The following is a 42,309-nucleotide window of genomic DNA, read 5'->3' as shown; positions in this document are numbered from 1 at the left end:
GAGATCTACACTCTTTCCCTACACGACGCTCTTCCGATCTGATCGGTCCGCATGTCCATGCGCGCTTCTATCCATTGTTTCAACCACCGAATATGGGCGATGGCGATCATATGATTCGCCGTAGTGAATAGGTTTACGGAGTCGTGTACCAAATGTTCCAGATTGCGACGGTCAAAGTCCAGTTTTTCCATCAGATAGGCATAGGCAAGGATATGTTTTTGGGATGCCAACGTCGCAATGCACTCGACGGGAACGTGCGATTGTATTTTTTCAATCATCAGTAACATCGCACCGGGCGGTACTCCGATACGGAACAACTCTTTCCCGCCGGAAAATAGCTGTTCTTTATCGGCATGATGCGTACACATGAGATTAAATGCTTTTGCAAATACCGAAGCGGTATCTGTAGAAAGCCACTCTTCAAACAACCGATTCTCTCTGTATTCATGGATAACAGAAGCAATATGTTCCGTAAGTGTTTGCATCATTTTTCCTTATGAAGGCAAAATATTATTGTACCAAAAAAAATATTATTTAATTATCAATGATCGGCATATAAAACGAGATTAACAAATCTGTAACATATCGGGACTATAATTATCTTATCCACACAGGAGGTTTCAGATGAAAACAGTCATAACTCTATTGTCGGCTTCGGCTTTGGCGGCTACATTGGCATTCGGTGCTACTGCGGCAACGAATCAAGAACGTGTACAGGTTCAAAACGAAATCCAAAATCGGTTTAAAACGATGAGTACGGATGAGTTGTTGGAAAAACGGGGGACAATGACGTCTCAGCAGGAGCGTGAAGCGTTACACAATGAATTGATGAATCGACAATCCACGATGACGACGGAACAAAAAGAGAAGTTTATGAATCGTCCTGAAAACCGCACACCTAAAATGAAAAATCAAGGGAGCGGACAGGGGTTGATGCAAGGAAACGGCATGGGCTCAGGCATGGGCGGCGGAATGGGTGGAGGCAAAGGGGGAGGACGTTAATCGTCTCCTTCTATCGAGTAGAGTGCCTTTAGCGTATAGCTCTCTTTGGGTTGTACGGTAATAATCTCACTTCCCGCATTGGCGGTCTCAATGCAGACCGTCTTTGTGTAATCTTCGGGTGTTAGGTCGGCTTTTAACTTACAGACTCTTATCCACGGGTTCCAGACTACTACCGTTTTACTATTCTCACATTTAATGCGGATATTTCGGGCGAACGACTCATCGTTTATGACAATATCACCGCCGTCAAACGGATAAATACGGTCCGTTTCCGCATGGATACGGATAGGATTATCTGCTTTCTTTTCAGCTCCGCCGTCGGTTTTATCGCTGTAGGCAAATCTTTCTAATCCTGTGATCGTCGTATGGGTAATATCACCGAGCTTAAAATAGGTATGAAGTGCCTGTGTAAGTTCCATAGCGGTATCGCCGAGGTTATGGGTGGTGAGTTCCATCGCGAGTGTTTCGCCTACGGTGAGTGTCAGCGTGAGACGGAAGCGGTGAGGCCACAGTGCATAGGTTTCCGGGGTATCGTTCAGTTCCAAGATAAGACGGCATTCTCGATTATTTAGAAGATCGGAAGAGACGACATTCCACATGCGGGTACGTGCGAGTCCGTGGTCACTTCGCCCCTGATTTTGCGGATCGGGACCGAACCACGGCCAGCAAATCGGGACACCGCCCCGGATAGGTGTTCCCTCTTTAAAAATCGCTTTTTCACTGAGAAACAATAGATCGTTAGTGTCGGTAGCAAAAGTATAGGAGAGGAGCTGTGCACCGTATAGGGTGATGATGGCGGTAGCATAGGGAGTCGTGATGTGAGCGACAGGGAATCCCTCCGGCCCCTCTTTGAACGTAACGTATCCCGCATGCGAGTAGAGGGAATTAAGTTCTTCTATGTTCATACAATCGTCCTTAGCTGTTTTTTAATGCTTCGATCTCTTCGGCTTTTTCTTCGATAGTGAGTAATTCATCCACTTTCTCTTCATAGAGCGCTTTGGTTTTTTCGAGTTCTTCAGCCAAAATACTGATTCCGATCTTTTCGTACTTTTGTGGATCGGCGAGAGAGGCGTTTAGCTCATCAATCTTTGCTTCCAATGCTTCGATTTCGACAGGGAGCTTTTCGAGCGCTTTTTGTTCGTTAAATGTCAGTTTGAGAGCTTTCGGCTTTTCAGCCTGTACAACTGTCGCAGGAGTCGAGGATTTGGTAAATTCGGCCTCCATCGCATCCATCTCACGAAACTCTTTTTCATCTTCGAGGTATTCGCTGTAAGGTTTGTAGCTCTCCTCGATCGTACCGTCCCCTTTGAAGATAAAAAGTTTTTTGGCGATTTTATCGACGAAATAACGGTCATGGCTGACGAGAATGACCGCACCGGGGAAGCTTTGGAGTTTCTCTTCGAGGATATTGATGGTCGGAATATCGAGATCGTTGGTCGGTTCGTCGAGAATCAGACAGTCCACTTTTTTGGTAAACAGCAAGGCGAGGGCAACACGGTTTTTCTCTCCGCCGCTGAGTACTCCGACTTTTTTATCGAGGAATTCTCGGGGAAACAGAAAGTTTTTAAGATATCCGTAGACATGATAATCTTGTCCCATCACATCGACGCGGTCTCCGCCGTGAGGGCAGAAGGTTTCGATGAGGTTTAGATTATCGTTGAGCATTTCTCGGTGTTGGTCGAAATAGCCGATGGTAAGTTCTCCCATCTTTATGATCCCGTTTGTCGGTTGCAGCCGTCCCAAAAGAGCTTTTAAAAGCGTCGATTTTCCACTGCCGTTCGGCCCGACGACGGCGATCACGTCTTTTTGCAGGATGCGGGTCGAAAAGTCTTTGATCAGGGTTTTATCCCCCAGTTTGAGGCCGAGATGCTCGACCTCAAAAAGCATCTTTTGGCGGTTTACGCCATCGGAACGGTTGAAATGTTTCGCTTCGCGTTCTAATTCCAGTTTCATTTTACGGATTTTACTCGGGTTGTTTTTGGCATCTTCACGCAGCTGCAATACCCGCTGTTTGCGTCCTTCGTTCCGTTTCAGACGGGCTTTTACCCCGCGGCGAAGCCATTCGTTCTCGGCTTTGAGAAGTTTGAGGAGGTTTTCGTGCTGCTGTGCCATCGTCCGCAAGAGTTCTTGCTTTTGTTCCAGATAGTTGCTGTATCCTCCGGTAAACTCGCGCAGAGAGCAATCTTCCACCTCGATGGTTTTAGTGGCGACTTGATCGATAAAATAACGGTCATGTGAGATAAAAAGGAGAGTGAAGCGCTCTTTGAGGATCAGTTCTTCGAGGAATTCGACCATATAGACGTCGAGGTGGTTGGTAGGCTCGTCTAAAAGCAGAATATCGGGTTTTTGCAGAAGCAAAGAGGCGAGTGCGACGCGGCGCTGTTCCCCTCCGCTGAGGAGATCGACTCTTTTTTCTTCATACTCTTTGAGCATAAAATGGTGCATCACCCGCTCGATCTTGTCGTCGAGATTCCATGCATTATGGTGATCGAGAAAATTGGTCAAACGGGCTTGTTCATCAAGCAAAGCCGCATTGTCGTACTGCTCTGCCAAAACTAAAGAGATTTCGTCGAAACGGACTTTTGCCGATTTGAGTTCCCCCAGACCCGCTTCGATCGCTTCGCGGACATTGTGTCCGGGTTCGAATTTCGGAACCTGGGAGAGCATTTTAATCTCGATCCCCTGACGGTTGATCCGCTCTCCCTCATCCGCATCGAGCACCCCGGCAACGATTTTCATCAACGTCGATTTTCCGCTGCCGTTTTTACCTACGATAACGATCCGTTCCCCTTCATCGATATGAAAATTGACGTTTTCTAAAATTTTTTGGGCTTCGTAGTGTTTAGAGACGTTGAGAAGATCGACTAATGCCATAGTATATAGTATTCCTAAAGTGAGGATATGTGCATACCAATTATAGCGGATGGGAGCTTAGAAGGGTCGTATCCGATAGGAGGTCACAGGCAGCAGCGACGATCAGAATATACGGAAGATGCTGCTTCTTTAGTCACAATAATTACGGGAAAGATACCAGGTTGCGATTGCGTAATCGCTGTACGAGAGTTCGCGTTGAGAAGGAGGAATCGAATCGTTGCGCAGTTTGCTTCGGATAATTCCGAAGATGATGATTCCGAGTAAAAAGATTCCGATCGCGGCGAACCAGTCAACCATCCACCATCCCGCCAAAGCCAATAGATAGTTGCCATAACTTAGCAGCCATCCCAGAACTTTTGCACTTAATCGGCATTTTCGTGTCGGAAGCGAAGGGGTCGGATCGATATTGAAGGTAATATGTTCACGGTTCATAAAGCGGATTATACTCCGGATGGGTTTAAGTGCGGTTACGATTTCGTTTTTCTAAAATACTCTACAAGATCGGGATAACTGAGCGGTCGGCTATGCCAATATCCTTGTATCGTGAAACATTCCAATTCATTCAGAATGGCAATTTGTTCGATTGTTTCAGTTCCTTCTGCGATGGTTTTAATTCCCAGAGAATCTGCCAAGGTGATAATTGCCTGAACAATAGCACGATCGTGCGGATCGGTAGCGAGGTCATCGACAAACGATTTGTCGATTTTCAGAGTCGAAACCGGGAATTTTTTCAGATACGACATCGACGAGTAACCCGTTCCGAAGTCGTCAATCGAAAACGTGATGCCGTGTTGGGTAAGTAAATTCATTTTTTCTATTGCAAGCGCCGGATTGTCGACGAGTGCCCCTTCGGTAATTTCGAGTTCGAGCTTCTCGGCCGGAAATCCGGTGTCGTGGAGGCAGTTTGTGATGATCTCGTTGAGATGGCGGTTTCGAAACTGTACGGGAGAGAGATTGACTGAAATATTGGGAACGAAACCGATCGATTTAGAAAGTAGCATCATCTGCGATAACGCTTCGCGGAGTATCCATTCGCCCAGTGTAATGATTAAATCGGTCTCTTCGGCAATCGGGATAAATCGGGCAGGGCTCATAAATCCGAGTGTCGGACTGTTCCAACGGATCAGCACTTCGACACCGACAAACCGTTTGTCCAGTGTATTGTATTTGGGCTGATAGACAAGGAAGAGTTCGTCTGTGCCGATGGCTTTACGCAGGCCGTTTTCAATAATGAGCGTTTCGGACGCGAAATCGCCGTTGGTCGGTTCGTAAAAGAGATAGGTGTTTTTCCCTTTGAGTTTTGCTCCGTACATCGCCATATCAGCTGCTTTAATCAGTGTTTCGGCATCGTCTCCGTCATGGGGGTAAAGAGAGATACCGATACTTGCCGTCATGTAAATATCGTTTTGTTCGATGAAGAACGGATCCTTCATCATCTGCAAAACACTGTGGACAATCGCTTCTATCGAATCTTTTGAATCGGAAAAATCGGTGATGATCGCGAACTCGTCTCCCCCGAGCCGTACACAAAAGTGATCGCCGTTGCAGATTTGGGTAAATCGGTCGGCAAGGTTTTGCAAAAGTTGATCGCCGACGGAGTGTCCTAATGAATCATTGACCATCTTGAAGCGGTCCAAATCGATATAAATCAGACCGAATATTTTTTCGTTTTCGTGACTTTCCAAAATTTTGGCATTAAGGCGTTCTCGAAAGAAATGGCGGTTTGGCAGTTTGGTCAGAGGGTCAAATAAAACGAGCTGCTGGATATGTTCTTCTGCATGTTTACGGTCTTGGATATCTTCGATAACGCCGATGTAGTGGGTAATTTTCCCGTCATCGTCAAAAACGGGGGAGATAGTTTCCAGACACCAGTAAATCGTGCCATTTTTTTTCTGATTTTTAAATTCTCCTCTCCATGTCAAGCCGGATGAGATCGTATCCCACATGGTTTTATAAAGCTCGGGAGAATTGAGGTCGCTGCGCATAAGATTGGGTTTTTTTCCGATAAGCTCTTTTTTGGTATAACCGTTGATAGCGGTAAAGGCTTTGTTAATGTATTCAATAACCCCGTGGGTATTTGTGATAATCATTCCGTTTCCGCTTTGTTCCAGGGCTTGAGAGAGCATTTGAAGGCGTTGTTGATTGGTTTCAACCGCTTTTTCGCTTCCGATCAGCCGACGTCCGAGAAAGAGGATAATACCGATTCCGATGATCCAAAGGAGCAGATGGGTAAAAATCAGTTTTGTGACAGCGTTTCTCTCTATCACACGATACCCTTCCAAAGGGATCGTGACGTCGGTGGCACCGCGTAACCCTCCGACAGGGATTCCGGTCCATGCGTGGCATTTCATACACCCTTGTTCCATGTACATCGGCTGCATCATACGCAGATAGCGTTTGCCCCCGATTTGAATGATTTCCGCGTACTCTTTTTTCCCTTTTGAGAGGATGTCGAGCGCTTTGGATTCCCAGGCATCGGGGGCGTTTTCCGGGTTCATGTAAATTTTTCCGGTAATGCGGGCTTTGACACCGTAAAGTTTATTGTAGTCGTTCATAACCTCGCGGAGCATTTTGGCGGGATTATAAAGAGTAAGCATTTTTGTATTGCTGATATTGATATCGCGGTCTTTTATGTGTGCCAGATAGGGGATGGGTTGTGTATTCTTGTCGACGACAAGATAGGCTCCGCCGTGGCGTGTCGCCCACAAACGAAATGCAAGATCTTTGTTGAGGTTGGTCTTCGCTTCCTGCGTGGCGAGTTGCAGGATTTGTTGATTGGTATTATGGATATTCCAAACGAGAGAACTGATAACCAAGAGCATAAACCCGATGATGAAAAACAGCAGATATCTCGACAGCAAAGCTGTTTTACGGGCATTAGGCACAGTGTACCCCTTTGTCAATAAACGTGTTTAATGATGATAATAGCATAAAAGTGTTTGTTTTCCATCATCCTAAAAATAAGAAGTCATAATTTATTTTGATAAGCGGCTGATCGAGACATATGCTGATTTGAGAGCACTTTGAAAAGAAAAAGGGTCATTTTTAACCGCTATCAGGCTATTGACCGGGACTTGTGGATAACCGAATGGAGCAAAAACGTGGCGCGGTGCCAACAGACCGAATCGGACATCTAGCTGCAAAGCGTCAAGCTCATTGGAGAGTAAAACGCTCTCTCCTTCCTGTATCCCCAATGCTTCGGCTTCTGCAGCATTCATCAGCAGATAAGGTTTTTCTTCGCTTTTGAGCAGTTCGGGAACCAATCCGGTCCGCGTCATCGTATGCCACTGTTTTTTCGTACGTCCCGTCAATAGCACAAAATGCTCAAGTTCGATTTTGGGGGCAGTAGAGACGACGGGATGAAATTGGGCCTTATGAGACGGCGTTGCAAACCGTTCATCCTGATAAAGGCGTTCTCCACCCCACTGATACGAGAGAGTCGTATATTTCTGATCGCTTTGGTCGCAGAGCCGATGGGCGCTGAGCTGTTTGTAGTCATCGTAGACAGATTGAATATCGGGATAGTCAAATCCTTCGAATCCGAGCGCTTTTGCGGTGAGCAGGATTATTTCGGTATCGCTTTTTGCTCCCTCTATCGGCGATTTGAACGGACGGACCCGTTTGATGAATCGTTCCGAGTTGGTCATACTTCCCTCTTTTTCGCCCCAGGCATGAGTCGGAAGGACGAGGTTCGCCAGCTGTACCGTTTCGCTGAGCACACAATCTTGGACGACTAAAAACAGATCGGGATTTTCGAGTGCCGAGCGGGTACGGTTCAGATCGGGGAGGGTGAGGAGCGGATTGGTGCAGGCTACCCATAGCAAACGGATCTCTCCCGCATGAATCTGATCGATCGCATCGGTGATCGTAATCCCGGGCTGCGGAAGGATTTTTCCCTCAGAGAGCTTCCAGTGTGATTCGCATGTTATACGGTCCTGAGTGTTTCGGACGTCCCGATATCCCGGCAGGGCATTGGAGAGATAACCCGCTTCGCGCCCTCCCATGGCGTTGGGTTGGCCGGTGAGAGAGAGGGGGAGTCCTTTGGTCGCATTGAGTCGTCCTGTCGCGAGGAAGAGATTGATAAAACCGAGATTTCGCATCACCCCGTCTTCAGCCTGATTCAGCCCCTGACACCAGAGTCCGACAATCTTTTTATCCGATCCGAAAGCATCGAGCAGTATTCGGGCATTTTCCGGCGAGACACCGCATGCCGCAATCGCTTCGTCGAATGGAGTGTTTTTGGCTTCGGCAAGGGTGAGTTCAAACCCTTCCGTAGCGCGATGGATAAAATCGGTATCACATGAGCCTCTGCGGTAGAGTTCGGCGAAGAGGGCATTGTAAAGCATCGTATCGCTTCCGCTGTTTAAGGCGATCCAATGATCGCTTTTTTCCGCTGTTTCCGTGCAGATCGGATCGATGGTGAGGATCAGTGTCTGCGGATGGGCTTTTTTACGCGCGAGGATGCGGCGAAATATGACGGGGTGCGCCCATGCGGGATTGGAACCGGAGATGAGGATAACGTCGGCATCGTCGATATCGCGGTAGTTTCCGACCGGACCGTCGCTTCCGAATGCCATTTTATGGGCGACGACCGCGCTGGCCATACATAACCGTGAATTGGCATCGACATTGTTGGTACCGATGTACCCTTTGAACAGTTTGGTGAAAAGGTAGCTCTCTTCGCTGAGGAGTTGTCCCGAGAGATAAAGATAGAGTGCCTCTTTGGGGAGAGAGCGGATGGCATCTGCCAAAATAATGATCGCTTCGTCCCAGCCGATCGGAGTGAAGGGATCATTCTTGTCGCGTCGGTAGAGAGGTGTCTGCAATCGGCCGGTATCCAGTGCGGTGGCCATTTGGATGGGCTTGAAGCATAGATCTCCCTGTGTAGAGGGATTATCAGCGTCCCCTTTGACTTTATACCCCTTAGGTATGCAGGATACGCTTAGCGCACAGCCTGTGCCGCAAAAAGGGCATCCGGTCGATACGGCGGTATCAGAGTTCATATCCGGCTTCTTTCAGATCGCTGAGAATCTCGGTAAAGACCGTATAGCGTTTCAACGGGTGCGGATGGACCATTCTTTCGATCACGGCATAAAAGGGGGCATAAGCGTCCGGGAACGTTTTTTGATGAAACGCAAACGGTTTTTTCCCCTCAGCAAAAGGCTCTTCCGTATCGTATGCTTTTGATCCTGTCAGAGAGTGTACCAGCTGTAATCCGAAAGCAAAAATTTCCTCGTTTTCGCGGTGGTTGCTTCCGAACGATTTGAGTGAGGGGGTCACCATCGCTTCCATGGATTCCAAGCGCATACGCCGATTCCATCGCATTATAAAGGCGATTGCAAAGTTTGTATATCGGCTTTGCAGGCGGGCAATGAATTTTTCCAGACTCTCTTTGGGGCGGCGCAGATCACGGTAGAGATACATGAGCTCGGCGACGTACTCTTTTGCCTCTTCCAAAACGATCCCTTTGAGGAGCAGATGTCCTTCTCCCCCTTCGCCGCTGAGAGTACCGCCGATAAAGATATCGACCCCCAAAACGGTTTTCCCATTGCGCGGAACTTTACACCCGACAAACCCGAGGTCTCCGGCGCCATGGATGCCGCACCCTTTCACACAGGCAGACCAGTACAGACGGACTTTTGCATCTTCGATCGGAACCGTATGGCTCAGGTATTCTCCCATACTGATGGCATCAGGTTTGTTGGGAATGACGCCGAACGGACAATGCTCTGTTCCGGCACAGGCGATCAGATTTGCCATATAAGCAGAAGGGCGGTTGGGATATTTGGTAAACAGCGGCGATTGGAGTGCGGAGGTTTCGTCACAGATTCCCGTGATGATAAGATTTTGTTCGATAGTAAGGCGTATCGCACCGTTTTGGGATCGGGCCGTATGTGCCGCTTCGATGAGATCCGAGCCGCTGAATACTCCCGAAGGGACGGCTGCATAGAGGGCGAAAGAGCCGTCATTTAATGCGATTTTACCGTAATGGTCTCCCCCTTCCAGGGAACACAGACTTTCTCCCTCATAGGGAAGAGGATAGCCAAGCTGCGTTTCGATGGCTGCACGGAAAGTTTCCATGCCGACCGATTCGATCAGAAATTTGAGACGGTTTTTGTTGCGGTTGTCCCGGAAGCCGTAGGTTTTAAATAGGGTGGCGACCGCTACGAAGAGCGCGATGGCCTGATCGGGACGGACAAACATATCGGCACTTTGCGCCAGCGATCCGACACGTCCTCCCAAATAGAGGTTAAATCCGTACATTCCCTTTTTTTGAGCGAGAGAGAGGGCGAAATCCTGACCGAAGATATTGCATCGGTTACTGAGTGAACCGTTGATCCCGATGTTGAATTTTCGGGGCAGTGTCGTAATCCAGTCGGGATTTTTTAAAAACACGGACTGGATACCCTCCAGTATATCGCGGCAGGGGATGATGTTGTCCATCGCCAAACCGTCTAGCGGATCGATCAGGACGTTGCGGAAATTATCGACTCCCGTTTGGTAGCTTGTCAGCCCCGCATCTTCGAGCATACGGAGTGCTTCAGGGATATCTTCGATCCGCAGATAGCGTAATTCGATCTGTTGGCGGGTTGTGATATCGATATAGTCTTGGCCGAATGTTTGGGCAACCGTTCCCAGTACCGATGCCTGATCGGCGCTTAACGCACCGCCTGGGACGCGGACGCGGATCATGAAACGCTCCGGAGTGGCGGGACGGTCGAATATCCCGAAACTTTTGAGGACGAAATCTTTGTCATCTTCACTGATAGCAGCATAGCCGTTTTGAGCATAGCCTAAAAGGCGCTCCCATGCACTTTCGGCGTTGAAAGCGTCTTTGATCGTTTCGGTCTTGTGCCGTTTGACGCTGCGATCAGCGTTAGCTTGCTCTAGCGGTGTCATGATAACTCTCTTGTTTGATTTCATAAATATATTTCGGCAGTTTCGATTCTAAAGCAACGACATCCCCAAAAACCAAAATGGCAGGGCGGGGTGCGTTTTTGGCCGCATCGGGGAGATCGGCCAAAGTCGTTACAACGGTCTCTTGATCCGCGGTCGTCGCATTGGAGATGATTGCCACGGGGAGGAGGGGATCGATTCCCAGTGTCAGCGCCTCTTCGGCAATTTGAGTAGCACGGCTCAGACCCATCAGGACGACGGTTGTATGGTTGCGCATCCCCAAAAGCGGCACCCATCCCAGATTGACCCGATCCCCCGCCAAATGGGCCGACACGATAGACATCCCCGTCGCATACCCGCGTGCGGTCGGAGCGATGCCGGCAGAAAGGGGAGCGCTAAGTGCGGAAGAGATTCCGGGGATCACTTCGACATCCAGAGCGTTTTCAGCCGCATAAACAGCCTCTTCGCTGCCGCGTCCGAACAGATAGGGGTCACCGCATTTGAGCCGTCCGACAGTCAGGCCTTTGGATGCATGTTCGACGATGATGCGGTTGATTTCAGACTGCGTTACGCTGTGATGCCCTTTCTCTTTACCGACGAAGATCACATTCGTATGAACGGGGATCAGATCGATGATCTCTTGGGAGAGGAGGTGATCTATAAGGGCGACATCGAGTTTTTGAAAGGTTTTCAGTGCTTTAAGGGTCAGCAAATCAGCATCACCCGGTCCACAACCGATAAGGTAAAGTTTGCCGGACATAATAGTTCCTTTCTGCGCGTCTTTTATTTAAGACTTTTTTATCTTTAAAAATAATAGTGTAAAATTGCAGGCAATGAGTACAAACTTATGATTATTTTTTAATCAATAATGCAAAATTTTTAGAAGGAGAGTACCATGGCGCTTTTTCCGATGTTCGTCGATTTGAAAGATCGCGATTGTCTGGTGATAGGCGGCGGTGAAGTCGCTTTGCGAAAGATCGAGCAATTGGTCAAGTTTTCTCCGCGCCTGTGTGTCATCGCGCCGATAATTCATGGAGATATACGGGCATTGGCTCTGATATATCCGATCGAGCTTATCGAGAGAGAGTACCGAATGAATGATCTGGAAAACCGCTTTTTGGTCATCGGGGCATTGGATATCCTCGAAGAGCAGAAAAACATTTACCGCACGTGTATGGAAGCGAAAATACCGGTCAATTGTGTCGATTCCCCCGAATTATGCAGTTTTATTTTCCCGGCACTGATTGTCGAGGGGGATTTATGTCTCGGAATCAATACGGCGGGGCGTGCCCCGGCCGTGAGTTCGGCGCTGCGTAAATATCTGAGCGGGTGGATTCCGCAAGGGATCGGCGGGCTGATCGATCAGGTAGACAGTATCCGCAAAAGCGAGCCGGTCGGAAAAGCACGTCAGGAAAAGATAATCGGGATTTGCCGGCGGTTTTTTGAGCGTATCGGAAATCCTAAAGTATAAGAGGCGTTCGAAGGAAGTCGGTTGACTCCGCCAGAGGCAGAGAAAAGTCTAGAATTTGTAATCGAACTGAAGCCAGAATTTGGTGACGTCGGCGTTGTAGCCGCTCACATTTCCCCCGTCATAGTATGCGGCTTTGATTAGACCATTAAGCCCTTTTATTCCGGGAATAGTATTCGTGTACATAAAATCCCATTCGCTTCCGAGATCGTTTTTCCCGCTCATATCAACATCCGTTTCGAATGAGTGATAAACCGCCAATGCTTTTCCCAAACCCGGTGCAGTGTATCCGAGACTTACACTGGTATCGCATAATCCGCCGAAGGGTGTAGAGAGAAATTTATCCGCCCATCCGTTGAATTTATGCAAAGTTGCCAGCGGAGTCTGAAAAGCCGTTTCGTCGGCACTCCCTTTTCCGCTTAGAAACTCATATCCGGCCCCGAATAAAAGGCCGTTCAGATTAGCCATTGCATCGAGGTTATAATAGTATGCGTCGTTTTTGTTTTCGTCCACTCCCACCGTTTTGAAGGTAGCGTCTCCTTGTCTGGCGTATTCGGCGCGGTAGTCCACTTTTGCCGCAGAGACCGGAATATTGCCGCTGAAAGCCAATCCGAAGGTATCGCTGCCATAGGCCGATTTTTCTGATGAGATCATATAATCGTACACCGTCACTTTTACCAGATCGCTAATTTTATACGATCCGTTCAGAATCAGCGATTTGCTGTCCCATGTATGTTCGTCAAATACGGTCGCATAACTGTAGATATAGGCTCCCGTGAGATTTAAGCCTGCAATGGATGTATTGTTTAGGGTAACTGCATCAAAACTTTGAGGCATCTGTCTCCAGTCTACCGAACCGATGAAGCGCTGATTATCGAGATTGATGATCTGCCGCCCGATTTTAGCGGTTGTAGCACCGTATTTGTACTGGAGATATGCCTGCGTAAATCGGGTTTGTTCCGGATCGGCAACGACGTCGTAGGCGGTATGGGCATCCGGGGATTTATCGTTGTAGCGTTCGGCACCGAGGGTCTGAACTGTGGTCCCTTCGACTTTTATACTGAGCCCATCTAGACTAAAAAGACCGGTTTCGAGACCGATAGAGGCACGGAGGCTCATAGCGTTGGCATCTTTTTTTGTGTTACTGTCATCGTCTACATTTTCGTAACGAGGACGAATTTGTGCGCTAAACTTTGCGTCATTGAAAAGGGAAAAACCCTCATCCGCCTGTAGCGGTGCATTTGAACCACCGGCAAGAGCGAGGGTGGAAACGGCTGATAATGTCATGTATTTCATGGAGAGACCTTATTAGGATATTTTTATCTGAAATAATTGTAGAGCAAAAAGTCTGAAATATACACGGAAGATTGATTAAAAAACAGTCACACACTGTTTTTTAGGGAGAAAGGAGAGAATTAAATACGTTTGATTTTTCGTAAAAGGAGATCGTCGACGAGTTCATTGAGACGCATAGCGGAGTACATTTCGATCATTTCCTGACGCCATATATCCCATTGGGCATGGAGGGCACACGGTTTTTCCGCTTCGCAATCGCCGATTCCCAAAACGCAGGCATCAAAAAAGGTTGTTCCGTCCACCGCTTCGATAATTGAGAGGAGGGTGATTTCTGAGGGGCTTCGTGCCAGAGTGACCCCTCCGGTGGCTCCCCGCTGCGAAATCAGGATGCCTGCATGAACCAGTTTCTGCAATGATTTGGCTAAAAAGTGAAACGGGAGGCCGAGTTCTTCGCTGATAATATGGATTCGATGGAACTCTCCTACGGGTTTAGTGGAGAGCCAGACGGCGGCACGTATCGTATCTTGGCAGGCGGAGGAGAGCATGGGTGAACCTTATTTGTAGTTAAAAACTAAAGATCAATTATACAAAAATCCTATTAACAGGAGATGAACATCTGAATAGAAAGAAATCGAGAGATTGTTGTATAAAATGACAATTTATACTTTTTCCCAGAGATCGATTGCCGGCTGAAATACCTGCTCGAAAATCTGCTGGGCGATCGTCCATCGGTTCTCTTTGGAATTGAGCATGATAATGAGACAGTCGTTGTCCCCTTTTTTGGCACGGGCGATGAAGCATGGCCCCGCTTTGGAGGTATATCCCGTTTTCACCCCGACGGCATATTCATAGCGGTTTAAGAGGTGATTATGTGTTTTGGCCACAAATTTGCGGTTGGTATTGAGCGAATAATAGATGTGCTGGTTTTGACGGGTAATATCATTGAAAAGCGGATTTTGAATAGCGTATTCGGCGAGTTTGAGCAGATCGATCGGGGTCGAATGGTGTTCGCCGATATCAAATCCGCACGGATTGGTAAAATGGGTATCGTTCATCCCGATCAGTTCGGCTTTTTGATTCATCATCTCGACAAAATGAGCCATATTGCCGCCTACCGCGATGGCGACAGCCATGGCGGCATCGTTGTCGGATTTGATCATCGCCGCTTTAATCAAGTCGCCGAGCAAAATAATCTCCCCCTCTTTGTAGCCCGCTTTGGTCGGTTCGACCTGAATCATCTCTTTAGTGATGATGACGGGAGTCATGAGGTCTTGCTGTTCTATCGCCAGTATGGCGGTCATGATTTTGGTGAGGCTGGCGGGTTTGACTTCTTTGAGCGCCTCTTTGGAATAGATGACTTCACCGGTGGTGAGTTCTTTGATCAGCAGTGCTTCGACGTTGAGTTTATCGAGTTCGTCTTTATCGATTTGTGCGTAGAGGGAGAGGGTAAAAATAAATAGAAGGATTAAATATCGTATCATCATGTTTGGTATCTTGATCAAAAATTTTCGTTTATTATAGCGTTTTAAATTTAACTCAAACTGCATCAGGGAATAAACTGTAAATAGGGTTAAAAGATGAAGAATCAAACGCTAAAATACGGTGAATAAGGGGGGACACGTGCAAAAAATCATCATCAATCAAAAATATTACGGCACGATAGAACTCGACGGAAGCGAGGAAGCCAAGCGGGTTTTTTCCAGGGTTAAAAATGCTTTTGGAACCGGTAAAAAGATGGAGATAGGGATACTGTTTCCGCCCTATAAGCTGAAAGCATTGGAAAGTTACCAAAAAGGGGGCTCAAGACAGGAGCTTGCGGACATTGATCTCTACATCGCATTGGGAAACGTACTGCGGTTTGATACCAGTGACGCGTCAAAGCTCAAAAATACGATCGAGCTGACCAATGATATCGCCCACAACCATTACAATATTTCCAAACGTCTTACGCTGATCAACAAAACAAAGGCGACGGAGAACCGGGGCGATTATCTGTTTTGGGATATCGAAAACTTTTCCAATATCGGATCGCTTTTTAACGACGTCATCGAAAAATTCGACATCCCCGACAACCGCATTTACGTCGCAGCCAATCCCGATTCGCTGTATCTGTACAAAAGCCAATGGGAAGCGGATCTGTACGATTATAAAAAGAGTCTGAACTCTTTTAATTTTACCAAATGCGATCACGGCAAGAACGTCGCAGACGATATTTTGCTAGGCCATTTTAAAAAACTTTCGCTTCGCAGCGCGAATGTCTATCTGATGACGTTTGACCGGGAACTCAAAGAGCGCTTCGTTGCCGAGTGTCACCCCAGCAATAACCTGTTTATTTTGGAAAAGTGAAAAAGCATTCCGTTATTTCGAGATATACAGGACCAGTGTTACGGTTTCCGCCAGCAGGGTGAGGAAAAAACCGATTTTATAAAAGGTGACGGGAGAGCGTTCGATGAGAGGGGTCTCTTTGCTGAAAAACGGTTTGACTTTCTCCGGATCTTTCAGTTCGTAAAAAAATTCGGAATAGTGGCTGTATCGCTGTTCCGGGCTGATCGCGATGGAGCGCATGATGATCGAATCGAGCCAAAGGGGAATTTTACTGTTGAGTTTGACCGGTCGCACCGCCGTTTTGAAATTTGGGGTTTGAAACGGTTCGATCTCTCCGTAAGGGAGTTTGCCGGTTAAGACCTGATACAAGGTGACCCCGATCGAAAAGATTTCGGTCGATTCGTTGATAACGCTTCCGTTGAACCGTTCCGGCGCAAGATACGAAGGAGTTCCCGCACGTGTATCGGTCGAGAAGATTTCGACGGTCGAGCCGAAATCGACCATTTTGAAATTGACGCCGGACTCTCCCTCTTTTTTGGAAACAAGGATATTCTCGGGTTTGATATCTCCGTGTACCAGTCCCAGATGGAGCAGATGGGCTTCGGCACGATGGAGAAACTTGCCCAATTCAATTGCATTGTCGACGGAGAGCGAGCGGTTTTTGACGTACTCGTTTAGCCCAACCCCTTCGATCCAATCCATCAGATAATAGCGTATGCTCCGATTTTCGGGGACCCACGCGTGACCGAACGCTTTATGGGTAATCTGTTTGGCAGTCCACGCTTCGCGGACGAATTCGTCCAGTGCCTGTTCATCGTCCGGACGCATCGGAAATTTCATCACATAGGGCTTGCCCTCTTTGGAAACTTTCCAAATCCGTTTATGCTCCATCATCGGTTCAAGAAGGGTATACCCATCGATGATCTCCCCTTTGGCAAGCGATTCGGGGATAGGAAGCTGGGCGTTTTTGATCGCATGGAGGGGATCGAGTCCCTCAATTCGAAAAATTTGAAGGCTCATGTCATCCCGATCGTGCAGATGGCCGTTTTGGGAAGCGTGATTGATGATCGTTCCGGCTCCAAGCCCTTGGCGCACCATTTCGCCGAAGCTGTGTTCATCGATCAGATTGTAAACGCCGTCACTGCATAATACAAGGGTCTCACCGATATGAATCGGTGTCGAGACCACCTTGATGTCGACATTTTCGGAAAGTCCGCAAGCCTGTGTCAAAACATGAGACATCGCTTCGTCATCCATCGTGTGATCGGTGCTGAGGCGTTTAAATTCTCCGTGCGTATCCAACAGATAGATGCGGGAGTCTCCGAGATTGAGGGTATAGAGGGTTTCGCCTTCGATGATCGCGAGGCAGAGGGTGGTCAGAAGTTCGATTTGTCCGTATTGGGTAATGGACTCTTTGAACAAGAGGCCGTTGATATGGCGTGTAAAGACCTCCATGATTTTGGGGATATTCCACGCTTTCGGACGGGCTTTGAACTGATTCATAAAAAATTTGACGGTCTGACGTGCCGCAGTGCCGCCCCGCTTGGCACTTCCGACCCCGTCACAGAGAACCGAGAGAAACAAGGCGTTGTCAATAATGGCATATGCGCATGCGTCATCCCCGATGGAACCGGGTTTGGGGAGAATGTGTTCGCTCGATTGCAGTTGCAACATCGTCTAACCTTTGCTTGTTGACATGATGATAACACGCACCTAAAGATGCGGTTAGCGGATGATTAGATACGGCCTCCGGCGGTTGCGCCCCAGGTCGTTCTCCAACGGGTTTTTACCAGTGAAATCCCCGATATTGCGAGTAAAACAAACGCGGCAAAGATCAAAAATCCGGCCGTATATCCCTCAAATGCCCCTTGAGACCATCCGAACGTTTTGATCAGAGCCGAACCGCCCAAACCGCCGGCGGCCCCGATAAGCCCGGTCATAATTCCGATATCTTTTCCGAAACGCTGCGGTACGAGTTGAAACACCGAACCGTTTGCCATTCCGAGATTTGCCATGATCAGGAACATAACGCTGATCGCGGCCCAAAACGGCAATTGAACCAAAGCGCTCAAGAGCGAGAGTACCACAATGCTACCATAAAAAACATACAAGGATTTAATCCCGCCCATTTTATCGGCGATAGCCCCTCCGACCGGACGAAGCACCGCTCCCGCAAAGATACACAAAGCACCGAAATACCCTGCCATGACTTTTACGTTATCTTCGTTCAAAATATCCAGACCGATTGCCGACATATCGCTTTGGTAGGTGTTCATCAGATAGACTTTCATGTAGTTGGCAAATCCGACAAACCCTCCGAACGAGACGGCATAAAAGAGATTGAACCACCAGGTGTCTTTGTCGCCTAGCAGTTTGATGTAATCTTTGAGCTTTTTCGGATTCGGTTTATAGACGCTTAACGGAGCATCTTTCGCTAAAAACAGATAGGCGACGAAAATGATCGTCGAAAGGACTCCGCCGACGAGAAAGACCGAGGGCCATCCCCACACCTGTGCGATTTTCGGGGCGAACAAAAAGTCGATGACGACACCGATATTTCCCGCACCTGCGATACCCAAAACGACTCCTTGCAAACGCGGCGGATACCACTGACCCGCCTGAGGCAGGGCAACGGCAAACGACGCACCGCCGAATCCCAGACCCAGTGCAACGAGTAGCAACTGATTATACGTAATCGCATCCGATTGGAAAAACGCGAAAAAGAGAGTAGCGATGACGATCAGCTGTGAGCCGAGAGCCGTCTTTTTAGGCCCGAACTTATCGACGAAAAAGCCGAGCAATATACGCAGCAACGCACCCGAGAGGATAGGAAGCGCTAACAATGTCGCTATTTGGGAATCGTTGAGCGCATTGCCTGCGGCACTCAGCGTCTCATTGATCTCTGTTGCCAATGGACCCAGCATCGTCCACATCATAAAACTAAAGTCGAAATACAAGAAGGCCGCGAGCAAAGAGGGCCAGTGTCCCTCTTTTTTCAATTCTGTGAATTTCATCATCCACTCCTATTTAAGATTTTTTTATCTGAAATAATTGTAGCACCGATTGTTTGGCAAAAACATCAGTTTATTGATTAAAAAATAATCATATTGGAAAAATCGGAAAACGGAACAAGGGATGAGAAATTTTTTAACACGGTTTGTATTTCATTTTTCAATATGTATAAATATGTTACTATTGATTAATTGAAGAAAAAGCGAGTGCGGTAGATGGCGGGATGGAAGCGGTATTCAGTTGGATTAATAGGATTCGTGTGTAATCTCTACGCAGAGTCTTACACTCTCGGACACGGCGTTCAGATGAATGATTGGATGAGTGTCGGAGGGTATTTTTCATCCGAATTGGAATCAAATCGGAACGAAGACAGCTTTACCCTCGACGATGTCGCCGTCATGGCGTACGGGGATATCAATCCGATGCTCTCGTACCTGGCTGAACTCGAAGCGACCGGTTTTTATCAGAAAAACTTTACCGCAGATACGGAAAGCGGGAGTCAGAAATTCCATTTTGAACGGATGTACGGAGATCTGTGGCTTTGCGACGCCTATAATGTCCGTTTCGGAAAGATGTTGACCCCTGTGGGATATTGGAATCTCGAACCGATCAATGTTTTGCGCGATACCACTTCCAACCCTCTATATAGTACGCTGTTGTTCCCGAGATTTCTAACGGGCATCGATATCAACGGATACGTTCCGAACACCGAAGGATTAAAATACAATCTGTTCGGTCAAAGTACCCATGATTTAGATGAAGAGTACATCAATATACCTAATACCCATTTTTACGGCCTTTCGCTGGACAAAGAGTTTTCGATGGAAGCAAGTGCGGGAGGAAGTATCGGCGAATACATCGCTTTATCTACCCGCGAACGTACCCGCTTTGTTCAGGCCAATGCCAAATACGATGTTTATCAGTGGGGGGTGACAGTCGAGGGGATCGTTGCTCGAACCGACTATGCCGACAATCGAACGGATGATACGATCTCAGGATACGCACAAGGGATTTACCGATTCAATCCGCAGCACGCGCTGGTCGGACGGTATGAGTATTACGGCCGTCGGCATGATGACTACACCGATCATATCGGTATTATAGGCTACAGCTACCGTCCGATTTATCCGGTCTCTTTAAAAGGGGAGTATCAGTGGCACTCCCAAAGCGGTGAAGATCGTTTCCTAGCCTCTTTTTCGGTGTTATTCTGATGAAAGCGATACTTTTGATGGCACTGGTAGCGACGATGGCGGCAGCGGACTACAGCGTCGTTATTTCGAAGAAAACGGCTTTTTCGGCACTTTCGATGCAGCAGATACGGGATATTTACTTGCAAAAGCGTCACAGCGTCGGCGATAAAAATGCGATTGCCGTCAATATTCTCGGTCATGACGAGGTACGGGAGATTTTTGAAACTAAAGTGCTGGGGATGGATCGGAACCGTTTAAATACGTATTGGATCAAACAGCATTTTCAGGGGGTAACGCCTCCTCTGACACAGCCTTCTTTCGAATCGGTTAAAACTTTTATCGTCAACGTTGAAGGTGCCATCGGCTATCTCCCCTCCGATATGGTCGATTCGCAGCTGAAGGTTGTATATGAGTTTTAAAGTTAAAACGATTCTGCTGTTTTTAGGAATCAGCTTGATCCCCTACGCGTTGACGATGTTTTTGTTGGGGAACTCATTTCGTCAGGAACAATACAATGCCATTTCCCAAGAGCTGAATACGCAGCTGAGTTTGACGGTAGCCCGTATCGATCAGCATCTCCAAACGTTGCAGCAGGATATGGCTTTTATGGCCAAATCCGATATTATGAACGATCTTTACACTCAAGATCTCGACCGGAGGATCGGAAATACGCTGTTGGCGAAAAAGAAAGATATGAATTTGGAGGGGAACTTTTTTGTTATCGACAAAAGCAAAAAAATTATTGCTTCGAGCGATTTTGCGATGATCGGCAAAGTGCTTGATACTGCCCCTTTTTTCTCGGTTCCGGTGTATTCGACATTCACCCGTGAGGAGATTGCCGAGCTTGTCGTCGATTATCGAATCGAAAATTTCAGGCACTATTTTTCCGATTCCCCTCAACGCCATTATTATCTCTTGTATCCGGACGGGAAAAGCGGATTGCGCCAAACTTTGCTGGAAGAGCCGATCAAAGCGTCTCGGAAACTTGATGTTAAACCTGAACTGACCATTGTTTTGGAAGAAGAGAAAGCATTTGCATATCGGCTCCTGTACAAATACGAGCGATGGTTCGTATTGCTGCTGATCGCCGGGGCTGTTTTTATTTCGATTGCCGCCTATTATGTTGCGACGGGATTGATTCGTCCCGTAATCACCCTATCGGATACCGCTAAAAAAGTGACACGGACACAGGATTATACGCAGCAGGTTTCTCTGCACCGCGACGATGAGATCGGACAACTTTCCAACTCATTTAATATGATGATCCTCGGTATGGACAATGCTCTGGGAGAAATAACGACATTGAACAAAGAGATCGAAGATACTCAGCGCGAAGTCGTCTTTACGATGGGTTCCATCGGTGAAAGCCGCTCCAAAGAGACGGGAAACCATGTGAAAAGGGTAGCGGAATATTCGAAGATATTGGCCTTGCACTACGGGTTAGAGGAATCGGAAGCGGAAATGCTTAAACAGGCTTCTCCGATGCACGATATCGGCAAAGTAGCCATCCCCGATGCAATATTGAACAAACCGGGACGTTTTGACGAACACGAACGGCGTATCATGGATACCCACGCGGCTTTGGGATATGAGATGCTCAAACATTCCAACCGGGCATTGCTGAAAGCGGCGGCGATTGTAGCTAACGAACACCATGAAAAATGGGACGGAAGCGGATATCCCCGAAAGCTCGCGGGAGAAGATATCCACATTTACGGACGGATTACGGCGATCGCCGATGTATTCGATGCCCTGGGAAGTGACCGCGTCTACAAAAAAGCGTGGGATGACGAACGGATATTCGCATTGTTTAAAGAAGAGAGAGGAAAACATTTCGATCCGGCTCTGGTCGATATCTTTTTTGCCCATTTGGACGAATTTTTAACAGTTCGTGAACATTTTAAAGATATAGTAGAAGACGACAATCAGGTATAAAGGGGGTTCTATGTTTTCAGAGTTTAAAAAGTTTCTTATCAGCGGGAACGTGATCGATATGGCGGTCGGATTTATTTTCGGTGCCGCGTTTGCAACCGTGGTGAAATCGTTGGTTTCGAATGTGATTATGCCGCCGATCGGATTATTGATGGGGGGAGTTGATTTTTCTTCGTTGTTTATTGCATTGGACGGAAAAGAATATGCGTCTCTTTCGGCATTGGATGCTGCCGGCGCTCCTGCGATTAAACTGGGGGTTTTCTTCAATGATGTGATTTCGTTCACGATTCTCGGATTTGTGATGTTTATGATGATTAAAGCCTACAATAAACTTAAAGCTGCCGAACCCGAAGCGGAACCCGCCGCACCGACATCGAAAGTTTGTCCCGAATGTGCGATGGATATCCCTCTAGCGGCGAAAACCTGTCCTCACTGCCGAAGCGCGCAGTAATCAGGCCGTCGTATCAAGTACGCTTCCGCCCAGAGAAGCGATCTTTTCATCAATCTTACTGAGCGCTTTATCGAGGGTTTGGTACGAAATATCCGGGAGCTTGTCTCCCCAAAGTTTTTCGGCTTCGTTAAAACCGCGAACGATCCCTTCCCGACCCGCTTTGAGTTTTTCCACGTCGTCTCCGCCGCCGCTTAATACAAAATCCGCCAATCGCGACGACGTTTGCGATATTCCGAAATAGCCCTCTTCACTGACGAGTTGTTTTGCTTCGTCGGGAGTCATGTCGGCTATCGGTTTCCCGGTATAGCCGATGGCATTGTAATCGATCGTGCCGAGTAAATCTTTGACTTTTGCGAGATCGAACGGAGCGCTTTGCGCCTGCAGGTTGTTTGAGGAAAAATTTTCGCTTTGCAAAGAGTACTCTACGAGATAAGATTCCGAGATACTTTTCCCCGTGATCTCACCGCTTTTGATTTTCTCTTTGAAATCTTTGGTTTCGCTTTCGTTAAGTCCTAGAGCGTTAAGGGTATAAGCGCTTTGGGATGAGGATGGCGTGATTTGCATAGGATACTCCTTTTTGGATATGCCGATACGGTAATATCGGCTAAATCACTCATATCGTAAAGCATCGATGGGATTGAGGCGTGCCGCCTTGCGAGCCGGGAAATATCCGAAAACGACTCCTACAAGAGTCGAAAAGAAAAAGGCGACGATGACGATAAAGGTATTGAAGACCAGCGGAAGATCGAAGAAAATGCTGATGCCGATCCCGACGCTGACTCCCAATACGATCCCGATAATCCCTCCTAAAGAGGAGAGTACGACCGCTTCGACCAGAAACTGAAGCAGCACCTCCCTCTCCAATGCACCGATAGCCAGACGTATGCCGATTTCGCGGGTCCGTTCGGTAACGGAGACGAGCATAATGTTCATGATCCCGATCCCTCCGACCAGCAGACTGATGGCGGCGACGGCTCCGAGGAGGATGGTGAGCATCTGAGTCGTCGAAGAGAGGGTTTGGACCATCTCGCGCATATCCCGGACGTTGAAATCGTCCTCTTCTCCCGGTTGAATCCGCCGACGCTCTTCCAATAGGGCGGTGATCGAGTTTTTGACCGTTTCGATGACCGAAGAGGAGTTGGTAGAAATCATAATTCTGGAGATATCCTGATTCCCGCTGATACGGCGCTGGAACATCCGAAGCGGGACGACGACGATATCGTCTTGGTCCATCCCGAACATGGCGGCACCTTTGGATTCGAGTACGCCGATGATTTCACAGGAGAAACTCTCCAGACGCAAGGAGAGGCCGATAGGATTTTGATCTCCGAAAAGTTCCTTGCGCACCGTTTCACCGATAACGCATACCGCTTTTCCCCCTTGCAGTTCCGCTTCGGAAAAGTTTCTTCCCGATGCGAAGACCCAATCTTTGACGACGAAGTAATCGTTATCGCTCCCTTCGATGGTTGTCGAGTAGTTTTGATTTCCGTAGACGACCTGCATACTGCTTGAACCGACCGGAGCGGCACCCCGGATAAAACTGATCTCCCGCTTTAATGCGGTGACGTCGCTGTGGGTAAAGCGTTTGGCGGTCGAGTCGCTGCTGGGAGGGCCACGGCGTTCTTGACCCGGAGAGACGATCAGCATATTGGTTCCGAGTTTGGAGATGCTCTGGGTGACGTATGCTGTCGTAGCGTCGCCGAGCATGACCATCGCGATGACGGATGCGACGCCGATCACGATACCGAGGGTAGTGAGGATCGAACGCATCGCACTGCGGCGTATCTCGCGCAAAGCGAGTAAAAAAGCATTCCAAATCATAAGGGTACCTTTGTTTCGCCGGACTCTTCGATATGTCCGTCACGGAAATGGATCGTACGGGTAGCGTATTCGGCCATATCGCTTTCGTGGGTAACCATGATGACGGTGATTCCGAAATCGCGGTTAAACGACTGTAAAAGCTCCATAACTTCGATGCTTTTGGCAGTATCGAGGTTCCCGGTCGGCTCATCGGCGAGGAGGACGAGGGGATTTGTCACGATGGCGCGTGCAATCGCGACCCGTTGCTGCTGCCCGCCGGAAAGTTCTGAGGGGGTATGGTGGGCTACATGGGCCAATCCGACACTTTCCAGAGCTTTCAATGCTTTCTCTCTGCGCACATGGGCCGGAAAGCCGCGGTAGAGGAGGGGAAGCTCCACGTTTTCTACGGCAGAGGTTTTACCCAGCAGATTGAATCCCTGAAAAATGAATCCGATGTAGTTGCGCCGAAGCAATGCCCGCTGATCGCGCGTTAGCGCTTCGACGTTGACCCCTTCAAAGAGGTATTCTCCTCCGCTGGGGACATCGAGACATCCGATGATATTCATTGCCGTTGATTTCCCCGATCCGCTGGGTCCCATGATAGCGACAAATTCTCCCTGCGCTATCCGTAGGTTTACACCGCGAAGCGCGTAGGTCTGGGCTTCTCCCTCTCCGTAAGATTTCATCGCGTTTTTCAACTCGATGACGTATTCTTGCGTTTTCGGCATCATCATGGCTCTTTAGTGCCGACGAGTACGGAGTCTTTCGGTGTAAGAGATGATCCGATAATAACGGTCGAAGTACCGTCCGTCGTTCCGGTTGTAACATCTATTTTAACCGGCTTGTTGTTTTTGAGGACCCAGACCGTGCGTTTGTTCACGTCGGTTTTGGTTTGTGCTTTTTTTGTCTCTTTTTTCTCTTCCGAAGGGGGAGAAAAGCGCAAAGCGGCATTAGGGACGGTGAGGGCATTCTCCAGCGTTCCGGTAATAATCTGTGCTGAGACGGTCATCCCCGGGCGCAGTAGAAGACTGCTGTTGTCCACTTCCACGACGGCATCGTACGTGACGACGCCGTTGACGGTTTCGGAGTTAAGGCGCAGCTGGGTAATGGTTCCGTTGAATTTTTTATTCGGATAGGCATCGACGCTGAAGAGGGCTTTTTGTCCCTCTTTTACTTCACCGATATCGGCTTCATCGACACTGACGATCGCTTTCATCTTGGTCAAATCTTCCGCCATCGTGAATAACACAGGGGTTGTCATCGTTGCCGCAACAGTTTGTCCCGGTTCAACTTTGCGTTGGAGGACAATACCGTTGATCGGAGAGACGACGATCGCTTTGCGCATATCGTTTTCATTGGCTTTTAGCTCTGCAGAGGCTTGTGCGATTTGGGCGGAAGCGGCATTGAGCTGCGCTTTGGCCTTTTCGACGGCGGTATAGGCGTCGTCCATATCTTTTTTGGAAGGGTAGTTGCCGTTGGTTGCCTGATACATTTTATGAACCCGTTCCCATTCGTTCTGGGCATTGACGAGGGTGGCTTTGATCTCGGCAGCGTTCGCGTTGTATTTGGAGAGGGAAGCTTGGGAACTGGCGACGTTGGAAGCCAGTTTGGTCGTATCCAGACGGGCCATGATTTGACCCACTTTGACCTGACTGTTGTAATCGACCAATACTTCGTTGATGGTTCCGGAGACTTCGATACCGACATCGACGGTATTTGTCGGTTCGAGATTCCCGGTGGCCGATACGCTCGATATGAGGGTTTTGATCTCTACGGGGGCGCTTGTGTAGAGGATGGCGTCATTTGTGCGGTGTTTGAACCAATACCATGCCCCTGCGACTGCTATTGCAATGACTATGGTACCGATGATGAGGTATTTTAAGCGTGAACGTCCCGGCTTTTGATGGAGTCCGAGAGTCGTTTCGATAGATTCTGAGGTGGGGGTCATAACGTTTCCTTGGCGGTGTTAATGGCAAAATAGAGTTTGGCGAGTTCCAGCTGGATATTGAGTTCGTTGATCTTGATCGTATACTCTTCGATCGCCTTGGTATTTTGGAGCGTCAAAAGATCGTATCCGGTTTTATAGCCGGTATCGACTCCGGCTTTGGTAACGGTGATCAGTTCATCGTACAAAGAGAGATTTTTGGTTGTAATCTCGATGTATTCGCGATAACTGTCGATAAGTGCCAGCGATTGCCCGTACGAGGCTTTGGAGTCTCGCTCTTTGTCTGCGGTATCGGCAACCTGTTTAAGATAGGTTGCTTTGGCTTCCTGGATCGTAGCGGAGGCGTTGTAGGTGAGCGGCAGTGTAAGTGCAAGGCCGGTACTGTAGGCGTACCCGTCGTATTTTCCCAGCGATGATTGGGAATCGTAGTAGTGGTATCCGGTGCTGGCGTTGAGTGTCAGTGTCGGAAAATAGCCGCTTTTGGTCACTCCGTAGAGATTATCGTACATATCGCTTTGGGAACGGGCATAGCGCAAATCGAGGCGATTTTTGAGATAATCCTCTTCTCGGATCAGTTCAAACGTCGGCAGCGAGAAATGATCGGGATCGATGTCGCTGAGTTTTGCAATCGCATAACGCTGTTCCGCGATAGAGTATCGAAGAGACGCATAGGTTTTCAGTTCGGCACTTTTATCCATTAATGCATTGTTGAGTTCGGTAATATCGGCTTTTCCGGCATCGTATAACTGGCGCTTGATAAAAATCTCGATATCGTAGTTATCCAGTTTTTTTTGGCTTTGTTCCAGCTCGTAACGGTTTTTCTGATAGGAGAGCAGAGCGGTAAACAGCTGAAGATTCAAATCGGAGACGGTAAGATTATACGAATCGTTTTCACTTTGTTTTTTGGTATCGGCATAGGCGATTTGGTAGGTAATTCCCCCTGATCGGAACAGATCCTGAGCTATGGATGCGCTCAAACTTTCGGTTGTACTGGTAGCGCTGTTTTCCTGCGCGCTTTTGTCACGGCTGTAGCTTCCGCTCAGGTTGATCGGAGAGAGCCAGTTATAGCGGAGTTTTTGGTGTTCGGCATCAATCCGTTCTTGTTCATGATAGAGCAGGGAACGCTTTTCAGGACTTAGCAATGAGAGATCGTCTGCTTGCAGACTCAAAACGAGTAGGGGGATAATCCCGGCAATCAAAAAGGGCTGTTGTATTTTCATGCTTCGATTGTAATCTACTTTCGGTAACATCTTGGCAACATCTGTTAATTGAGTTTTAACCGTTTGGGTGTTTATTTCATTTTTGTCGGTTCGCACAGATATTTTTTTTCGTTTGCGACACGGGCACATTTGGTGCAGATGAACTTCGGTTTCTCGGTGAGGGCGATAATCGATTTTAAATTGGATGAAACGTCCCCTTTTTTGAGTTTGCATAACTCTTTCATGGTAGCTCCTTTCAGGAGTTGTGATAATCCTATTGTAATCCGATAGTTTTATGATTACATTAACGAGATGTTAACCGAAAAGGATTTTATTTTTCGGTAGGATAAAATATCGTTCGTTTACATACCTATATAGTATTTAGGATAGATCTTGAAATACCCTCCGATTATCCCATTGTTTGTTTTGTCAGCGTTGAGTGCCTCACATCTGTCGGCCCAAGAGGCAGTCGTCCTCGAAAAGATTCAGGTCGAAGATCACGCCAATGTGATGGAAGAGCGCCAGGAAAACTCCATCGCCAAAAAAATAATCAGCGGCGAAGAGTTGACCCGTTACGGAGATCTCAATGCACTCGAAATCCTCAAACGAACCCCGGGAGTTACGATTTCGGATGGAAAAAAGAAGGGAGAACCGGGAAAAGGGTATACGAAAGTTCTGATTGACGGCGAAGAGGTCTCCACCAGTTCCAAACGCCGTGTCAGTCCGCTGGAACAAATATCTCCCGACATGATCGAACGGGTCGAAGTGATGACCAACGGTTCGGCAGAGTACACTGCCGAAGCGATGGGCGGGATAGTCAATATCGTTTTGAAAAAACCCAAATCGCAAGGTGCCAGCAGCGCTAAACTGACATTCGGATTGTACGACGACGTTCCGATGAGTACCCTTTTCGCACAGCACGAAGGAAAAACGGGTGCCGTGTCGTATCTTGTTAATGCCACGATTTCCGATAACCGAAAATCGGACACCTCGTCAATCCGTATCGATGAGCCTCTGACCTACAGCGACCAATTCCAAAACGATGAATTTCGCGATCAGTCGCTCAATCTGACGACAAAGCTGATCTATACCCCTTCATCGAAAGACAAGTATACCTTTGACGGCTTAATGATGCTGAATAATTCCCAAAATAAAACCCAAAAGACGGGTTATACGGATGGTTCAAGCAGTGTGAACACGCTGATTCATAATACGGATAAATCAAACGGGATGATTTTGCGGACGAAGATAGGGGGGCAGCATCATCTCTCAGGCACCGAACTGATCGAATGGAAACTGAAATTTCATCAAGGCGATGATGACGGCGAGAGCGAATCGGTTCAGACTCTGCCGACATCGAAGATAACGACACAGGATGATGAGAGTACGTTTCGGGTGTTCGGAGCGGACGGGAGTTATTCGGTGGCCGCGGGAGACCATTTTATCAAAGTGGGAACCAATCTGCGTCGTTTCACCCAAGAGGACAGTGTTCGCAGAACGTTGAACGGTACGGACACGACAGACCCGCTGGACAGCGATTCGATACGCGAAGATCGCGGTGCGCTTTATGCTCAGGATGAAATCGGGTTCGGCGAAAACGTCGTCGTAACTCCGGGGTTGAGGTATGAGAGTGTCCACCGTGACTACAGAGGCAGTTCCAACATCGAATATTTGGCCCCGTCATTGCATTTGCTCTATAAACTGACTCCGCAAGACAATCTCAGAGCAAGCGTAGCCAAGACGGTCAAACTTCCCCGTTTTGACGAACTCTCTTCCAGTACCGACAGCTCACTCGATCAAAACGACCTTCATCATCCGGATAAAACGGGGAATCCGAATCTGAGAGAAGAGAAGGCACTCAGTTATGAAGTACGAGCGGAGCATTATTTCGAAGACAAAGGCATTGTGAGTATCGGCGGGTTTTATCGTGACATACAAGACAAGATTGAAAAGTATACTTTTTTCGATACTCTCAGCAGCCGATATATCCAGCGTCCTGAAAATGTCGGAAACGGAAAACTCTGGGGGATGGAGCTGGAACTGAAAAAATCTCTGGACGTTCTTGTGAGCGGGCTTGGCGTATTTGCCAATGCGACGATCCAAGACTCTTCTCTGCGGAATTCGGCTACCGGGATGAAACGTCCGATCAAGCAAACGAGCGACTATCTTTATAATATCGGTATCGATCATACCCTTCAGAGCTATCGTTTGACCTACGGCGCGGCATACCGATATGTCGGAGGATATGACGATCCGATCGATGAAAACGGATTTTCCGAATCGCAGCAGGGGTACGGTACTCTGGATTTGTATGCCAAAAAACGGCTTGATTCGACTTTCAAATTGGGTCTTAATCTGAAAAATATCACTTCGGCTACGATTACGACCACCTCCAAACAGTACGATACATCAGGTGTTTTGACTCAAACGCAAATTGATAAAGAGAAATCGCAACCTCAGATTCTCCTGAAACTCGAAGGAAAATGGTAGTCTACCCGAAAGGGTAGCTTCCAGCGCTATCTCATTAACCCTAGCTTAAACTCTAAAACTTGCTTATTTAATAATGCTTATCACTATTGACACAAAGCGATAAATAACGCTATGCTTCCATAAATGAAATTAATTATCATTTATATTTAATAGCCAGCCAACGCGACACGCCTGTAGCCAGCCACTTCCAAAACTTAAGGAGTGCCTATGGCCTATCACAGTCGTTTTTTAAAATCACGTACGCTTCCTATCGGCGCGATGCTGTTGAGTATGAGTGCGAGTTCATTGTTGGCGGATTCCGCTGATTCGAATGCCACGATCAAAGCGATCGATATTTCTGAAAATATCGAGATTGAATTGCCCCGTTATCAGCCGGGTATTTCTAAAACAGCCAAAACCGGACAGTTGGCCCATGATGTCCCTCAGGCGATTACGGTTGTCACCAAAGAACTTTTGCATGATAAATCGGAGTTTACCCTAAAAGAGGCGTTGAGTAATGTTTCAGGATTAACCTTTAATGCTGCGGAAGGGGGACGTATCGGTGACAACATGAATCTTCGCGGGTTTTATACGTTCGGAGATTTGTATCTCGACGGGATACGCGATGTCGCTCAGTATAACCGTGATACCTTCAATCTTGAATCGATTGATGTTTTGCGCGGAGGAGCGGCCATGCTGTTCGGGCGCGGTCAGGCGGGCGGTGTCATCAACCAAGTAAGCAAAGATGCCGAAGCGGAAAACTTTGGAACCTTATCGATGACTGTCGGTACGGATGAGTATAAACGGATATCTACCGATATCAATGTAATGCTCAACGATACGACGGCATTTCGTCTTAACGCTATGGGGATGGATTCGGGAAGTACGCGAAATGACGTGTATAACGAATCTTACGGTGTGGCCCCTACCATTACGTTCGGTTTGAATACCGATAATGAATTCAGTCTTTCGCATTTTTACTTGAAAACCCATATTACTCCCGACTACGGAGTTCCGTTTGATCGGGCGACGCAGCGTCCGGCCGATGTCGGAAACGAAGTCTATTACGGATTCACGGACGATTTCGAGGATAACCGCGTCAATATCACGACGGCAACCTATACCCATAAGTTTTCGCCGGATACAAAATTACGCTCCGTGATTCGTCATGCCGATTATTTGCGGGATAACTGGGCAACCGCACCGGGAGGGTATGATACTTCGAGCGGCCCGGACGATACGATCACGCGGGGAACGAAAGGAAACGGTGCGAAAGAGAGAACCGATACGTGGCAAAACGATTTTACGACCAAATTCGAGGCTCTGGGGCTCAAACACGAGGCGCTGGTCGGAACGGAATATTTGCGCGAGGAACAAAAACGGTGGGGGCATGACGGTCTTTCATCGTACTATCCGAATATAGCACTGGCCGATAGTGCGTCAAACGGTCTTCCGGTTGCTCCTGCTAACGGGGACAGAGCACTCGGAAGCAACGGAATCTGGTATCAGTATTCTACGTCGGGGACACGATGGGCGGCATCTATGCCGACGACGGCAGAGTCGGGTTCAACTTTACCGGCTGCTTATAAAGCAGTCTATGGAAATACCGAACGCAATCTCAGCGGCGGATATAAAGGGCGTACTTTGGCCTTGTATGCACAAGATGTCGTCGAAGTGGTTCCGAATTGGAAAGTGATGGCAGGTTTTCGTAAAGACTGGCTCAGTATGGATTACTTCGGATCGGATATGGCAAAAACGGGAGAACTTCATTTCAACGAGATGAGTTACCGTGCCGGATTATCGTATCAACCGAGCTCAAATCAGCACTATTATCTTGCTTGGAACAATTCGTTTAATACGACGGGAGATCTGTACTCGTTTTCCAACGCATACGATCCCGAACGGAGCGAGACTTATGAATTGGGAGCAAAATGGGAATTGTTCGAAGGAGATTTGTCGTTGCGGACTTCCATTTACCGTACGATCAAAGAGTGGGAACGCAATACCGATGTCAGCAGTGCTTCAAGCAATCCTATTTTGAGTAAAAAACGCCACACGGACGGAATCGAGCTTGAAGCGGCGGGGCGCTTGAGCGAAAACTGGGATATTTTTGCGGGTGTCGCATTGATGGACCCCGAAGTCGATGAAGTCGCTCCGGGAAAAAGTACCGTTTATGAGGGGGAACGTCCGCCGAACTCGACGGATTATACGTTTAATCTCTGGACGACCTATAAACTCGGCGGAGGTTGGAAAGTCGGCGGAGGCATGGAAGGAAAAGGTGAACGGGCTGTTTACAGCTATGGTACGGCTACAACGTTCAATCCGAATATCGCACCGAGTTATATCCGCTATGACGGGATGATCGCTTATACCCAAAAAACGTATTCGATACAGCTGAATGTCAAAAATCTATTGGATAAAACCTATTATGACGCGGCATACATCAACGGAGGCTTTGTCGTTCCGGCGACGGGCAGAACGGCTCAGATCACGCTGGATTACAAATTCTTTTAAATTCAATCTCCCGCCCGGGAGTTTTGAAGCCAGAACAGAGAAGATGTTTTGGCTTCAAAACTTAGGCAAAGGAAAACGGATGTTACTCCATATACCCAACGTTCTTACCCAAGAACAAGTTGCGCAGTGTCGGGAATTGCTTAGTGCTTCGACGTGGGTGGACGGCAATGTCACCAGCGGTACGCAGGCGGCAAAAGCAAAAAACAATCTTCAGCTTCCCGAAGATTCGGAATCGGCGATCGCTTTACAGCAGATCATTTTGGATGCGTTGAGCAACAACGCCCTTTTTTTTACGGCGGCATTGCCGAAAAAGATATTTCCGCCGTTATTCAACTGTTATACGGGGGAATTCAACACGTTCGGAAATCATGTCGACAATGCAGTTCGAACACTCAGAGGCGGAGGCAAGCGGGTTCGAAGCGATCTCTCTTTTACCCTCTTTTTCTCCGATCCGGAGGAGTACGACGGGGGAGAATTGGTGATTGAAGATACGTTTGGATCGCAAATCGTCAAGCTTCCCGCAGGCGACATGGTTCTTTATCCTTCGTCGAGCGTGCATAGGGTAGAGCCTGTGACACGCGGGGCGCGGATTTCGTGTTTTACATGGCTGGAGAGCATGATACGCCTGACCGATCAACGGCGGATACTGTTTGATCTGGACATGTCGATTATCGCATTTCGAGAGCGTCTTGGAGATGATGAAGACACGGTGAAACTGACCAGTATCTATCATAATCTGCTTCGAACATGGGCAGACACCTAATCGATTCTGCGTAGGGATGACGAAATAATACTACAACATAGGAGATGAATATGGAAGCATTAAAATTGGCGGTCGATTATGCGACATTGGGGATTTTAGGATTGATGAGCGTTATCGCGATTGCGTATGGAATCGAACGCTATTTCTACTATCGCAGAATCAGCATCGAACACTATTCGACGAAAAATCAGGCAGAAGCGGCATTGACGCGAAATCTTACGGCTATTTCGGTGATCGGATCGAACGCACCTTATGTCGGATTGCTCGGAACGGTAGCGGGAATCATGGTGGTATTTTATGAGATCGGACAAAGCGGGGGAATGGAACCTTCGGCAGTAGTGATCGGACTTTCACTGGCGCTTAAAGCGACGGCGTTGGGGCTGCTGGTAGCGATTCCGTCTATGATGATCTACAGTGCGTGCTTGCGCAAGGTCGATTTACTGATGGGAGCATGGGAAGATGCGCGCGCTTAAACGAAGCGAGGGGATCAACGTCGTCCCTCTCATCGATGTCGTATTGGTATTGCTGGCGATCGTTTTGACTATATCGACATTCGTCGCATCGGGCGCGATCAAACTGGATTTACCGAAAGCTTCCAGCGCTCTGCACACACCGAAGCGAGATGTCGTTATCAGCGTAGACGACAAGGGGGTTTTGTATTGGAATCAAGAGGCGCTGGATCATAAAGCGCTTGTGGAAAAAATCGGCATGCTCAACGCCGAAGATACGGTTAGCGTTCGGGGAGACAAAAAAGCCTACTTTGATGATTTTATTTTTATTCTCGATCAGCTCAAACTCCGACATATCGAAAAAATATCGATTATTACGAAGAGGGAATCATGAAAACCGTTCGTTCGTTCGGACTTTCGATAGCCTTGCATGCTGCCGTAGCAGCAGGGGCGATACTGTTTTTCATGTTTTTCAAGGAGGAGAAAGAAGAAGAGATTATTCTGGAATTATCGCTTAGTACACCGATACAGGAGAGTGTGCCGAAAACACTTGGTCAACCTAATCTTCCTCAATACCGGATAGTAGCCGAAAAATCAAAACCGACGCACGTAGAACAAATACCTAAGGAGTTTCACCGGGAGATAGCGATCGAAAACAAAGAACCTCTCTCCACTGTATCGGAGGAACAAAAAGAGGTGCACGCGGAGGCAGAGGTATCGAAACCGGAACAACCGATTCAGAGAATCGCGCAAAGCGCTGCACCTGCTCCACTTCCTGTCGTAGAGCAAAAGGATATTCAACAACAGTATTTGGACGATCACCTCTCCACGATACGCACTATTTTGATCAAAAATCGCAAATATCCTTCTCATGCCGTTCGGTTAAAGCAAGAAGGGGACGTAAAAGTTAGTTTTCGGCTGAGACAAAACGGAGAGGTCGAGGAGATTCGTATCGTCGGCAGTTCCGGATATGAGATTTTGGACGATGATGCCGTCGCATTGATCCAAAAAAGCGCCGCATATTTTCCGAAACCTCCTAAAACCGTTCGGATCACCGTCCCGTTGAACTATTCGTTGAAAACGCGGATGATCTGACGTAAAAACAAACCAATATTTAAACTTAAAGCGTCATTTTAGGGACAATCCGTTAACCGTATATAGGATAAGATGGCTAATATTCAAACAGAAAATTTACATTGCGGAGGATGATATTATGGAATCGAATGAACCGACATTGAACGGCATTGAAGACTACAATACCCTAAAAGGGCAAAAAAAACGGATTGTTTGGGCGGTTATTATCAGCGGATTGATTATCGGGGCGATCTTTATTGCCGCCAAGAGCTATTATGGAGAGGTGAACGATTCCTTACCTGTCAATGACTCGATCGGTAAAGTTCCGCTCAAATGATGCTAAAATTCTCCTTTTTTAAAGGAGCGTTATGATTACGACCGTTATCGGCCTTTATACCCTTTACATTCTTGTACGCATGTATGTCAGCGTGATGCAAATCGGCTACATCAATCAAGTCAAGTGCAAAGGGGCGGTATTGATGGACGAAGTCCAGTACCGTGATGCGGCAAATTACGCCGTTGCCAAAGAAAAACTTTCGATGATAGAAGCGATGGTCGAATATATCCTCTTTCTGGCATGGATGGGGGGAATGATCGCATGGCTCGACAACACGCTGATCACCCAAAGCGAAACGTTCCGTACGATTGCCGCCGTGATGGGGATGATTCTTATCAACGGCTTGGTGACGCTCCCTTTTAGCTGGATATCGAAGTTTAAAATCGATGCGCAATACGGGTTTAACCGCTCTTCGACGGGACAGTTTGTGAAAGACACGTTGATCAGTACGGTATTGACGGTCGTTATCGCGAGTCTGATCGTCTGGATCGTCGCGATGATTATCCGCTCCAGCGAACAGTGGTGGTTATGGAGTTTTGCGTTTATTTTTGCGGTTGTCGTGGCTCTCAATATGTTTTTCCCGACCATACGGGCCCTTTTCTTCGACAAAGTGACACCGCTCGAAAATGCAGAGCTGCGTGAACAGATCGAAGCACTGATGGCGAAAACCGGTTTTGAGAGCAGCGGAGTATTCATCAGCGATGCGAGCAAACGCGACGCGAGACTCAATGCGTATTTTGGCGGTTTGGGAAAAACCAAACGGGTCGTTTTGTTCGATACCCTGATCCAAAAACTCTCTGCGGCCGAACTGATCGCCGTTTTGGGACATGAATTGGGCCATTTTGCTCATGGCGATTTGTATAAAAATATCGCGATGGTCGGAGCGATGCTGTTTGGGATGTTTGCCCTTTTCGGCAATCTTCCCGAAAGCCTTTATATGGAAATGGGCGTAGCGCAAAGCCCCCATATCGTAATAATGCTCTTTATCCTCCTTCTTCCGATGGTGAGTTTTGTCATGATGCCGCTGATGGGGATGGTAAGCCGTCATAACGAGTATGAAGCCGATAAAAGCGGTGCCGAACTCGGCGGAGCCGAATATTTGGTAAATGCACTTAAAAAACTGGTTAGCGAAAATAAAAGCTTCCCACTCTCCCATCCGGTATACCGATTTTTCCATACGACTCACCCGCCGGTCGTCGATCGTCTGCGCGCACTGGGATACGATATCCGTGTCGACGCGGATGAAGGATACGGCGATCCATGTCCAAACGACTAAAAGAGCTTCACGACGATATTACGCAAAAGCTTCAGGGAATCGTCGAATTCCCCCGCCGGGAGGCGGAGCTTTTACTGATGGCGTATCTGCAAAAAGACCAACTCTATTTTATTACCCACAGCGACGATTGGATCGAGGACGATGAGCCGAAGCTTTTGGAGTGGATCGAAAAACGGAGCCGTAACGTTCCGTTGGAATATCTGACAAACCGCGTCAGTTTTTACAGCCGCGACTTTTATATTGACGAAGGGGCCCTGATCCCTCGTCCCGAGACGGAACATCTGATCGATGAGGTTTTGGATTCTGTTGAACGTGATGACTCCCTGACGATTGTCGAAGTGGGGGTTGGAAGCGGAATTATTTCGATCCTTTTGGCTCTTCACTTTCCCAATGCCCGGTTGATCGCCGTCGATATCTCTGCGCGTGCTCTTGCCGTGGCGAAGCGGAATATCGAATCGTACGGTTTGACAGATCGGATCGAACTTAGAGAAGGGGATCTGCTCTCCTGCGTAGACGAGAGGGTTGACGTATTGGTCTCCAACCCTCCTTATATCGCACACGATGCGCCGCTGGATAGCAATCTTTCGTATGAGCCTCAAAATGCCCTGTTCGGCGGAGAGATCGGGGATGAGATCATCCGTCGGCTTCTGGATGAAGTACTGCGACGTTCTGTCCCTCTTTTCGTATGCGAAATGGGATACGACCAACGGGACAAAGTCCAAGATTATCTTAGAAACTTTGCGGTAAAATCTCTGAAGTTTTATAAAGATTTAGCCTCGTTTGACCGGGGATTTGTGTTAAGGATATCGGATGAATAAAAAAGCGCTGATCGATGTTGCCTATTTGCTGAGTATTGCGATGACGGCGGGAGCCGTTGTCATATTAGGCGTTTTTGTTGCTGCCGTCGTTTTTCATTCGGAACTTTATTTGACCGTCCCTCTCCTTTCACGCTATGAAGAGGGAAAAATCATGGGAGAGATTTTCCGCCGTTTCACCTATTGGGGTTATTTTATGAGCGCGGTGATTGCAGTGTATGAGGTTTCTCGTTACAAAGTGATGCAGATCGACAAGATTTCGATTCTCAGTGCGATAGGATCGATCGGAACGCTGTTGTTGTTTTGTGCGGTTTATACTCCGAAAATATTAGAGTATCAGTCTCAGGGAGAAGCGGTAATGATGGATCATTCGTTTGAGGCACTGCATAAAGCGAGCGAAATCGATTTTAAAATCCTTTTGGTCACATTATTGGTTTTATTCTTCCGAAGAGCGTATCTGATGGCGGTGAGTAAATGATCCGATTCGAAAACGTCACCAAAAGCTTCGGCAACCGACAAATCCTAAAAGGGGTAAACCTCGAGATCGAAAAGGGCAAAACAACGGTCATTTTCGGTGTATCGGGAGGAGGGAAATCGACGATTATCAAACATGTCGTCGGTTTGCTCAAACCCGACAGCGGAACGATTACGGTCGGAGGCATTCGGGTCGATGATGCAGACGACACGCTGTTACGCCAGATTCGTACCAAGGTAGGATTTCTCTTCCAAAACGGTGCGTTATTCGACAGTATGAACATCCGCGAAAATGTCGCGTTCCCGATGAAAGAGCATCAGAAATTGACTCCGAAAGAACTCGAATACAAAATTGATGAAAAACTCTCGATGGTGGGACTGAAACCCGAAATCGTCAAATCGCTCTATCCCGAAGAACTCAGCGGCGGGATGCGCAAACGTGTCGGACTCGCCCGTACCTTGGCGCTGGAACCGGAAGTGATTTTGTATGATGAACCGACGTCGGGACTCGATCCGGTTACGAGCGACTTCATTACCCAGATGATCTGCCGATTACGCGACGAGATCGGTATGACGTCGGTACTGATCAGCCACGATATCGCCGAGAGCTTTAAAGCGGGAGACAATTACGCAATGTTGTTTGACGGTGTGATTGTCGAAGCAGGAGACAAAGAGTCGTTTCAAAACTCACAGAATGCCGTTGTCCAGCAGTTTATTCATGCCCGTTCCGAAGGACCGATCGCATTTCATTGAGTTAACATATTCCGTTAGTAAATTTTAAATCTTACCTTCCGCCGAATTTTTTAGCCCACCATTCTTGCGGTGTTAGCGTTTGCTCTTTGAGAAACGCTTCGTCAAAATTGTATTCGTATTTTTCGCAGTATTCCAGAAGCGTCGCATAGGCTTCGTTGATTTGTGTACTCATCGCATGTGCCGTTTCGGGATCGTCGGGATGTTTGTCGGGATGCCATTGCTGCATCATTGATTTGTATCGGGATTTGATTTCGGGAAGGGTTGCTTTGTCATGGAGGCCAAGGAGCGTTTTGGCCTTCACGAGGGTGTCAAAAGAGAGCATGGAAAGAGAAGATTAGTCTTTTTGCTGACGCATAAACGTCGGTACATCCAAAAAGTCTTCGCTGTAATCGCCGTTAGCTACCATAGCGGGACGGACAACGACGCGAGGTTTGGCAACGGCTGCCGCAACAACCTCTTTATTTTCGAATTCGGCGTTATTGATACCTTGAGCCGCTTTTTTATCGAATCCGGTTGCTACGAGAGTGATACGGATGAAGTCTTTCGGGAAATCTTCATCGGTAGTCGTTCCGAAAATAACGTCCGCACCGTCGTCGACACTGTTATGAACGACATCCATAGCGGCAGAGAGTTCCATAAACGGAAATTCAGGGTGCATGCTGAAATGAACCAATACGCCAAGAGCGCCGTTGATCGACATATTGTCAAGCAGCGGAGATTCGATCGCATTTTTGATCGCTTCGTATGCCGCATTGTCACCTTTATATTCACCGACACCCATAAGTGCAAGTCCGCGATGGCTCATAACGGTTTGCAAGTCGGCAAAGTCGAGATTGATGTCGTTGTCACCGCTGGCGAGGATAACGCCTGATGTTCCGCTGACGGCACGGGCAAGTACGCTGTCGACGATTTTAAAGCTCTCTTTGATACCGAGTTTCGGATCGATGATAGAGAGGAGTTTATCGTTCGGGATAACAACGATAGAATCGGACTCTTTTTTCAGCTCTTCGAGACCTTCGTCTGCCAATTTAAGACGTTTTTTCCCTTCGAATGAAAACGGTTTAGTCACGACAGCAATTGTCAATGCACCCACTTCTTTTGCGATTTTAGCGATGATCGGTGCCGCACCTGTTCCAGTACCGCCGCCGAGCCCCGCAGCTACGAAAACGATATCCGCACCTTCTAATGCGCGTGCCAAATCTTCATAGCTCTCTAACGCCGATTCTTTGCCCACTTCCGGCTTCATACCCGCGCCGAGCCCTTTGGTCAATTTTGCACCGAGTTGGATTTTAGTCGCGGCACTTCCTTGTTCCAAGACCTGAGCATCGGTATTTGCAATAATGAGTTCGATTCCCGGGATTTGCTCTTTGAGCATATAGCCGATCATGTTTCCGCCGCCGCCGCCGACACCAACGGCTACAATACGGGCTCCCGTAAGAGTTTTTGATTCTTCAATTGAAAATGGTTCCATGCTTGCTCCTTGACGTGTTTAAAATAGTTGAGTTGCCCAATTCCAAAACTTGGAAAGGGGGTTTGGTTGATCGTTTTGAACTGACTTGTTGGACCCGATATTTACCATCTTAGTCGGTTCTGCCTTCTTCTCTTCCTTGATCGGCGGGGTTGCCGCTGGTTCAGGAGTAGATAGAGGTGCAGACGGTTCAAAATTAGGCAATTCGTCGTGAGACGGATGGTGCGGATGCATTGCCGGCTCTTCACCGTTATGGCACATACGTCGGTTGACGTCTATCTCATAAGGGGTAAAGTCGCCGGCCATATATTTGATGAGGCCGACCGCTCCTGAATACGAAGGGTCTCTGAGGGTATCGAACAATCCGCCGACATCGGTCGGTTTGGCAAGGCGAACCGGCATATTGTCCAAAATAGCGACTGCCAGCTCGCGGAGCCCCTCGATTTTGGTAAATCCGCCTGTGAGTACGACCCCTGCGCCCATATGCTCTTTCAAACCGCTTTTCTCGATGGATTGGGCAATAATCATCAAGGTCTCTTCGACACGGGCATAGATAACGTTATGGACCACTTCGAGAGAGACTTCATGGGTCGAATTCTCATCTCCGATAACCGGAAGTTCGATCAAATCGTTGCTCGGCGCGTAGAGAGAACCGTACGTGATTTTGACATTGTCCGCTGTGTGCAGCGGTGTATGCAATGCCATCGACAAGTCGTTGGTTATGTGGTTTGAACCGACACCTAAAAAATCGTTATAACGGATTGCATGTCCTGCATGGATAACGATATTGCTGGTGTTGCCTCCCATATCGACGACGGCGGCTCCGAGTTCTTTTTCATCAGCATTCAAAACAGCGATAGCGGATGCGTAGCCGCTAAGGACGACGCTCTCTACATCGACACCTGCCGCTTTGACCGCTTTGCGCAGGTTGTTAAGATTTGATTTTTGGGTAGTGATGATATGGGTTTCGACTTCGAGCCGCGCGGCATTCATTCCGAGAGGATCTTCGATGAAGTCCTGATCGTCGACTTTGAAGTTATACGGTAGAGCGTGAAGTACTTCAAATTCGTTCGGTATATTCGCATTGTAAAGCGAAGTGTGCATCACGCGCTGAATTTCGTTGAGGGTGATCTCTTTGTTCGGGATATTAACGATACCGCTGGAATTGAGGCTCTTGGTATAGGCACCGGAGATTGTGACAACTGCACTGCGCAATTCGGTTCCGGCAACCCGTTTTGCATCGTTCAGGGCACTTTTGATCGATTTGGATGCGAGCTCGATATTGGTGATGCTCCCTTTGCGAAGCCCTTGTGCTTTTGAGATTCCGGCTCCGATAATCTGCGCGCCGTTATCCTCATCGATTTCCGCGATGAGCGCACAAACTTTAGTCGAGCCGATATCAATGGCTAAAACGGTTCGTTTCAAATCAAATCCCCTCTACATAGATTTCAACCGGGTACTTACTCTCAAGTGATTTGATCAATCCTTGGTCCAATAAGTCCCCTTTGAGCTTCGCAGCGGCGTTTTCGTCCGCTAATGTTTTGTTTTGAAGCAACTTTTGTTCCAAAACGTTATACATAATAACATTTCCGCTTTCTAAAGTGATAAAACCTTGTTTTTGTTTGGATGAAAAAAGTTTTGTGAGGAATTCTGAAGCCTCTGTTCCACTTAGACCCGCCAATTTAGCACCTTCTGAACGTGTCAGAAAATCGCTCACCGTACCGCTGAATGTTTTATAGCTGTTTTGGGCTAACTCTTGAAGTTTGGTTTTTTTCGCTTCGTTCAGGTAGAGTGAGCTAACTTCCGTTTTAGCTTCGTCGAATGTTTTGACACGGGAAGGATTGATTTTTTCAAGTTTCACGATGATGTAGCCGTTTTCGATTTTACGCGGTTTGAGAAACGGTTTTTGTTCGCTGAGCCCTGCGATCTCTTTGGTCAATTCCGGATCAAACGGAGAAGTGGATGCACTGAACGTCACTTTTTTAGGTGTGATGCCGCTGTCCAAAGAACCTTTTTTATAATCGATGTAAAGACGAAGGGCCTCTTTTTCGGTCGCTTTGTCGTTTAATGCGGAAACGATCATCGCTTTTGCTTCGTTCAGAGGGAGAATCTTACCGGAAGGATCTTTCATCGACTGGCGGTTCATATCATAATAATCGTTGACCTCTTTGTCGGAATAGGAGAGAGCAAGGGGTGCTTGTGTTGCGTATTCGATACTGTATCCCGGTTCGGTTTTAAACTCTTTTTGATGTTTATCCCAAAATGCTTTTACAGAGGCTTCATCGGCGGATAGCGTAATTTCCTGCGGAGTTAAAAGTTTATAGCTGATTTTGTCGGAGACGCCTAATGCACTTTCGAGCGTTTTTGTCTCTATCGGAAGGTTTCCGCGGGATGCAAGAAGATAAAGCGTTTTTTGAATCAAAAGCTCTTTTTTCATCGAGGCTTCATATTCTTTGATCGTCAGGCGGTTTTGTTTGAGCGCTTCGGCGTACACGGTTTTATCGAACGATCCGTCTTTAGAAAACA

General features: G+C 47.8%; 40 protein-coding genes. 18 read left to right on the top strand and 22 right to left on the bottom strand.

Features of this window, described 5'->3' with window-relative positions; genetic code table 11:
- Positions 1–624: 624 nt before the first annotated feature.
- Positions 625–1,002 (top strand): hypothetical protein, encoded by a 378-nt coding sequence (locus tag Q0389_RS07970; protein ID WP_298693355.1) that lies wholly within the window; start codon positions 625–627, stop codon positions 1,000–1,002.
- Here the strand turns inward: Q0389_RS07970 and Q0389_RS07965 are convergent.
- From Q0389_RS07965 to cobA, 7 genes are all read right to left on the bottom strand, one after another.
- Positions 999–1,907, bottom strand: coding sequence for a D-hexose-6-phosphate mutarotase (locus Q0389_RS07965; protein ID WP_298693353.1), 909 nt, complete (start codon positions 1,905–1,907; stop codon positions 999–1,001). The two genes, Q0389_RS07970 and Q0389_RS07965, sit on opposite strands and share 4 nt — an antisense overlap.
- A gap of 10 nt (positions 1,908–1,917) precedes the next feature.
- The gene (abc-f, locus tag Q0389_RS07960; protein WP_298693351.1) at positions 1,918–3,876 is read right to left on the bottom strand and encodes a ribosomal protection-like ABC-F family protein; all 1,959 of its coding nucleotides are present in this window, start codon (positions 3,874–3,876) and stop codon (positions 1,918–1,920) included.
- A 129-nt stretch (positions 3,877–4,005) separates the two neighbouring features.
- Positions 4,006–4,308: a hypothetical protein gene (locus Q0389_RS07955; RefSeq protein ID WP_298693350.1), complete on the bottom strand. Its 303-nt coding sequence runs from the start codon at positions 4,306–4,308 to the stop codon at positions 4,006–4,008.
- 35 nt (positions 4,309–4,343) lie between these two features.
- Positions 4,344–6,761, bottom strand: a complete 2,418-nt coding sequence (locus Q0389_RS07950; protein ID WP_298693349.1) for an EAL domain-containing protein — start codon at positions 6,759–6,761, stop codon at positions 4,344–4,346.
- Positions 6,762–6,851: 90 nt separating this feature from the next.
- Positions 6,852–8,879: a molybdopterin-dependent oxidoreductase gene (locus tag Q0389_RS07945; protein WP_298693347.1), complete on the bottom strand. Its 2,028-nt coding sequence runs from the start codon at positions 8,877–8,879 to the stop codon at positions 6,852–6,854.
- Positions 8,869–10,776 carry a ferredoxin--nitrite reductase gene (locus Q0389_RS07940; RefSeq protein WP_298693346.1) on the bottom strand — a complete coding sequence of 636 codons (1,908 nt, stop codon included), beginning with the start codon at positions 10,774–10,776 and terminating at the stop codon, positions 8,869–8,871. The genes Q0389_RS07945 and Q0389_RS07940 overlap by 11 nt, the downstream gene beginning before the upstream one ends.
- Positions 10,754–11,533 carry a uroporphyrinogen-III C-methyltransferase gene (gene cobA, locus Q0389_RS07935; protein WP_298693345.1) on the bottom strand — a complete coding sequence of 260 codons (780 nt, stop codon included), beginning with the start codon at positions 11,531–11,533 and terminating at the stop codon, positions 10,754–10,756. Before cobA ends, Q0389_RS07940 begins: the two co-directional genes overlap by 23 nt.
- Before the next feature lie 135 nt (positions 11,534–11,668).
- Here cobA and Q0389_RS07930 point away from each other — a divergent pair, with 135 nt between their 5' ends.
- Positions 11,669–12,244, top strand: a complete 576-nt coding sequence (locus tag Q0389_RS07930; RefSeq protein ID WP_298693344.1) for a bifunctional precorrin-2 dehydrogenase/sirohydrochlorin ferrochelatase — start codon at positions 11,669–11,671, stop codon at positions 12,242–12,244.
- Between the two features lie 48 nt (positions 12,245–12,292).
- Here the strand turns inward: Q0389_RS07930 and Q0389_RS07925 are convergent, their stop codons facing one another.
- From Q0389_RS07925 to Q0389_RS07915, 3 genes are all read right to left on the bottom strand, one after another.
- Positions 12,293–13,537 (bottom strand): alginate export family protein, encoded by a 1,245-nt coding sequence (locus tag Q0389_RS07925; RefSeq protein WP_298693342.1) that lies wholly within the window; start codon positions 13,535–13,537, stop codon positions 12,293–12,295.
- Positions 13,538–13,656: 119 nt separating this feature from the next.
- Positions 13,657–14,082, bottom strand: coding sequence for an Rrf2 family transcriptional regulator (locus Q0389_RS07920; RefSeq protein WP_298693341.1), 426 nt, complete (start codon positions 14,080–14,082; stop codon positions 13,657–13,659).
- A gap of 114 nt (positions 14,083–14,196) precedes the next feature.
- Positions 14,197–15,021 carry a D-alanyl-D-alanine carboxypeptidase family protein gene (locus Q0389_RS07915; RefSeq protein ID WP_298693340.1) on the bottom strand — a complete coding sequence of 275 codons (825 nt, stop codon included), beginning with the start codon at positions 15,019–15,021 and terminating at the stop codon, positions 14,197–14,199.
- Between the two features lie 136 nt (positions 15,022–15,157).
- Between Q0389_RS07915 and Q0389_RS07910 the strand changes: the two genes are divergently transcribed.
- Positions 15,158–15,883, top strand: coding sequence for a hypothetical protein (locus Q0389_RS07910; RefSeq protein WP_298693338.1), 726 nt, complete (start codon positions 15,158–15,160; stop codon positions 15,881–15,883).
- 12 nt (positions 15,884–15,895) lie between these two features.
- Here Q0389_RS07910 and Q0389_RS07905 read toward each other — a convergent pair whose 3' ends face one another.
- The gene (locus Q0389_RS07905; protein ID WP_298693337.1) at positions 15,896–17,536 is read right to left on the bottom strand and encodes a bifunctional protein-serine/threonine kinase/phosphatase; all 1,641 of its coding nucleotides are present in this window, start codon (positions 17,534–17,536) and stop codon (positions 15,896–15,898) included.
- 62 nt (positions 17,537–17,598) lie between these two features.
- Entirely contained in the window at positions 17,599–18,879 is a 1,281-nt protein-coding gene (locus Q0389_RS07900; protein WP_298693335.1) for a nitrate/nitrite transporter, read from the bottom strand.
- A 300-nt stretch (positions 18,880–19,179) separates the two neighbouring features.
- Here Q0389_RS07900 and Q0389_RS07895 point away from each other — a divergent pair, with 300 nt between their 5' ends.
- From Q0389_RS07895 to mscL, 4 genes are read left to right on the top strand one after another with little or no spacing between them, the layout of a single operon-like run.
- Positions 19,180–20,085 carry a hypothetical protein gene (locus Q0389_RS07895; protein WP_298693334.1) on the top strand — a complete coding sequence of 302 codons (906 nt, stop codon included), beginning with the start codon at positions 19,180–19,182 and terminating at the stop codon, positions 20,083–20,085.
- Entirely contained in the window at positions 20,085–20,483 is a 399-nt protein-coding gene (locus tag Q0389_RS07890; protein WP_298693332.1) for a hypothetical protein, read from the top strand. Before Q0389_RS07895 ends, Q0389_RS07890 begins: the two co-directional genes overlap by 1 nt.
- Complete coding sequence (locus tag Q0389_RS07885) at positions 20,473–21,999, top strand: HD domain-containing phosphohydrolase (protein ID WP_298693331.1); 1,527 nt, start codon at positions 20,473–20,475, stop codon at positions 21,997–21,999. The genes Q0389_RS07890 and Q0389_RS07885 overlap by 11 nt, the downstream gene beginning before the upstream one ends.
- A 10-nt stretch (positions 22,000–22,009) precedes the next feature.
- Positions 22,010–22,447 carry a large conductance mechanosensitive channel protein MscL gene (gene mscL / locus Q0389_RS07880; RefSeq protein WP_298693330.1) on the top strand — a complete coding sequence of 146 codons (438 nt, stop codon included), beginning with the start codon at positions 22,010–22,012 and terminating at the stop codon, positions 22,445–22,447.
- Here the strand turns inward: mscL and Q0389_RS07875 are convergent, their stop codons facing one another.
- From Q0389_RS07875 to Q0389_RS07850, 6 genes are all read right to left on the bottom strand, one after another.
- The gene (locus Q0389_RS07875; RefSeq protein WP_298693329.1) at positions 22,448–23,011 is read right to left on the bottom strand and encodes a hydrogenase-4 component G; all 564 of its coding nucleotides are present in this window, start codon (positions 23,009–23,011) and stop codon (positions 22,448–22,450) included.
- A gap of 45 nt (positions 23,012–23,056) precedes the next feature.
- Positions 23,057–24,268, bottom strand: a complete 1,212-nt coding sequence (locus Q0389_RS07870) for an ABC transporter permease (protein ID WP_298693327.1) — start codon at positions 24,266–24,268, stop codon at positions 23,057–23,059.
- Complete coding sequence (locus Q0389_RS07865; RefSeq protein ID WP_298693357.1) at positions 24,265–24,975, bottom strand: ABC transporter ATP-binding protein; 711 nt, start codon at positions 24,973–24,975, stop codon at positions 24,265–24,267. The genes Q0389_RS07870 and Q0389_RS07865 overlap by 4 nt, the downstream gene beginning before the upstream one ends.
- A 2-nt stretch (positions 24,976–24,977) precedes the next feature.
- Positions 24,978–26,195: an efflux RND transporter periplasmic adaptor subunit gene (locus tag Q0389_RS07860; protein ID WP_298693326.1), complete on the bottom strand. Its 1,218-nt coding sequence runs from the start codon at positions 26,193–26,195 to the stop codon at positions 24,978–24,980.
- The gene (locus tag Q0389_RS07855) at positions 26,192–27,412 is read right to left on the bottom strand and encodes a TolC family protein (protein WP_298693325.1); all 1,221 of its coding nucleotides are present in this window, start codon (positions 27,410–27,412) and stop codon (positions 26,192–26,194) included. Before Q0389_RS07855 ends, Q0389_RS07860 begins: the two co-directional genes overlap by 4 nt.
- A gap of 71 nt (positions 27,413–27,483) precedes the next feature.
- Positions 27,484–27,636: a hypothetical protein gene (locus Q0389_RS07850; RefSeq protein ID WP_298693323.1), complete on the bottom strand. Its 153-nt coding sequence runs from the start codon at positions 27,634–27,636 to the stop codon at positions 27,484–27,486.
- Between the two features lie 148 nt (positions 27,637–27,784).
- Between Q0389_RS07850 and Q0389_RS07845 the strand changes: the two genes are divergently transcribed.
- The 11 genes from Q0389_RS07845 to Q0389_RS07795 all read left to right on the top strand — a co-directional run bounded on the left by Q0389_RS07845 (position 27,785) and on the right by Q0389_RS07795 (position 38,315).
- On the top strand, positions 27,785–29,881 hold the full coding sequence (locus Q0389_RS07845) for a TonB-dependent receptor (protein ID WP_298693322.1): 2,097 nt from the start codon (positions 27,785–27,787) through the stop codon (positions 29,879–29,881).
- 207 nt (positions 29,882–30,088) lie between these two features.
- The gene (locus Q0389_RS07840) at positions 30,089–32,374 is read left to right on the top strand and encodes a TonB-dependent siderophore receptor (protein ID WP_298693320.1); all 2,286 of its coding nucleotides are present in this window, start codon (positions 30,089–30,091) and stop codon (positions 32,372–32,374) included.
- 79 nt (positions 32,375–32,453) lie between these two features.
- Positions 32,454–33,137 carry a Fe2+-dependent dioxygenase gene (locus Q0389_RS07835; RefSeq protein ID WP_298693318.1) on the top strand — a complete coding sequence of 228 codons (684 nt, stop codon included), beginning with the start codon at positions 32,454–32,456 and terminating at the stop codon, positions 33,135–33,137.
- 50 nt (positions 33,138–33,187) lie between these two features.
- Positions 33,188–33,610, top strand: a complete 423-nt coding sequence (exbB, locus tag Q0389_RS07830; protein ID WP_298693316.1) for a TonB-system energizer ExbB — start codon at positions 33,188–33,190, stop codon at positions 33,608–33,610.
- Positions 33,597–33,980, top strand: coding sequence for a biopolymer transporter ExbD (locus tag Q0389_RS07825; protein WP_298693315.1), 384 nt, complete (start codon positions 33,597–33,599; stop codon positions 33,978–33,980). Before exbB ends, Q0389_RS07825 begins: the two co-directional genes overlap by 14 nt.
- A complete protein-coding gene (locus Q0389_RS07820; RefSeq protein WP_298693314.1) occupies positions 33,977–34,681 on the top strand; it encodes an energy transducer TonB in 705 nt (234 codons plus the stop codon). The genes Q0389_RS07825 and Q0389_RS07820 overlap by 4 nt, the downstream gene beginning before the upstream one ends.
- A 118-nt stretch (positions 34,682–34,799) precedes the next feature.
- On the top strand, positions 34,800–34,997 hold the full coding sequence (locus tag Q0389_RS07815) for a hypothetical protein (RefSeq protein ID WP_298693313.1): 198 nt from the start codon (positions 34,800–34,802) through the stop codon (positions 34,995–34,997).
- Between the two features lie 31 nt (positions 34,998–35,028).
- Positions 35,029–36,273 carry a M48 family metallopeptidase gene (locus Q0389_RS07810; RefSeq protein ID WP_298693312.1) on the top strand — a complete coding sequence of 415 codons (1,245 nt, stop codon included), beginning with the start codon at positions 35,029–35,031 and terminating at the stop codon, positions 36,271–36,273.
- On the top strand, positions 36,258–37,091 hold the full coding sequence (prmC, locus tag Q0389_RS07805) for a peptide chain release factor N(5)-glutamine methyltransferase (protein WP_298693311.1): 834 nt from the start codon (positions 36,258–36,260) through the stop codon (positions 37,089–37,091). The genes Q0389_RS07810 and prmC overlap by 16 nt, the downstream gene beginning before the upstream one ends.
- Positions 37,084–37,566: a DUF4149 domain-containing protein gene (locus Q0389_RS07800; protein ID WP_298693309.1), complete on the top strand. Its 483-nt coding sequence runs from the start codon at positions 37,084–37,086 to the stop codon at positions 37,564–37,566. The genes prmC and Q0389_RS07800 overlap by 8 nt, the downstream gene beginning before the upstream one ends.
- Positions 37,563–38,315 carry an ABC transporter ATP-binding protein gene (locus Q0389_RS07795; protein WP_298693308.1) on the top strand — a complete coding sequence of 251 codons (753 nt, stop codon included), beginning with the start codon at positions 37,563–37,565 and terminating at the stop codon, positions 38,313–38,315. Before Q0389_RS07800 ends, Q0389_RS07795 begins: the two co-directional genes overlap by 4 nt.
- Positions 38,316–38,346: 31 nt before the next feature.
- On the opposite strand, the gene Q0389_RS07790 is transcribed toward Q0389_RS07795, so the two are convergent.
- From Q0389_RS07790 to Q0389_RS07775, 4 genes are all read right to left on the bottom strand, one after another.
- On the bottom strand, positions 38,347–38,637 hold the full coding sequence (locus tag Q0389_RS07790; RefSeq protein WP_298693306.1) for a J domain-containing protein: 291 nt from the start codon (positions 38,635–38,637) through the stop codon (positions 38,347–38,349).
- 12 nt (positions 38,638–38,649) lie between these two features.
- The gene (gene ftsZ / locus Q0389_RS07785; RefSeq protein ID WP_298693305.1) at positions 38,650–39,786 is read right to left on the bottom strand and encodes a cell division protein FtsZ; all 1,137 of its coding nucleotides are present in this window, start codon (positions 39,784–39,786) and stop codon (positions 38,650–38,652) included.
- 18 nt (positions 39,787–39,804) lie between these two features.
- Entirely contained in the window at positions 39,805–41,208 is a 1,404-nt protein-coding gene (ftsA, locus tag Q0389_RS07780) for a cell division protein FtsA (protein ID WP_298693304.1), read from the bottom strand.
- 1 nt (position 41,209) lies between these two features.
- Positions 41,210–42,309: peptidyl-prolyl cis-trans isomerase (locus Q0389_RS07775; protein WP_298693302.1), on the bottom strand; the 1,100-nt coding region annotated here is incomplete at its 5' end.

Origin of the sequence: uncultured Sulfuricurvum sp. (assembly GCF_937936435.1) — a bacterium.
Lineage (GTDB): Bacteria > Campylobacterota > Campylobacteria > Campylobacterales > Sulfurimonadaceae > Sulfuricurvum.
Note: the sequence above shows the minus strand (reverse complement) of the source record. Positions and strands in the feature narration are given on the sequence as shown.

Excerpts from the sequence above, each read along its gene's own strand:
- Q0389_RS07970 (WP_298693355.1), top strand. The coding sequence starts at position 625 with ATGAAAACAGTCATAACTCTATTGTCGGCTTCGGCTTTGGCGGCTACA.
- Q0389_RS07965 (WP_298693353.1), bottom strand. The coding sequence starts at position 1,907 with ATGAACATAGAAGAACTTAATTCCCTCTACTCGCATGCGGGATACGTT.
- abc-f (WP_298693351.1), bottom strand. The coding sequence starts at position 3,876 with ATGGCATTAGTCGATCTTCTCAACGTCTCTAAACACTACGAAGCCCAA.
- Q0389_RS07955 (WP_298693350.1), bottom strand. The coding sequence starts at position 4,308 with ATGAACCGTGAACATATTACCTTCAATATCGATCCGACCCCTTCGCTT.
- Q0389_RS07945 (WP_298693347.1), bottom strand. The coding sequence starts at position 8,879 with ATGAACTCTGATACCGCCGTATCGACCGGATGCCCTTTTTGCGGCACA.
- Q0389_RS07940 (WP_298693346.1), bottom strand. The coding sequence starts at position 10,776 with ATGACACCGCTAGAGCAAGCTAACGCTGATCGCAGCGTCAAACGGCAC.
- cobA (WP_298693345.1), bottom strand. The coding sequence starts at position 11,533 with ATGTCCGGCAAACTTTACCTTATCGGTTGTGGACCGGGTGATGCTGAT.
- Q0389_RS07930 (WP_298693344.1), top strand. The coding sequence starts at position 11,669 with ATGGCGCTTTTTCCGATGTTCGTCGATTTGAAAGATCGCGATTGTCTG.
- Q0389_RS07925 (WP_298693342.1), bottom strand. The coding sequence starts at position 13,537 with ATGAAATACATGACATTATCAGCCGTTTCCACCCTCGCTCTTGCCGGT.
- Q0389_RS07920 (WP_298693341.1), bottom strand. The coding sequence starts at position 14,082 with ATGCTCTCCTCCGCCTGCCAAGATACGATACGTGCCGCCGTCTGGCTC.
- Q0389_RS07915 (WP_298693340.1), bottom strand. The coding sequence starts at position 15,021 with ATGATGATACGATATTTAATCCTTCTATTTATTTTTACCCTCTCCCTC.
- Q0389_RS07905 (WP_298693337.1), bottom strand. The coding sequence starts at position 17,536 with ATGTTGCAACTGCAATCGAGCGAACACATTCTCCCCAAACCCGGTTCC.
- Q0389_RS07900 (WP_298693335.1), bottom strand. The coding sequence starts at position 18,879 with ATGATGAAATTCACAGAATTGAAAAAAGAGGGACACTGGCCCTCTTTG.
- Q0389_RS07895 (WP_298693334.1), top strand. The coding sequence starts at position 19,180 with ATGAATGATTGGATGAGTGTCGGAGGGTATTTTTCATCCGAATTGGAA.
- Q0389_RS07890 (WP_298693332.1), top strand. The coding sequence starts at position 20,085 with ATGAAAGCGATACTTTTGATGGCACTGGTAGCGACGATGGCGGCAGCG.
- Q0389_RS07885 (WP_298693331.1), top strand. The coding sequence starts at position 20,473 with ATGAGTTTTAAAGTTAAAACGATTCTGCTGTTTTTAGGAATCAGCTTG.
- mscL (WP_298693330.1), top strand. The coding sequence starts at position 22,010 with ATGTTTTCAGAGTTTAAAAAGTTTCTTATCAGCGGGAACGTGATCGAT.
- Q0389_RS07875 (WP_298693329.1), bottom strand. The coding sequence starts at position 23,011 with ATGCAAATCACGCCATCCTCATCCCAAAGCGCTTATACCCTTAACGCT.
- Q0389_RS07870 (WP_298693327.1), bottom strand. The coding sequence starts at position 24,268 with ATGATTTGGAATGCTTTTTTACTCGCTTTGCGCGAGATACGCCGCAGT.
- Q0389_RS07865 (WP_298693357.1), bottom strand. The coding sequence starts at position 24,975 with ATGCCGAAAACGCAAGAATACGTCATCGAGTTGAAAAACGCGATGAAA.
- Q0389_RS07860 (WP_298693326.1), bottom strand. The coding sequence starts at position 26,195 with ATGACCCCCACCTCAGAATCTATCGAAACGACTCTCGGACTCCATCAA.
- Q0389_RS07855 (WP_298693325.1), bottom strand. The coding sequence starts at position 27,412 with ATGAAAATACAACAGCCCTTTTTGATTGCCGGGATTATCCCCCTACTC.
- Q0389_RS07850 (WP_298693323.1), bottom strand. The coding sequence starts at position 27,636 with ATGAAAGAGTTATGCAAACTCAAAAAAGGGGACGTTTCATCCAATTTA.
- Q0389_RS07840 (WP_298693320.1), top strand. The coding sequence starts at position 30,089 with ATGGCCTATCACAGTCGTTTTTTAAAATCACGTACGCTTCCTATCGGC.
- Q0389_RS07835 (WP_298693318.1), top strand. The coding sequence starts at position 32,454 with ATGTTACTCCATATACCCAACGTTCTTACCCAAGAACAAGTTGCGCAG.
- exbB (WP_298693316.1), top strand. The coding sequence starts at position 33,188 with ATGGAAGCATTAAAATTGGCGGTCGATTATGCGACATTGGGGATTTTA.
- Q0389_RS07825 (WP_298693315.1), top strand. The coding sequence starts at position 33,597 with ATGCGCGCGCTTAAACGAAGCGAGGGGATCAACGTCGTCCCTCTCATC.
- Q0389_RS07820 (WP_298693314.1), top strand. The coding sequence starts at position 33,977 with ATGAAAACCGTTCGTTCGTTCGGACTTTCGATAGCCTTGCATGCTGCC.
- Q0389_RS07815 (WP_298693313.1), top strand. The coding sequence starts at position 34,800 with ATGGAATCGAATGAACCGACATTGAACGGCATTGAAGACTACAATACC.
- Q0389_RS07810 (WP_298693312.1), top strand. The coding sequence starts at position 35,029 with ATGATTACGACCGTTATCGGCCTTTATACCCTTTACATTCTTGTACGC.
- prmC (WP_298693311.1), top strand. The coding sequence starts at position 36,258 with ATGTCCAAACGACTAAAAGAGCTTCACGACGATATTACGCAAAAGCTT.
- Q0389_RS07800 (WP_298693309.1), top strand. The coding sequence starts at position 37,084 with ATGAATAAAAAAGCGCTGATCGATGTTGCCTATTTGCTGAGTATTGCG.
- Q0389_RS07795 (WP_298693308.1), top strand. The coding sequence starts at position 37,563 with ATGATCCGATTCGAAAACGTCACCAAAAGCTTCGGCAACCGACAAATC.
- Q0389_RS07790 (WP_298693306.1), bottom strand. The coding sequence starts at position 38,637 with ATGCTCTCTTTTGACACCCTCGTGAAGGCCAAAACGCTCCTTGGCCTC.
- ftsZ (WP_298693305.1), bottom strand. The coding sequence starts at position 39,786 with ATGGAACCATTTTCAATTGAAGAATCAAAAACTCTTACGGGAGCCCGT.